At 42.3% G+C, this 57,671-nt stretch carries 35 protein-coding genes and 1 pseudogene (1 of these 36 only partly in view); 26 read left to right on the top strand and 10 right to left on the bottom strand.

Features of this window, described 5'->3' with window-relative positions:
- Positions 1–22 precede the first annotated feature (22 nt).
- The 7 genes from rplU (at position 23) to EG365_RS04395 (ending at position 5,843) form a co-directional block, all read left to right on the top strand.
- Positions 23–334, top strand: coding sequence for a 50S ribosomal protein L21 (gene rplU / locus EG365_RS04425; protein ID WP_000271409.1), 312 nt, complete (start codon positions 23–25; stop codon positions 332–334).
- Positions 335–352: 18 nt separating this feature from the next.
- Positions 353–610 (top strand): 50S ribosomal protein L27, encoded by a 258-nt coding sequence (rpmA, locus tag EG365_RS04420; protein WP_000201632.1) that lies wholly within the window; start codon positions 353–355, stop codon positions 608–610.
- Between the two features lie 240 nt (positions 611–850).
- Complete coding sequence (lolA, locus tag EG365_RS04415) at positions 851–1,546, top strand: outer membrane lipoprotein chaperone LolA (RefSeq protein ID WP_001056757.1); 696 nt, start codon at positions 851–853, stop codon at positions 1,544–1,546.
- A 127-nt stretch (positions 1,547–1,673) separates the two neighbouring features.
- On the top strand, positions 1,674–2,462 hold the full coding sequence (locus EG365_RS04410; protein WP_001177768.1) for an RsiV family protein: 789 nt from the start codon (positions 1,674–1,676) through the stop codon (positions 2,460–2,462).
- Between the two features lie 118 nt (positions 2,463–2,580).
- Complete coding sequence (gene serS, locus EG365_RS04405; RefSeq protein WP_000566837.1) at positions 2,581–3,852, top strand: serine--tRNA ligase; 1,272 nt, start codon at positions 2,581–2,583, stop codon at positions 3,850–3,852.
- A gap of 67 nt (positions 3,853–3,919) precedes the next feature.
- The gene (gene cysG, locus EG365_RS04400; protein ID WP_000350910.1) at positions 3,920–5,293 is read left to right on the top strand and encodes a siroheme synthase CysG; all 1,374 of its coding nucleotides are present in this window, start codon (positions 3,920–3,922) and stop codon (positions 5,291–5,293) included.
- A gap of 76 nt (positions 5,294–5,369) precedes the next feature.
- Positions 5,370–5,843 (top strand): tRNA (cytidine(34)-2'-O)-methyltransferase, encoded by a 474-nt coding sequence (locus EG365_RS04395; RefSeq protein ID WP_000582207.1) that lies wholly within the window; start codon positions 5,370–5,372, stop codon positions 5,841–5,843.
- A gap of 49 nt (positions 5,844–5,892) precedes the next feature.
- Here EG365_RS04395 and EG365_RS04390 read toward each other — a convergent pair whose 3' ends face one another.
- Positions 5,893–6,273, bottom strand: a complete 381-nt coding sequence (locus tag EG365_RS04390; RefSeq protein ID WP_000656640.1) for a winged helix-turn-helix transcriptional regulator — start codon at positions 6,271–6,273, stop codon at positions 5,893–5,895.
- Between the two features lie 116 nt (positions 6,274–6,389).
- Between EG365_RS04390 and EG365_RS04385 the strand changes: the two genes are divergently transcribed.
- Complete coding sequence (locus EG365_RS04385) at positions 6,390–6,950, top strand: flavodoxin family protein (RefSeq protein WP_000071875.1); 561 nt, start codon at positions 6,390–6,392, stop codon at positions 6,948–6,950.
- Positions 6,951–6,989: 39 nt separating this feature from the next.
- Here the strand turns inward: EG365_RS04385 and EG365_RS04380 are convergent, their stop codons facing one another.
- From EG365_RS04380 to rpoD, 6 genes are all read right to left on the bottom strand, one after another.
- The gene (locus EG365_RS04380) at positions 6,990–8,375 is read right to left on the bottom strand and encodes an APC family permease (RefSeq protein ID WP_000183443.1); all 1,386 of its coding nucleotides are present in this window, start codon (positions 8,373–8,375) and stop codon (positions 6,990–6,992) included.
- 265 nt (positions 8,376–8,640) lie between these two features.
- Positions 8,641–9,825 carry an iron-containing alcohol dehydrogenase gene (locus tag EG365_RS04375; protein ID WP_001118410.1) on the bottom strand — a complete coding sequence of 395 codons (1,185 nt, stop codon included), beginning with the start codon at positions 9,823–9,825 and terminating at the stop codon, positions 8,641–8,643.
- Between the two features lies 1 nt (position 9,826).
- Complete coding sequence (locus EG365_RS04370; RefSeq protein ID WP_000626048.1) at positions 9,827–10,360, bottom strand: hypothetical protein; 534 nt, start codon at positions 10,358–10,360, stop codon at positions 9,827–9,829.
- An 80-nt stretch (positions 10,361–10,440) separates the two neighbouring features.
- Positions 10,441–11,094: a lipoyl(octanoyl) transferase LipB gene (lipB, locus tag EG365_RS04365; protein WP_000050856.1), complete on the bottom strand. Its 654-nt coding sequence runs from the start codon at positions 11,092–11,094 to the stop codon at positions 10,441–10,443.
- 183 nt (positions 11,095–11,277) lie between these two features.
- Positions 11,278–11,565, bottom strand: coding sequence for a YbeD family protein (locus tag EG365_RS04360; RefSeq protein ID WP_000887099.1), 288 nt, complete (start codon positions 11,563–11,565; stop codon positions 11,278–11,280).
- A gap of 97 nt (positions 11,566–11,662) precedes the next feature.
- Positions 11,663–13,549 (bottom strand): RNA polymerase sigma factor RpoD, encoded by a 1,887-nt coding sequence (rpoD, locus tag EG365_RS04355; protein WP_001281941.1) that lies wholly within the window; start codon positions 13,547–13,549, stop codon positions 11,663–11,665.
- Positions 13,550–13,907: 358 nt separating this feature from the next.
- On the opposite strand from rpoD, the gene EG365_RS04350 reads away from it, so the two are divergent.
- The 3 genes from EG365_RS04350 to EG365_RS04340 all read left to right on the top strand — a co-directional run bounded on the left by EG365_RS04350 (position 13,908) and on the right by EG365_RS04340 (position 16,061).
- A complete protein-coding gene (locus EG365_RS04350; protein ID WP_000099358.1) occupies positions 13,908–14,114 on the top strand; it encodes a PA3496 family putative envelope integrity protein in 207 nt (68 codons plus the stop codon).
- 75 nt (positions 14,115–14,189) lie between these two features.
- On the top strand, positions 14,190–14,714 hold the full coding sequence (locus tag EG365_RS04345; protein ID WP_001274941.1) for a YecA family protein: 525 nt from the start codon (positions 14,190–14,192) through the stop codon (positions 14,712–14,714).
- A gap of 225 nt (positions 14,715–14,939) precedes the next feature.
- Positions 14,940–16,061 (top strand): hypothetical protein, encoded by a 1,122-nt coding sequence (locus EG365_RS04340; RefSeq protein WP_001021244.1) that lies wholly within the window; start codon positions 14,940–14,942, stop codon positions 16,059–16,061.
- Between the two features lie 39 nt (positions 16,062–16,100).
- On the opposite strand, the gene EG365_RS04335 is transcribed toward EG365_RS04340, so the two are convergent.
- Positions 16,101–17,033 (bottom strand): rhodanese-related sulfurtransferase, encoded by a 933-nt coding sequence (locus EG365_RS04335; protein ID WP_000994655.1) that lies wholly within the window; start codon positions 17,031–17,033, stop codon positions 16,101–16,103.
- A gap of 111 nt (positions 17,034–17,144) precedes the next feature.
- Between EG365_RS04335 and EG365_RS04330 the strand changes: the two genes are divergently transcribed.
- A complete protein-coding gene (locus EG365_RS04330) occupies positions 17,145–17,630 on the top strand; it encodes a DUF1289 domain-containing protein (RefSeq protein WP_001981983.1) in 486 nt (161 codons plus the stop codon).
- A 70-nt stretch (positions 17,631–17,700) separates the two neighbouring features.
- Here EG365_RS04330 and gltA read toward each other — a convergent pair whose 3' ends face one another.
- Positions 17,701–18,975: a citrate synthase gene (gene gltA, locus EG365_RS04325; RefSeq protein ID WP_001287579.1), complete on the bottom strand. Its 1,275-nt coding sequence runs from the start codon at positions 18,973–18,975 to the stop codon at positions 17,701–17,703.
- 954 nt (positions 18,976–19,929) lie between these two features.
- Between gltA and sdhC the strand changes: the two genes are divergently transcribed.
- From sdhC to sucD, 10 genes and pseudogenes are all read left to right on the top strand, one after another.
- Entirely contained in the window at positions 19,930–20,331 is a 402-nt protein-coding gene (sdhC, locus tag EG365_RS04320; RefSeq protein ID WP_001984863.1) for a succinate dehydrogenase, cytochrome b556 subunit, read from the top strand.
- A complete protein-coding gene (gene sdhD / locus EG365_RS04315) occupies positions 20,331–20,696 on the top strand; it encodes a succinate dehydrogenase, hydrophobic membrane anchor protein (RefSeq protein ID WP_000833672.1) in 366 nt (121 codons plus the stop codon). Before sdhC ends, sdhD begins: the two co-directional genes overlap by 1 nt.
- A 12-nt stretch (positions 20,697–20,708) precedes the next feature.
- On the top strand, positions 20,709–22,544 hold the full coding sequence (sdhA, locus tag EG365_RS04310) for a succinate dehydrogenase flavoprotein subunit (RefSeq protein ID WP_000500957.1): 1,836 nt from the start codon (positions 20,709–20,711) through the stop codon (positions 22,542–22,544).
- Positions 22,545–22,558: 14 nt separating this feature from the next.
- The gene (locus EG365_RS04305) at positions 22,559–23,269 is read left to right on the top strand and encodes a succinate dehydrogenase iron-sulfur subunit (protein ID WP_000086385.1); all 711 of its coding nucleotides are present in this window, start codon (positions 22,559–22,561) and stop codon (positions 23,267–23,269) included.
- A 283-nt stretch (positions 23,270–23,552) separates the two neighbouring features.
- Positions 23,553–23,682, top strand: a pseudogene (locus tag EG365_RS04300) (hypothetical protein).
- Between the two features lie 157 nt (positions 23,683–23,839).
- Positions 23,840–26,680, top strand: a complete 2,841-nt coding sequence (locus EG365_RS04290) for a 2-oxoglutarate dehydrogenase E1 component (RefSeq protein WP_001984866.1) — start codon at positions 23,840–23,842, stop codon at positions 26,678–26,680.
- Positions 26,680–27,876, top strand: coding sequence for a 2-oxoglutarate dehydrogenase complex dihydrolipoyllysine-residue succinyltransferase (gene odhB, locus EG365_RS04285; protein ID WP_000179879.1), 1,197 nt, complete (start codon positions 26,680–26,682; stop codon positions 27,874–27,876). The genes EG365_RS04290 and odhB overlap by 1 nt, the downstream gene beginning before the upstream one ends.
- A 62-nt stretch (positions 27,877–27,938) precedes the next feature.
- Positions 27,939–29,372, top strand: a complete 1,434-nt coding sequence (gene lpdA, locus EG365_RS04280; RefSeq protein ID WP_000082613.1) for a dihydrolipoyl dehydrogenase — start codon at positions 27,939–27,941, stop codon at positions 29,370–29,372.
- A 147-nt stretch (positions 29,373–29,519) separates the two neighbouring features.
- The gene (gene sucC / locus EG365_RS04275) at positions 29,520–30,686 is read left to right on the top strand and encodes an ADP-forming succinate--CoA ligase subunit beta (RefSeq protein WP_001048573.1); all 1,167 of its coding nucleotides are present in this window, start codon (positions 29,520–29,522) and stop codon (positions 30,684–30,686) included.
- Positions 30,687–30,700: 14 nt separating this feature from the next.
- The gene (gene sucD / locus EG365_RS04270; RefSeq protein WP_000114637.1) at positions 30,701–31,591 is read left to right on the top strand and encodes a succinate--CoA ligase subunit alpha; all 891 of its coding nucleotides are present in this window, start codon (positions 30,701–30,703) and stop codon (positions 31,589–31,591) included.
- 412 nt (positions 31,592–32,003) lie between these two features.
- On the opposite strand, the gene trpS is transcribed toward sucD, so the two are convergent.
- Entirely contained in the window at positions 32,004–33,017 is a 1,014-nt protein-coding gene (gene trpS / locus EG365_RS04265) for a tryptophan--tRNA ligase (RefSeq protein WP_000072941.1), read from the bottom strand.
- A gap of 207 nt (positions 33,018–33,224) precedes the next feature.
- On the opposite strand from trpS, the gene EG365_RS04260 reads away from it, so the two are divergent.
- From EG365_RS04260 to bap, 4 genes are all read left to right on the top strand, one after another.
- Positions 33,225–34,148 (top strand): DUF808 domain-containing protein, encoded by a 924-nt coding sequence (locus tag EG365_RS04260; protein WP_000146247.1) that lies wholly within the window; start codon positions 33,225–33,227, stop codon positions 34,146–34,148.
- A 29-nt stretch (positions 34,149–34,177) separates the two neighbouring features.
- A complete protein-coding gene (locus EG365_RS04255) occupies positions 34,178–35,077 on the top strand; it encodes a neutral zinc metallopeptidase (RefSeq protein WP_001267655.1) in 900 nt (299 codons plus the stop codon).
- A 237-nt stretch (positions 35,078–35,314) separates the two neighbouring features.
- Positions 35,315–36,817, top strand: a complete 1,503-nt coding sequence (locus tag EG365_RS04250; RefSeq protein WP_000526259.1) for a cation:proton antiporter — start codon at positions 35,315–35,317, stop codon at positions 36,815–36,817.
- 459 nt (positions 36,818–37,276) lie between these two features.
- Positions 37,277–57,671, top strand: the 5' portion of a protein-coding gene (bap, locus tag EG365_RS04245; RefSeq protein ID WP_123806485.1) for a biofilm-associated Ig-like repeat protein Bap. 1,526 nt of this gene lie beyond the right edge of the window; 20,395 of the gene's 21,921 nt are visible here — the first part of the coding sequence; it begins with the start codon at positions 37,277–37,279; the stop codon falls past the right edge of the window.

The following is a 57,671-nucleotide window of genomic DNA, read 5'->3' as shown; positions in this document are numbered from 1 at the left end:
CACGGGCTGATTGGAGTACGTTATGTACGCAGTAATCCAAAGCGGTGGTAAACAGCACCGTGTAGTTGAGGGTGAAACCCTTAAAGTTGAATTATTGAAGGCTGAATCTGGCGCAACTATTACATTTGATGATGTATTAATGGTTGTAAACGGTGACAACATTCAAATCGGTGCTCCAGTTGTAGCTGGCGCTAAAGTAACTGCAGAAGTGATTGGTCATGGTCGTCACGACAAAATCCGCATCATCAAAATGCGTCGTCGTAAACACTACCGTAAACAACAAGGTCACCGTCAATGGTTCACTGAGTTGAAAATTACTGGTATTTCAGGCTAATCACGAGGAGTAAGAGACATGGCAACTAAAAAAGCCGGTGGATCGACGAAGAACGGTCGTGATTCAAACCCAAAAATGTTAGGTGTTAAAGTTTACGGTGGTCAAACTGTAACTGCTGGTAACATCATCGTTCGTCAACGTGGTACTGAATTCCACGCTGGTGCAAATGTTGGTATGGGCCGTGACCATACTTTATTTGCTACTGCTGACGGCGTAGTAAAATTCGAAGTGAAAGGTCAATTTGGCCGTCGCTACGTAAAAGTTGAAACTGTTTAAGTTTTAGCTTAAGAAAAAGCCCACATTTTGTGGGCTTTTTTTATGGAAATACATCAATATTGTCTTCATGATGATGAATGAAATTCTACAAACAACATGAATAACATAACAAAATATCTTATTTTCTCAATGATTAGCACAAAGTTTGTCGGTTAATATAAGTCTTGAATGAAGAGCTTGTTTAGCTGGATTAATTGAAAGGCTAGCAAGTTATCTTACAGCAACTAAAAAGGTGATGACATGAATATGCTTCGTAAAACCATGTGTGCTATTACACTCAGCGCCTCAGTGCTTGCTCCTGTAATGAGTACTACAGCGTTCGCTGCACCCGTAGCAGCACCGGAGCAACAGGCAATTGGGAACCTGGTAAATCAGTTATCAGGCTTACAGCGTTTGACTGCCGATTTTGAACAGACAACGAAAGCGAATACAAAAACTGTAGCACAGAAAAAAGGCTTAAGTGCTCAGCATATGAACCAGACATTTAAAGGTTCAATGAAAGTTGAACGTCCGGGGAAATTTTATTGGGAAACTGTAAGTCCCTCTAAGCAAACTATTGTAACAAGTGGAAAAACAGTCTGGATTTATGACCCTGATCTACAACAGGCTGTGCGCCAAAGCCTAGATGATCAGGTCGCTGATACACCGGCTTTATTACTTTCTGGTAATACTAACCAAATCATGAAGTCTTACCGAGTAACTCAGCCAGATAAATCTAAGTTATATTTCACTTTATTCCCTAAAAAAGAAGATGGAGCTTTCCAAAGCTTAACGATTAGTTTTGGTGCCAACAAAGCACCTACACTCATGGTATTGCAAGATTCTTTAGGTCAAACGACTTATGTTCGTTTCAAGAATGTTAAAGTAAATGCCTCAATTCCGGCTTCAACTTTCAATTTTACGCCTCCGAAAGGTACCGATATTATTGATCAATAAGCCTGATTATTTAGAAAGCCATCTTTACGATGGCTTTCTTTTTATATATCAAGCCTAGATACATTTTTTAACCCCGTCTTAAACTTACGCTTTGTATAGTGGTAGGAGTGAGTTTACGGGGATTAACATGCAACTTTACGATAAAAAAATTATTTTCATTCTTCCAATGTTAGCTGCCATGGTTGCGGTGAGCGGTTGTCAGCCAAAATCTACGGCTAAAGATGAACAACCGGCTTCTAGTGCTTCAGTAAAAGAGCAAAAGCAAGCTGAAGTCCCTGTCATTCAAGCAAAAGTTGTTCCGGTAAAGCTGCCAAAACCTAAAGTTTGTCTTGAAGACGGCTGCACTGAATATGATTTTCAGACCGTACAAACCAATCAAAAATGGATTAATGATTATTTTACGAACCGTATAAAGAAAGCAGACCCGAATGCTTTTGCAAATTTGGCTGATAAACCTGTTGAGGTACCGGAAGGGGAGCCGAGCTCAAGTCAGAGTGCAATCTATGTCCGTTATTTAGGGCAAAATTATAACCTTGCAACCTTTGCATTCCAGACATATTCATACTCTGCGGGGGCAGCACATGGTATGTCACATCAAGAGTTTGTAAATTTTGACTTGCTAAATAAAAAGCACATTACCGTTGAAGAACTTATTAAGCCAGATGTTGAAAAACAGTTAGTTGATGCGCTTTTTGATGCAAATACTAATTGGCTTCAAGAGCACAATATTAGCCGTGAAAAACTGCAATTAAGTGATAATTTCTACTATGGTGCAAATGGGATTGTTTTTGTCTATCCAATTTATGAATTAGCTTCTTATGCAGAAGGTATGTCTGAATTAACCTTGCCATATTTTGAAGCAGCTAAATATATTAAACCTGAGTATTTACCGAGTGTACCGAACTATAACTTATAAAATATAAGATCTATTCTAAGAATTGTGTGAAAGCTATTCGTTATGAAGATGATCACTATATTTTTTAGTGTTAAGGGCTTACACTATAGCCAGTTTTTTACCCATATTATGATTGATTATGATCGACCCTAAGTTACTCAGAAATAATATTGAAGTCGTTAATGCAGCTTTGGCAAAACGTGGTGTTCAGTTAGATGTTCAAGAATGGGCATCTTTAGAGACTCGCCGTAAAGACTTGCAATCAAAAACTGAAAAGTTACAGGCAGAGCGAAATGCCGGTGCTAAACAAGTGGGTCAGATTAAAAAATCCGGTGGTGATGCTTCTGAAATCATGGCACGTATGCAAGCCATTGGTGATGAAATTAAAGCTGCCGAAGTTGCTTTATCAGAGCTACAAAACGAGATTGAGCAAAAAGCGCTTAGCATTCCTAACTTGCCGGACGAATCTGTGCCAGCTGGTAAAGATGAAAATGATAACGTTGAAATCTCAAAATGGGGTACACCTCGTCAGTTCGATTTTGAAATCAAAGATCATACTGATTTAGGCGAGTGGATGGGCGGACTAGAGTTTGAAACTGCCACTAAACTCACAGGCTCACGTTTTAGTGTGTTGAAGGGGCCTTTAGCGCGTCTACAACGTGCTTTAACTCAGTTTATGCTCGATACCCATACTTTAAAGAATGGTTATACCGAAGCGTATGTGCCTTATTTGGTAAATGCTGATTCATTACGTGGGACAGGTCAGTTACCAAAATTTGAAGAAGATTTATTTAAACTTCAAGGTGAAAAAGAATACTACCTCATCCCTACAGCAGAAGTTCCAGTCACTAACTTTGTCCGTGATGAAATTATTGATGCAGATCGCTTACCATTAAAATATGCGGCTCATACTCCATGTTTCCGTAGTGAAGCAGGTTCTTATGGTCGTGATACACGTGGTTTAATTCGTCAGCACCAATTTGACAAAGTTGAAATGGTGCAAATCGTTAAGCCTGAAACATCTATGCAGGCACTTGAAGAGCTTACTGCACATGCTGAGGGCATTTTACAGGCACTTGGTTTGCCTTACCGCAAAATTTTGCTCTGTGGTGGTGATATGGGGTTCGGGGCGACTAAAACTTATGATTTAGAAGTTTGGGTTCCAAGTCAAAATACTTACCGTGAAATTTCAAGCTGCTCTAATATGGGTGATTTCCAGGCACGTCGTATGAAAGCACGCTACCGTATGGATCAGAAGAAGACCGAATTGGTGCACACTCTAAATGGTTCAGGCCTTGCTGTAGGGCGTACTTTACTTGCAGTAATGGAAAACTACCAACGCAAAGACGGTTCAATTGAGATTCCAGAAGTATTACGCCCATATATGGGTGGTGCAACGTTTATTGATTAAGCTTTGCATCTAAAGTGTGCACGGTTTTTGCTTAAACATAGTCAGATGATCGATGTAGAGGTTTAAGGTGGATATTTTTCCAATCTCTTTGAAGTTGCAACAGCAACGTTGTCTGATTGTGGGCGGAGGGCATATTGCTTTACGCAAGGCAACTTTATTAGCTAAAGCAGGAGCAATAATTGATGTTGTTGCTCCTGCAATTGAAGATCAGCTTCTGCAATTAATTAAAACAACAGACGGCGAGCCGTTTATTGAAGCTTTTGCTGAAAAATTTTTAAGTACACCCTATCGTTTAGTTATTGCAGCGACCAATGATGCAGAAGTAAATAAAACAGTTTTTGAGCAGTGTGAAGCGCGCAATTTACTTGTAAATAGCGTCGATGATATTCCACATTGTCGTTTTATGGTGCCTGCGATTATTGATCGATCTCCATTAATTGTTTCTGTGGCCTCAAATGGAACATCTCCTGTTCTATCTCGTCAAATCCGTACGCAGTTAGAAACCTCTATTCCACATGGCATGGGCAAGTTAGCTGAGTTTTCAGGAAAATGGCGCAATCAGGTTAAAGAAAAAATTTCTAATCCAGATGAGCGCCGTATATTTTGGGAAAACTTGTATGCAAGCCCCTTAAAAGAACAAGTTTTTAATGACAATCTAGATGTTGCCGATAGCATGCTTGAACAAGCACTGCAGGAGTGGAAAGCACCTAAAGGCGAGGTTTATTTGGTGGGTGCAGGTCCAGGTGATCCTGAACTCATTACTTTAAAAGCTTTACGTTTAATGCAGCAAGCTGATGTGGTCATTTATGACCGTCTTGTTTCTGCACCTATTTTAGAATTGTGCCGTCGAGACGCAACAAAAATATATGTTGGTAAAGCGCGTTCTAACCATAGTGTTCCTCAAGAAGGTATTAATGCATTATTGGTTGACTACGCGAAAAAAGGTAAACGTGTTTGTCGTTTAAAAGGGGGAGACCCTTTTATTTTTGGCCGTGGTGGCGAAGAGATCCAAGAGTTATTCCAAGCTGGCGTCCCATTTCAAGTTGTTCCCGGTATTACTGCTGCGTCAGGTTGTTCAGCTTATGCAGGTATTCCGCTTACCCATCGTGATTATGCCCAGAGTGTCCGCTTTCTTACAGGCCATCTAAAAGAAGGTTCTCCTGAGTTACCGTGGAACGAACTGGTATACGAAAACCAGACATTAGTACTGTATATGGGGTTGGTGGGATTAGAGCGTATTTGTGAGCAGCTGATTGCGCATGGACAACGTCCAGATATGCCAGTTGCATTAATTTCAAAGGGTACGACACCTGAACAGAAGGTTGTGGTGGGGTCACTTGCTGATATTGCATCTAAAGTGACAGAACATCAAATTCATGCGCCGACACTCACAATTATTGGTGAGGTTGTACGTTTGCGTGAACAGTTACAGTGGAATTAGTAGGCTTATTGATATCTGCAAAAGAGATGTAATTATTGCCTGAGCTAACCAATAAGTAATTTAAGTGAGTAATTAAGTGATTCATGTTGTTCTATACGAGCCTGAGATTCCTGCTAATACAGGTAATATTATTCGTCTATGCGCGAATACAGGCGCTCAATTGCATTTAGTTAAGCCTTTAGGCTTTGAACTTGATGATAAAAAGCTTAAACGTGCAGGGCTTGATTATCATGAATGGGCAAGAATGCAAATTTGGGACAACATAGAGCTTTGTCTTGCGGACTTAAAAGCAAAAGGTGTTGAGCATGTTTTTCCTTTAACTACGAAAGGTTCTGCTACGCCTCATACAGTTGATTTAAATAGACCTGTGGCTTTATTGATGGGGCCAGAAACACGCGGCTTGCCTGAACATGTTCGTCTGATGTTCCCTCAAGAACAATGGATTCGTTTACCAATGGCAGAAAACTCAAGAAGTTTAAACTTATCTAATGCAACTGCCGTAATTGTATATGAAGCATGGCGTCAGCAAGGCTTTAAAAAATTAGGTTAATTTCTTAAGTTCTAAATAAAAATAAGGCCCTTAGTGGCCTTATTTTTATTTAAGCTTGTTCTAGTATTTTTTCGTCATACATGATTTGGGCTGCTAAAACTTGCTCAATATTAGTTTCAGCCCATTCTTTTAACTGATATGCCATAGCAGCTACATTTTGCCCAAGTGGCGTGAGGGAATAATCGACACGAATAGGGGAAGTATCCTGAATTTTTCGTTCGATAAAACCGTCTCTCTCTAACATTTTTAACTTCTGAGACAAGACTTTAGGTGAAATCCCTTCAATATTTTTTTTAAGTAAGTTGAAGTGCTGAGTTTCATGCTCAAGAATATTTAAGATGAGTAAAACCCATTTGTCTGCAATTTTTTCAAAAAACAGTCGAGCAGGGCAATGTTGTTGAAAAATATTATATTTTAGACATTCTTTCATCTAATTTACCCTCTCTTTTCTAAAAAAATAGGATAGTTACCAAATGGTAACTAATTGACACCTAGTATCTAAAATATATCATTAAATGGAATTTAATAAAACATAGGTTTTCTTCCATGTCTAATTCTAATATTGCGGTTGTATATTTCTCAGGTTATGGCCACACTAAAGTAGTGGCTGAAACTTTTGCTAATGAAATTAATGCTCAACTTATCCAGATTGATCAGGAAGGTAATATCACTGAGCAAGATTGGGAAACATTGAATAATGCAAAAGGTATTGTGTTTGGTGCGCCGACCTATATGGGTACAGCACCATGGCAATTTAAAAAATTTGCTGATGCCACTTCAAAAGTTTGGTTCACACGTGGTTGGCAAGATAAAGTATTTGCAGGCTTTACGAATAGTGCAAGTTTAAATGGGGATAAACAAGTTACGCTTATCCAGCTGCAAACTTTAGCATCACAGCATGGTGGCATTTGGGTGAGTCTGGGCTTATTGCCAGCGAATACTAAAGATGCAACACGTGAAGATGTAAACAACTTAGGCGGTTCGGTAGGGCTTTTAGTTCAATCACCTTCGGATGCAAGTGTAGATGAAGTCCCAACAGGGGATTTGGAAACAGCTAAAGTTTATGCAAAACGTGTACAAGCCATTGTAAATAAAATATATGGTTAATGAGTCCATAAAAAAAGGCGCTTTTAAGCGCCTTTTTTGTTATTCATGCTCATTATGTTGAGGAGCATTATATTTAAAGCCTTTGGTTTTATAGGCAAGATAACCTACCCCAAACACTGCCCAAGCTAAGCCAATTTGCAAAGCAAGCTTGTCAATTTCTAACCACATTAAGAACACACTAGCAAAGCCAAGCGTTGGTACAATAATGTAATTAATAATATCTTTGATAGATTTGTTTTTACCATCTCTCAGCGCGTAGCGCGAAATCACCGAGAAGTTTACAAAACTAAAAGCAGTTAAGGCCCCGAAACTAATTAAGTTAACAATATGTTCAAGGTCTAAAAAGCCAGCAGATAATGCAACCACACCAACAATAAGAATGTTGTAAGTCGGAGTATGCAATCTTGGGCTAATATGACCAAACAACTTTTTATTAATAACCCCATCACGACCCATTACATACATTAAGCGAGATACACCAGCATGTGCTGAAATACCGGATGCCATTACTGCAACTACAGCAAAATATAAAACTAATGTTTTAAATGCAATGCTGCCAATTGCTGCAACCATAACAGGTTGTGATTCATCTAACGGTTTAAAATAGATGTTTGGATTGCTAGGGAAATACAACTGGATAAAGTAAGTGCTTACGATAAAAATAATACCTGCAAGCAATGCTGTTGAGAAAATCGCTTTTGGAAGCGTTTTTTCAGCATCTTTAGTTTCTTCTGCAAGTGAAGATAAAGCATCAAAACCTGTAAAAGAAAAGCACAGTACTGTTGCACCACCAATCAAAGCACTAATAGAAGTCATATCATTCCAAAAAGGAGTTAATGACCATAATTCGGCTTTATCGGGATTAAGCGTACCATCAGCATATACGCCTTGGGTAAGGAGAATATATACTTGATAAACAAAGTAAAAAATAACACCAAGTTGAATAACTACAATTGTACTGTTAAAACGCGCGACAAAGCGTGCGCCAAATAAGTTAATCACAGTCATTAATGCAGTTAAGCCAATAACCCATAGCCAATTATTTACTTCTGGAAACAAAGCTCTTAAATAAATATCGGCCAAAATGATATTGACGAGTGGTGAAAGTAAATAGTCTAGCCAAGATGACCAACCCACCATAAAACCAACATTAGGGTGAATTGACTTTTGGGCGTAGGTATATGCTGATCCTGAAGAAGGATAGCGTTTGATCATGTGTCCATAACTGATCGACGTCAATAAAATTGCAACTAAGGCAAAGATATAAGAAGTAGGTACATGACCACCACTTCGTTCTGATACTAAACCAAAAGTATCAAATAAAGTTAATGGCTGAATATAAGCTAAACCAATAATAATGATGTGCCAAAGCACAAGATTCTTTTGAAGTTTAGCTGTTGGTTTAGTCCCAGATAAGTTTGTCAACGGCGTTATCCTCATAATCGTTGATCAAGGATCAGCTTGGTGTTAAGGATCGTTTGAGACGAACGATCCCCCCTACATAAAAGATAAAGTGCGCCAATCTATCCTAAATTGATGCAAATTGTCAGTACTTTCGTGGATTTTTTAGCAAATTTTTTGCCATATTTCCAAAGAAAATGATGAATAAAAATTCATAGATATAAAAAAGGTCTGATTTGTCATAAAAATCAGACCTTTAGCTTTTTTCTTTAGATATCTAAATCTTAACTTACCAAGCTTTTTGTAAGATCTCTCGTAGATCTTTTAAGCTTGCTTCTTTAGGATTATAAATAATTGAGCCATCATTTAGTGCTTTCTCTGCCACTTCATCAAGCTGTGCTTCAGTAACTTTACCTGTTTCACGTAAGGTACGTGGTAATTTGGTTAAGCTAAATAAACGATCACGCATTGCTAAAATAGTTGCGATTGCTCTGTCTGCACGCTGAGTAGCAGGAGTCTGGGCATAAATATCCGCACCTGCAAGTGGTAATAGCAACTCGCCAATTTTCTGACCATTGACTTGTTTATTGTACTCAAGCACATAAGGTAAGAATAAGTTCATGCACAGCCCGTGGGGCAGGTGAGCAACTGCACCTAATGCATGTCCTAATGAGTGTACAAGGCCTACCATCGAGTTAGAGAATGCGATACCTGCCATTGTAGAAGCTTGTGCAAGTTCTAAACGACCTTGTGAGTCATTTGGATTTTCTAAGACATTAAATAGGTTTTCGCTAATTTTTTTAATACCTGCACTTGCATAGGCATCGCTAAGCGGGTTAGCTGCCATACAGGTGTATGCTTCAACACAATGTGTTAATGCATCCATGCCCGTCATTGCAGTTAAGTGAGGTGGTAACGTTAATGTCATGCGTGGATCTAAAATCGCAGCATGTGGCATTAAGTAATATGAAGCAAATGCCAATTTAACATTCTTTTGTGTATCAGACACAACAGCAACCATGGTCACTTCAGAGCCCGTACCTGATGTAGTCGGGATGACGAAAAATGGTTTTAATGGTTTTGGTAGGTTGTGTGCACCAGAATATTGAAGAAGATCATCTCCACCTTCTGATACTAAAATGTTAGTTGCTTTAGAGGTATCGATAACAGAACCACCACCCACAGCAATAATCGCATCACATTTATTTGTGCGATAAGCTTCCGCGGCAAGTCGAACAACTTCAAGGCTTGAGTCTGGTGGAACATCATCAAAAACATGACCAATGACTGCATCAGTTGTGCTAAAAGCAGCTTCAATAGGGTTTAACAAGCCATTTGCACGAACACCTTTATCGGTAATGATAAGAGGGCGTTTTGCACCTAAAGTCGCAAGTTCAAACGGAATATGTTCTAAAGCAGCATTACCGGCAATGACTTTTACAGGACAAAAGAATTCGTAATATGGTTTAGCCATGTTATGCGCTCCGCTTGAAGTAAGACTTAGCTACTTTTAAATAAATATTTGCAGCCTGGTTGAATTTTTCTTTTAGGGTAAGTTCAGTTGGGTATTCTTTAACAGCGAGTGAAGCCACCAATTTCGGTAAAATGAGGGACTCCATTTTATTGAGGCAGCGAACTAAACGAATTGCTGCAGATACATCACCATCAGCAATCATACGGTCATTTGCAAAGGCTTGAGCAGTACTTTCCTGAAAAGAGAAAACCAAAAAAGCATGAGTTACATGCTTAAACGTAATGGTTAAATCAGGCTTTTTTTCCGCTCTTTTCAGCAGTTCTAATTGTTTATCTTCTGTCACTCGTGCAAAAAATGCTGGTCCATTTGGGAAGACATTCATTGAAAGTACAAAGTGAACAGGAAATTTAGACACTTCCTCTTGTATTTCACTATCTACTTGACTCGCCATGACTAAGCCTCGACCAACAACGTCCATCATGAGCTTAACGTAGGCAAGTTGCAGAGTGGGCTTTACAGCTTTTGTCGAAATCACTTGCTATCCCTTCTTAAAATTATGCAAAAGCAAATTTAGAGTAATTACTCTAATATATTTTTATTCCATCTCAAAATCATTTATTCAATTTTGACTTCTGGGTCATTAAAGTACCCAGTACCTTTAATATACTCAATAAAGTCCTGACAAAGTTGTTCAAATAATGGATATGGAGTCACTAAATCTTGTATGCGGACCATTTCTAGCCCTGCATAACCACATGGGTTGATGGTTTGAAAACCAGTTAGAGCACAGTCCAAGTTTAGGGCTAAACCATGATAACTACGTCCACGGCGAATTTTGAAGCCTAATGAACCAATCTTTCTGCCATCCACATAAACGCCTGGTGCATCAGGTTTTGCATATGCTTCAATGTTATATTTCTTTAAAACATCTATCATAAATTGTTCAGCAAAACTGACCAATGTGCGTACATTCCATTTCAGTCGATTAAGGTCAAACATAAAGTAAGCGACGAGTTGACCAGGACCATGCCAAGTTACTTGTCCACCACGGTCAGTTTGTACTACAGGAATGTTTGATGGAATCAGAATATGTTCTGGTTTTCCTGCCTGACCTTGAGTTAGTACTTCATGATGCTGGAGTAACCACAGCTCGTCTGCTGTATTTTCATCACGTTGATTGGTCAGGTTCTTCATCGATTCGAATTTGCTTTGATAATCTTGTAAATCGTTCCACTGACGAATAATCAAAGTGGGTTTATCAAGGCTCATTAAACATTTTCCTGTGCATAGTACTTAACAGAAGGGAAGTCTCTCAACTTTAAATTATGAGAGTATGCTTTTGATGAGTTTAAAGTATTTTGCTTAAGCGGTTCTAAATATTTGTAATTATTTCTATAAAGATTGGTATAAATAAAAATGCCATGACATTAAATTTGTCATGGCATTTTAAAATTAAAGCGCAGTTCTTATTTGCGGACAAGCAGCCAAGTCTGCATATAAAGCATGCACTTGTTCCAATTCATCAAAGCGTAATTGCGCGGTTAATGAATGGTATTTGCCTGTACGTGATTCTTGTACTTTTAACGTTGTTTGGTCAAAGTCAGGAAAATGTTTCACTAGAATATCAACGACAGCTATACGTAATTCTTCACCCGCATCGCCAATGAGTTTAATTGGATAGTCCATTGGAAATACCCAAAGGTCTTCACGGAGTTCGCGAGATGGAGTGCGGTCTAACATAAGTAACCTCATCATGTGAAACGCCTGCATCATCGCAGGCGTTTATAGCTCTTTCTATTAAATGGGGACTAGTCTCGAAATTTCAAGATTTCAAAAATTAGTCATTCTCTAGGAAAGAACGCAAGTGTTCAGAACGAGAAGGGTGACGTAATTTACGCAATGCTTTCGCTTCAATCTGACGAATACGCTCACGTGTTACATCAAACTGCTTACCTACTTCTTCTAAAGTATGATCGGTTGGCATATCAATACCAAAACGCATCTTCAATACTTTTGCTTCACGTTCAGTTAAGTTTTCTAAAACTTCACGAGTTGCTTCTTTTAAGCCTTCTGAAGTCGCAGCATCAATTGGAGAAGTGATGTTCTGGTCTTCAATGAAATCGCCAAGATGCGAATCTTCATCATCACCGATTGGAGTTTCCATTGAAATTGGCTCTTTCGCAATTTTAAGAACCTTACGAACTTTAACCTCATCCATTTCTAAGCGTTCGCCTAACTCTTCAGGAGTAGGTTCACGGCCCATTTCCTGTAATAATTGACGCGATACACGGTTAATTTTGTTAATCGTTTCAATCATGTGTACAGGAATACGAATTGTACGAGCCTGATCGGCAATAGAACGGGTAATTGCCTGACGAATCCACCAAGTCGCATAAGTCGAGAATTTATAACCACGACGGTATTCAAACTTGTCTACGGCTTTCATCAAACCAATGTTCCCTTCTTGAATCAAGTCAAGGAACTGTAAACCACGGTTGGTATATTTTTTCGCAATCGAAATTACCAAACGAAGGTTGGCCTCTACCATTTCTTTTTTCGCACGACGAGCTTTGGCTTCACCAATTGCCATACGTTTAGAAATATCTTTAATTTCACTAACGTTTAGGCCAAGCTCTTTTTCGATATCTGCAATTTTTTGCTGGAAGGCTAAAACATCAGGACGCACTTTTTCCAAGTGAGCCTTGATTTCAGCTGGAGCTTTAGCAATTTGTTCATCTAACCAAGCAGGATTAGATTCCTGTTTCGGGAAAGATGTACGGAACTGGTTACGGTCCATACGGCCACGACGTACTGCATAACGCATAATTTCACGTTCATTGGCACGAATTTGTTCATGAGTTCCGCGAATCATTTCTGAAATGATGTCAAATAAACGTGGAGTAAATTTAAACATCATAAATACAGTTGCTAAAGACTCAAGAGCTTCATTTGCTTCAGGGCTATTACGGCCATGTTTTTCGATGACAGCTTTAGTTTGAGCCCATGCAGCTTCTAATTCAGCAAAACGAACTTTTGCAACTTCAGGGTCTGGACCTGAATCACCTTCAGAATCATCATCACCTTCAGACTCTTCTTCTTCATCGTCATCATCAAGCTTAACTTCTTTCGTTGACTTTGTAGATGATTCGTCTTCTTCCTCAAGCTCTTCAACATCTTCTAAAACTTCAGGAATATCTTCGTCAGTTTCAGGGTCTAAATAACCAGATAAGATATCGGCAAGACGGCGTTCGCCAGTTAAAAAATCATTATATTCTTTTAATACAACTTCAACAGCATTTGGCCAGTAAGCGATTGAGTTCAAGACATCACGAATGCCTTCTTCAATACGTTTAGCAATGCTGATTTCACCTTCACGGGTTAACAGTTCTACTGTACCCATTTCACGCATGTACATACGTACAGGGTCTGTCGTACGTCCAGGCTCATTTTCAACAGATGCAAGTACGGCAGCAGCTTCTTCTTCAGCAACTTCATCAGTTGCATCAGCTGATTCGCCGAACATGGTATCGTCAGATTCAGGTGCACGCTCGTGTACAGGAATACCAACGTCTTGAAGCATCTGGATGATGTCTTCAATCTGTTCGCTTTCAGTAATCGAGTCCGGCAGATGATCGTTAACCTCAGCGTAAGTTAAGTAACCTTGTTCTTTGCCTCGGCTAATCAGAGCCGCTACTTGAGAAGTAGGGGAATGCATATCGCTCATCTTTGCTTACTCTTTGTTGAATCTGTGGCAGTGAAAAACCGTGCATGATAGCACAATTTGCTTGAAATGTTTGGGCTTTGATCGGTGACCGTTAAATAAAAAATATCTTTGAATTCACGACTATTTTTTGAATATTGGGCTAAAATCATTTTTTTCAAGGTTAAATCATAGAAAAATTTGTAGAAATCTTCGCTTATCAAAAGATTGTTCTGTTTTATAAATACACAATTTTTTGGGTGAAAAAAAGTACAAATGAGCAATTAAATGAAAAAAATATAAATAAAACTTGACAAGGAAAAGTAAGACAGATAAATAGCGGCTAGACCCATTCACATTTTTTCATTATGAGGTAGTTTTAGTGTCTTCTACAGATTTTGAACTAGATGATAACTACGGCGATGATGATGATGTCGGTTTTGATGAGTCATCAGGCAAAATCAGTGCAAAAGAATCGTTGGAAAAACGTAGATTAATTGATGATCTATTGGCACAGCGCCGTTTAGAGCGTGAGTTAAAAGATTTCGATTATGATTTAGACGATGATGATCTTGATGACGAAGACTAATCAAAACTAAATAGGGCATCGTCAGCTTAAGTGCTATGCTATCGTCAATTTCTTTTTAAAGTCAGGTAACACACAATGAGTGCATTAGATTTAGACCAATTAAGTGAATATCTAGATGGAGACCACAATGAATATGGTCTAGACTTTGCTGCAACTCATGGATTTTTGTGTGCAATTGCAGTAGGTCCTCAGTTTGACCGTTGGTTAGATGAATTGTTCGAAGGTAACCAGAAAAAGGTTCCGGCTGAAATTATTCAACAAATCAAGGTTTGGCTAGAGTCGATTCGTCAAGATTTAGCAAATGAAAATGGGATTGAATTTCCATTTGAAGTTGAAGAAGCTGACGTTGAATCAAGCCTAGGTGATTGGAGTGTAGGGTTTGTTGACGCAATGTTCTTAAACGAAGAGGCATGGTTTGCCCCTGAGTATGAAGAACAATTGGTTGATTTGACTTTACCAATCATGGTTTTTAGCGGAATTGATGAAGAAGATCCACAGATGGAATCTTTCCGTCGCAATGGACAGTTAATGGATGAACTGGCAGAAGAAATCCCAGATAATTTGAATGAGTTATATTTGATGTACCATACTCCAAATTAATTTATTAGAAGAAATAATAAATAACGTCCTTTCTAGGGCGTTTTTTATGTTTTTAGTATTTTTAATACATAATTAAATATAATATTTTTACATTAATTTTATTTCTATATAATTACCAGCAAAATTTTTTGATATTACTCTCTTAATCAAAAAATTAATTTATCTCGCCATGAATATTTTATTGGCGTCATGAAAATCTTTAATATGTTAACAACGTGATTTAATATGAATATAATTTTTAAAATTACTAGCGTACTCTCAGTAATATTACTTGTAGCCTGCGGTGATGAAAATAGCAACAGTGTCAGTGAAGAAAAAATTGCACAATCTACCCAAAATCAAGTTACTTATAAACTAATCTCTGGTACTGCATTTTCAACTTCTGTTTTAAATGGTGCAAATGTAACAGCAATTTGTAAAGATGGGCTTGGTTTCAAAAATAAAGTAATTGTTAATGCACAAGGGCAATGGCAAGGGGAAATAGACACCAGTAAATTTCCTTGTCGTTTAGAGGCAAAAGCTGAGGGGCAAACTTATCATAGTTATATCGACCATGAGGGAAGGGTAAATATTAACCCGCTCACAGATATGGTTGTTGCTTATGCAAGTAATCAGGTTCCTGTAACATGGTATCAATCTGGAAGTATGACTACAGAAAAGTTAAATTCGGCAAATTCTGCTTTGGTCGCTGAACTTATTAAAAAGGGGTACGGTATTAATAATGATATGGATCTATTTACTGCTGAGATGAAAGCAAATAACCCTATTCATCAAGCTATTCAAGAGTTGTTGGAAGCTATTCAGAATAATAGAAATATTAAAGATTATGATTCACTATTAATGTTAATTAAAGATGGGAATTTATCTCAAGTACCTGAGAAAATAGAGTTTTTAAATAATAGTGTAGCAAAAGTTTTTGGTTTTAATAAAGATGCTTGCCAAGTACTTCCGAAAACAGAAAATACCGAACAATATAATAAATGCTCTGATAAGGTTATTGATGATTTTTCGGAAAGTAATTTAGTTGCTACTGATTCTGATGAAAAATGTATTTTGGTCAAACAAGGGAATAAAGTAAGTTTCACTAAAGGGAATCAAACAGTATCGGCATTATTGGATAAAGAACAAGAGGATGGCATGGACTTTACTTTTGATGAAGGTGAATTAGAAATTATAGATCTTATAATTAATACAGGACCTTATACAGATATAAATACCTATAGTCAGATTGGATTAAGCTTTTCTAGTGATGGGAAATTGAGGGCTGTTGTTGGAAAATCTCCAATAGTGTCTTCAATGAATTGTGCTAGCCCAGAGTTTAAAAAGCTTATGGAGCTTTATAAATAAAATAGAAAAAAGAGGGCATCAAATGATGCCCTCTTTTAATTATAAACGTTTACGTTTAGCGGCAGCAATTTGTGATTGGCGCATACGGAAACCAGCTTTTTGTTTTTCAGTAGTTTTATCAATACAATACAAGCAAGAAACACCATGTTCATAGCTTGGTAGCGCAGACTCTTCAGGAGTTAAAGGCCAGCCACAAGCATGACATTTAATGTTTGCACCTTCTTCAACACCATGAGTTACAGCAGTACGTCCATCAAATACGAAACATTCACCTTCCCAAAGGCTTTCATCAGGAGGAGTTTCTTCTAAATATTTAAGAATACCGCCTTTAAGGTGGTAAACCTCTTTAAAGCCTTCTTGAAGAAGCAAAGAAGTTGATTTTTCACAGCGAATACCACCCGTACAGAACATCGCGATTTTCTTATCTTTATGTTGTTCTAACTCTTTTTTTACATATTCAGGAAATTCGCGGAAAGTTTCTGTTTTTGGGTCAATCGCCCCCTTGAAAGTTCCGGCTTTATATTCATAGTCATTACGTGTGTCGATTAGAATCACATCATCACGTGCAATAAGCTCATTCCATTCTTTAGGATCAAGATAGTGACCCACTAAATCACGAGGTTTTACTTCAACGCCTAAAGTCACGATTTCTTTTTTAAGCTTAATTTTCATTTTACGGAAAGGTTTGTCAGAACTATGGGATTCTTTATATTCCATAGCGTTAAAGCCTTCGTTTAACAAAAATTGATGAATCGTATCAATTGCCTCACGGTCCCCAGCAACGGTACCATTAATTCCTTCACCTGCTACAATCAGAGTTCCGCAAAGGTTAATTGTTTTCACTAAGTCTAAAAGACGTTGTTGAAGATCAGCTGGATCTTGAACTTCTTTAAATTGATATAGTGCTGCAACAACCCAACCCGCGGTCGCTTGCTGTTCTACAGGTGCAAGCTGTTCTACAGTAGCGTTCATGGAAAACTCCAAATGTATTAAGATAGAAATTTAAGGCGCATATTTTAGCGCGAAAATTCGTAATAAGCGAGAAAACCATAAAAAGTATATGGTTTATTTAAGGAGTCTGTTTTGAGTAGTGATCATCGAATGCTCTCTCTCACCCCATGTGCAGGGCGTTGTTCAACAGTTTTTGGTGATCAGGTGTGTCGTGGTTGTCGCCGCTTTAACCATGAAGTAATTCAATGGAATACCTATACGGCAGAGCAGCGTTTAGCTGTCTGGAAGCGTTTAGATGATCAATTGGATCAGATTTTGGTACCTATGTTGCCGCAGGCGAATCTACAGCATGTAGAAGGATTTATATTAGGTAAACGTGTCAGGTTAATGGAAGGGGCGAGTAAAGGGCGTAAACTCTACCATGCCTTAAAAATATGTGAAAAGAATAAGCATTTAGCTCATGAGAGTGGTTTAGGGATTTCAGAAGCACAAGTTAAAGAAGTATGGACTGAGTTTGAAAGACGTATTTTAGCTTTGGCTAAAGCAAGTTATGAGTTGGCTTGGTTAAGAGCTGATGGTATTAGTCATCACTTATTAAATATGTTTGAAGAAGAATAACTTTTAAAAACTTATTTATAAAAAAAAGCTGCCATTAGGCAGCTTTTTTACATTAATGTTCTTTCGAATATTAACGCTTGATGTCACGTTGCACTTCACCAGTGTAAAGCTGACGAGGACGACCAATTTTGTAAGGACCGCTGTGCATTTCTAACCAGTGACTGATCCAGCCAACTGTACGTGCAAGAGCGAAGATAACAGTAAACATTTCTGTTGGGATACCAATCGCTTTAAGGATGATACCAGAGTAGAAGTCTACGTTAGGGTAAAGTTTACGTTCAACAAAGTACGGGTCGTTCAATGCAATACGTTCAAGTTCCATAGCAAGCGCTAATTGAGGATCATTGATACCTAATGCTTCAAGAACTTCGTCACAAGTTTGCTTCATCACTTTAGCACGTGGATCGAAGTTTTTGTAAACGCGGTGACCGAAGCCCATAAGTTTAACTTCTTTGCGTTTAACTTTTTCCATGAACTCAGCAACATTTTCAACGCTACCGATTTCATCAAGCATTTTAAGAACTGCTTCGTTCGCGCCACCGTGTGCAGGACCCCAAAGAGCAGAGATACCAGCAGAGATACACGCATATGGGTTCGCACCAGTAGAACCAGCAAGTCGAACTGTAGAAGTAGACGCGTTTTGTTCGTGGTCAGCATGAAGCGTAAAGATACGATCCATTGCACGAGCAAGAACAGGGTTTACTTTGTAGTCACGGTCTGCAGGAGTTGCAAACATCATGTGTAAGAAGTTTTCCGCGTAATTTAAGTCATTACGTGGATAGATGAATGGCTGACCTACAGTATATTTGTAGCTCCAAGCAGCAAGCGTTGGAATTTTAGCAATCAAACGAATCGCAGTAATTTCGCGGTGGTTGATGTCTTCAATGTCAAGGTTGTTGTGATAGAAAGCAGATAATGCGCCTACTACACCAACCATGATTGCCATAGGGTGAGCATCACGACGGAAACCATTGAAGAAACGGCTAACTTGATCATGAACCATAGTATGAGCACGAACTTTCGCATCGAACTCAACTTTTTGTTCAGCAGTTGGTAACTCGCCATTTAATAATAAATAACAAGTTTCAAGGTAGTCTGCTTGAGTCGCTAACTGGTCAATCGGGTAACCGCGGTGTAATAAAATACCTTTGTCACCATCGATAAATGTGATTTTAGACTCGCATGAAGCTGTCGCCATAAAACCAGGATCAAAAGTAAAGTGACCTGAGGCCAATACATCTTTAACGTCGATTACATCGGGACCTAATGTGCCACTGTAAATTGGTAATTCAATTTCTTTGCCATCAAGATGTAATACGGCTTTTTTGCCAGTTGCTTCAGACATTCAATAGATCTCCTGTCCTGGTGAATGATTATCTGACTCGAAATCCTAATTTTCTCATGTGCGAATCAGACGGTGTCAAAATTTGCTATAAGATTAGTGAGTACTGAAATTTTGTCAATTATACTTATGGATAAAAAATGACGTTCCCACAGAGAGTTAGTCATCAAGACCCGAGCAAAAAAAGTCAGTAAAATCACTGCATCGGGATGGTATCATAAGTCAATTCAAGAAGAACGTGCAGAAAAAAAATGAAGCGTGAGTACAATTGTAAGCAAATTTTTAAATAAAAATTAAGAATAGGGTAACGTTATAAAATGCCAATCTGATTAAAAAAATCATAAAACTCAGGCTGTAATTTTAAATTGTGATTCAAAAATCGCCACATTATCACTATTTGATAATTCCAAAAGTTGTCTTTTTTTTAAGTTTAATTGTTTAAAAAATAGCTCATTGAACAGTCTAGAAAAAATTAAAACTCATTTTTTGTAAAAATAGTGATCATTGTTAACAGTCAAGTAGCACTTTATTTCTTTTAATATAAATACGGATAAACCCTCTTTATAGGTAAAACTGAATAAAATTAGCAGGTAAGAAGCAGTTTTATTTATATTTTTGTCTTGAGTTGATGATTTATTAACTTTATCTTTAGTCTAAAATGCACTTATTTTAAATAAAACTGTAGAAAAGCAATTTTTTATAAAAGATGAAATTAAACAAGCACATGTTTTGTTTAATCTTAACTTCGGGATAGGGAAGGATGCTGTTTGGCTATGTGAATGATTCTTATTTGATGAGTTTTTGCGGAAAAGCCAAAGTCGATTGTTTGTATTTTGATATTTCGCGTTTTATAATTCAGTGTCGTTTATAGGTTAGGCATGAGCTGTGCTTGCCTAACAATGCCAGCTTTCCTTGGAATTAATTCAACAAACTCCGGTCGGAGTTTCTACCTACAGGATGCCCGCTGTGAAAAGCAACAGACCTGTCAATTTGTCCATGGGTCAGGTGTTAGCGGTAAATTTACGCTCACCCGTGGCTATTGCATCAATTTTACACCGTTTATCAGGTGTCATCGTTTTCTTATTAGTACCAGTTCTCTTATGGATTCTAGATAAATCATTATCTTCACCAGAAGGATTTGACTACGTTAAAAATGTCGTTTTTGGAAATATCCTCGTACGTTTTGTTGTGTGGGTATTTGTAGCCGGCTTGATTTTCCACTTCATTGCTGGGGTTAAGCATTTGCTTGCAGATCTAGGTTTTGCTGAAGAACTGCAAAGCGGTCGTATTGCAGCGACAATTTCATTGATCTTATCTGTGGTAGCCATTATCGCAGCCTTTGTATGGATTATGTTCTAATGAAAAGTGCTACAGGTTTAACAGGTTCAGGTTCTCGTGATTGGTTTATCCAGCGTGTAAGTGCTGTGGTATTGGCAGCTTATACTGTTGTTCTTTTTGGTTGGATCCTCTGCAAAGGCGGATTTGACTATCAACAATGGGCTGGCTTCATGATGACATTACCAATGAAGATTTTCTCTTTATTGGCAATTTTGTCGCTTATCGCACACGCATGGATTGGTATGTGGCAGGTTTTTACTGACTATGTCACTACTCGTCAAATGGGTCCTTCAGCGAAAGGTTTACGCCTTGTACTGACTACGGCTGTCATTATTGCAGTGTTTGTGTACGCAATCTGGGGTATCCAGATTTTCTGGGCGAATTGATAGGAAGATATCATGGGCGCGATAAACCCTAAAGAAGATTATTCAAATATTCAAAACCTCACTTTCGATGCTGTTATCGTTGGTGGTGGTGGTTCTGGTATGCGTGCATCTTACCAACTTGCTCAAGCAGGTTTGAAAGTTGCAGTACTTACTAAAGTTTTCCCAACACGTTCACATACAGTTGCTGCTCAGGGCGGTATTGGTGCGTCGTTAGGTAACATGCAAGAAGATAACTGGCATTTCCACTTTTACGATACAGTAAAAGGTTCTGACTGGTTAGGTGACCAAGACGCAATCGAGTTTATGTGTCGTGAGGCGCCAAAAGTTGTTTATGAACTTGAACACTTAGGTATGCCGTTTGACCGTAACGCTGATGGTACAATTTACCAACGTCCATTCGGTGGTCACTCTGCAAACTATGGTGATAAACCAGTTCCACGTGCTTGTGCTGCTGCTGACCGTACTGGTCACGCTTTATTGCACACGCTTTATCAAAGCAACGTGAAAATGGGTACTCAATTCTTCGTTGAGTGGATCGCTCTTGATTTGATCCGTAACGAAGCAGGTGATGTACTCGGTGTAACTGCAATTGACCAAGAAACTGGTAACATTGCAGTATTCCAAGCAAAAGCAACATTATTTGCAACTGGTGGTGCTGGTCGTGTTTACCGTGCATCAACAAATGCTTATATCAACACTGGTGACGGTCTTGGTATGGCTGCTCGTGCTGGTATTCCATTACAAGATATGGAATTCTGGCAATTCCACCCTACAGGTGTTGCGGGCGCAGGCGTATTGTTGACTGAAGGTTGTCGTGGTGAAGGTGCGATCCTTCGTAACAAAGACGGCGAACCATTCATGGAACGTTATGCACCAACTTTAAAAGACTTGGCTCCGCGTGACTTCGTATCACGTTCTATGGACCAAGAAATTAAAGAAGGTCGTGGTTGTGGTCCAAAAGGTGATTATATCTTGCTTGATATGACTCACTTGGGTGCTGACACAATTATGAAGCGTTTACCATCTGTATTTGAGATTGGTAAAAAATTCGCAAACGTTGACATCACTAAAGAACCAATTCCAGTAGTACCAACAATCCATTATCAAATGGGTGGTATTCCTACGAATATGCATGGTCAAGTGTGCTTACCAGAGCCTGGTACAGACAACTACACTAAACCTGTAAAAGGTTTCTATGCAATCGGTGAGTGTTCATGCGTATCAGTACATGGTGCGAACCGTTTAGGTACTAACTCACTTCTTGACTTGGTTGTATTTGGTAAGGCTGCTGGTGAGCACATTATCGATTACGTAACTAAACATCATGGTGATGAATATGCGCCGCTTCCAACAAATGTATTAGAGCAAACTTTAGCTCGTGTACGTAAATTGGATGAATCAACTTCTGGCGAAAATGCTCAAGAAGTTGCTGATGCAATTCGTGATATCGTTCAAGACCACGCAGGTGTATTCCGTACTCAAGCATTGCTTGATAAGGGTGTTAAAGAGATTCTTGCTCTTGAACCACGCGTGCGTAACATCCACTTGAAAGATAAATCTAAAGTATTTAACACTGCACGTGTTGAAGCGCTTGAAGTTGAAAACTTATATGAAGTTGCAAAAGCTACATTAATTTCAGCTGCTGCGCGTAAAGAATGTCGTGGTGCGCATACGGTAGTTGATTATGAATTACCAGCTGATCACCCAACTTATTCATACGGTCGCCGTGATGATGAGTGGATGAAACATACTTTATGGTATTCATCAGATAACCGTTTGGAATATAAGCCAGTGCGCTTCAAGCCGTTAACTGTTGATCCAATTCCACCAGCACCACGTACATTCTAATCGGGAGTATAAAGATGAGTAGAGGTACTCGTACATTCGAAATCTACCGCTATGATCCTGATAAGGATAAAGCGCCGTACATGCAAACTTTCAAGCTTGAATTGACTGATAAGCACCGTATGTTGCTTGATGCATTGCTTGCTTTGAAGGTTCAAGACGAAACGTTAACATTCCGTCGTTCTTGCCGTGAAGGTATTTGTGGTTCTGATGGTGTGAATATCAATGGTAAAAATGGTTTGGCTTGCTTGCAAAACCTTAACGATTTACCAGAGAAAATCGTAATTCGTCCATTACCTGGTTTGCCGGTTGTTAAAGATTTGGTTGTTGATATGAACCAATTCTATGATCAGTATGACAAAATTCAGCCATTCTTGATTAATAACCAACCTGCTCCACCTAAAGAGCGTTTGCAATCTCCTGAAGAGCGTGAACACTTAAATGGTTTGTATGAGTGTATTCTTTGTGCATGTTGTTCAACTTCATGCCCATCATTCTGGTGGAACCCTGATAAATTCTTGGGTCCTTCAGCGTTGTTGAATGCATATCGTTTTATTATCGACTCTCGTGATACTGCAACTGCAGAACGTTTGGCTCGTCTTGACGATCCGTTCAGTTTGTTCCGTTGTAAAGGTATTATGAACTGTGTGTCAGTATGTCCTAAAGGTTTGAATCCAACAAAAGCAATCGGTCATATCCGTAATATGTTGTTAGATCAAGCGGGTTAATTCTGCGCAAATAGAGAACGCACATCCTTGATGTGCGTTTTTTTTTAATTTTATAATACGTGTCTTATACTTTAGTCGGTAAAAGAGGGGTTTTTATATAAAGCACCATATATTAATAGATAAAATTGGATATGTATTTCGCCAATTTATAGATGGTATGTGTCAAAAAAATCAATCGTTCGTTAAGAACATGATACGATTTGCCACAAAGTTATAGGTGAAAAAAGCGTATACTAGTGAAATTAAATTAAGTGGCACGATCTTAGATCTGTGCTTAATTTTTATGGTTAAAGTCATTTTAGAAAAGTTAATTTTAAAGTTAATTTTTCTAAAAAGATTTGCAAAAAATTGCTCGGTTTTTTATCGAGTATAAGGTGAGTGATGATGCCATTGAGGGCGTTGTGATTCATTAATTACCTATGGAGTTTTCTCTCTAGGTAGTATGACGCCCCATGGTCTTGAAGACCTGTTGGGTAAGTAGTGTCATTTTTACCAATTTGACATTATGCATCATGGGTATGCTTAAAAGGCAGCCTGTAATATTTTTTGCAATAGGAAATGGGTCCACAAATGCAAGAAGTTGCTGACGCATTGCGTCTTGACACTGAACTTTCCGCTGATAGTGCAGCGTATATTGAAGAACTTTACGAGCAGTACCTGACTTCCCCAACCTCCGTCGCTGAGGACTGGCGCCAATATTTCGATAAATATCCAAAGGGTGACCAACCACACAGCGCTGTGCGTGAGCAATTCCTATTACTAGGACGTAATGCTAATCGTGTTCAACCTGTTGTACAAAGTACTGTCAGTACTGAACATGAGCGTCGTCAAATTGGCGTTTTACAACTCATTGCTGCTTATCGCAATCGCGGACATCAAAAAGCTAAGTTAGATCCGTTAGGTCTTGCTAAGCGTGAAGATATTCCCGATTTAGATCTTTCAGCACACGGTTTAACCAAATCAGATTTAGACACAGTATTCAACACAGGCAATCTTGAGATCGGTAAAAGCGAAGCAACGCTTGCTGAGATGATTGAAGCAATGGAAGCAATCTATTGTGGTTCGATCGGTGTTGAATATATGCATATCGTGGACACAAAAGAGAAACGTTGGATTCAACAACGTCTTGAAAGTGCCCGTGGTAAATTCAATTTCTCAAATGAACAAAAGAAAGGCTTCTTAGAGCGCTTAACTGCTGCTGAAGGCTTAGAAAAATATCTCGGTAATAAATACGTCGGCGCTAAACGTTTTGGTGTTGAAGGCGGCGAATCTTTTATTCCTATGGTAAATGAGATTATCCAGCGTGCTGGTGCCGTAGGTTGTAAAGAAGTTGTTATCGGTATGCCACACCGTGGTCGTTTGAACCTTCTTGTTAATATTATGGGTAAAAACCCTGCGGACTTATTTGGTGAGTTCGAAGGTAAAGCACTTCATAAGAAAGGTTCTGGTGACGTTAAATACCACCAAGGTTTCTCAAGTAATGTAATGACTCCAGGTGGTGAAGTTCACTTGGCATTGGCATTTAACCCATCTCACTTGGAAATCGTTGGCCCTGTAGTTGAAGGTTCTGTACGTGCGCGTCAAGTACGTCGTAGAGACATCGGTGGTGATGACGTATTACCAGTTATTGTTCATGGTGATGCTGCATTTGCAGGTCAGGGCGTGAACATGGAAACCTTCCAGATGTCACAAACTCGTGGCTATACGGTTGGTGGTACAGTTCATATTATTGTGAACAACCAAGTTGGTTTCACAACTTCTGATCCACGTGATGCGCGTTCGACAGAATACTGTACTGACGTTGCTAAAATGATTCAGGCTCCTATCTTCCATGTAAATGGTGATGATCCTGAAGCTGTTATCTTTGCTACTCAATTAGCACATGATTTCCGTCACGAATTCCGTAAAGATGTAGTCATCGATTTGTTCTGTTACCGTCGTCGCGGCCATAACGAAGCAGATGAGCCATCTGGTACACAACCATTGATGTATCAAGTGATTGCGAAGAAAGCAACTACTCGTACACTTTATGCTGATCAATTGGTACAAGAAAAAGTACTTGACCGTGCTGAAGCTGACCAAATGGTTGAAGATTATCGTGCTGATTTAGAAGCGGGTAATCATGTAGCGAATGCTTTGATTCTTGAGCCGAACACTAAAATGTTTGTAGATTGGACTCCATATTTGGGCCATGAATATACAGACGATTGGGATACTTCATTTGACATAAATCGCCTTAAAGAGTTAGGCGAGGGCATGAGCAAGCTTCCTGAAGGGTTTGTAATGCAGCGTCAGGTTCAAAAAGTAATTGAAGACCGCGTGAAAATGCAAACTGGTGAAACTCCATTGAACTGGGGTGCAGCAGAAACTTTAGCTTATGCAACTTTATTAGATGAAGACTATCTAGTTCGTATTACTGGTGAAGACGTGGGTCGTGGTACCTTCTCACACCGTCATGCGAAATTGCATAACCAAGTTGATGGTTCAACTTACATTCCTCTTTGCCATGTGAAAGAGAACCAACCGCGTTTTGCGATTTATGACTCTCTTTTATCTGAAGAAGCAGTTCTTGCGTTCGAATATGGTTACGCAACTACAATTCCTAAGAGCTTGATTATTTGGGAAGCACAATTTGGTGACTTCGTAAACTGTGCTCAAGTTGTGATTGACCAGTTTATTGCTTCTGGTGAGACTAAGTGGGAGCGTGTTTGTGGTTTAACAATGTTGTTACCACACGGTTTCGAAGGTCAAGGTCCAGAGCACTCTTCAGCTCGTTTAGAACGTTTCTTACAGTTATGTGCTGAAGACAACATGCAAGTGATCACTCCAACGACACCTGCACAGATTTTCCATGCATTACGTCGTCAGGCTGTACGCCCAATTCGTAAGCCATTAATCGTAATGTCACCGAAATCTTTACTTCGTCATAAACTTGCGACTTCTACTTTAGAAGAGCTAGCACATGGTTCATTCCAAACTGTAATTGACGAAATCGATCAAATTAACAAGTCAGATGTAACTCGTCTTGTACTTTGTGGCGGTAAAGTTTATTACGACTTACTCGAAAAACGTCGTGAACAAAACTTAACTAATGTTGCAATTGTACGTATTGAACAGTTGTATCCATACCCAGAGCAACGTCTTGCGGAAATCTTGGCTGCTTATCCAAATGTGAAAGAACTCGTTTGGGCGCAAGAAGAGCCGAAGAACCAAGGTGCTTGGTTGTTTATCGCACCGCGTTTATATGACGATATCTTAAAATCTGGCAAACAAATCCGTATCAGTTTTGCAGGTCGTGAAGCTTCTGCTGCACCAGCTTGTGGCTCACCGTACTTGCATGCAAAACAACAAGCTCAGCTAATTAATGATGCATTGGCAATCGAAGCTGAACAATCAGGAGATTCTCAATAATGGCAACCGAAATTAAAGCACCGGTATTCCCAGAGTCTGTTGCAGATGGAACCATCGCAACTTGGCATAAAAAGGTGGGTGAACCTGTATCACGTGATGAAGTAATCTGTGATATTGAAACCGACAAAGTTGTTTTAGAAGTTGTTGCTCCTGCAGATGGTAGCTTGGTTGCAATCATTAAAGGTGAAGGCGATACAGTTCTTTCTGACGAAGTTATTGCTCAATTCGAAGCTGGTGCTGGCGCAGCGGCTGCTGCTCCTGCGGCAGTAGAACAAGCAGTTGCTCAGACTCAAGCTGGTGCTGCTCCTGTTGTTGAGCGTAATGAAACTGTATCTGATCAAGCTCCTGCGGTACGTAAAGCGTTAACTGAATCTGGTATTGCTGCTTCTGACGTACAAGGTACTGGTCGTGGTGGTCGTATTACTAAAGAAGATGTTGCAAACCATCAAGCTAAACCAGCTGCTAACGTTACTCCATTAAGCGTTGCTGTTGGCGAGCGTATCGAAAAACGCGTTCCAATGACTCGTTTACGTAAACGTGTAGCTGAGCGTCTTCTTGCAGCTACTCAAGAAACAGCAATGTTAACTACATTTAACGAAGTTAACATGAAGCCAATCATGGAATTACGTAAGCAATATAAAGATGCTTTCGAAAAACGTCATGGTGCTCGTTTAGGCTTCATGTCATTCTTCGTTAAAGCAGCAACTGAAGCGCTAAAACGCTACCCAGCTGTAAATGCTTCAATTGATGGCGATGATATCGTTTATCACGGTTACTATGACATCGGTGTTGCAGTATCTTCTGATCGTGGTCTTGTTGTACCAGTATTACGTGATACTGACCGTATGAGCTATGCAGAAGTTGAAGCAGGTATTGCTGCTTACGCTGCTAAAGCACGTGATGGTAAATTATCTATCGAAGAAATGACTGGCGGTACTTTCACAATCACTAACGGTGGTACTTTCGGTTCATTACTTTCAACTCCAATTTTGAACCAGCCGCAAACTGGTATCTTGGGGATGCATAAAATCCAAGAACGTCCTATGGCGGTAAATGGTCAAGTTGAAATCTTGCCAATGATGTACTTAGCGCTTTCTTATGACCACCGTATGATCGATGGTAAAGAAGCTGTAGGTTTCTTAGTAGCAATCAAAGAATTGTTAGAAGAACCAGCTAAACTCATTCTTGATCTTTAATTTCTTCGAATAAATACCTATCAGGGTAGAGTAATCCTCTATCCTGGTTTATGGAGATAAAAATGTCTCAACAATTTGATCTTGTTGTCATTGGCGGTGGTCCTGGTGGTTATGAAGCTGCGATTCGCGCTGCTCAACTAGGCTTCAAAGTCGCTTGTATTGAAAAACGTATTCACAACGGTAAGCCTTCTTTAGGTGGTACTTGCTTAAACGTAGGTTGTATCCCTTCTAAAGCTTTGCTTGATTCTTCTCATCGTTATGAAGATACAGTGCATCATTTAGCTGATCACGGTATTACAACTGGTGAAGTGAATTTCGATCTTGCAAAACTTCTTGCTCGTAAAGACAAAATTGTTGACCAATTAACTGGCGGTATTGATCAATTGCTTAAAGGCAACGGTATCGAGTGGTTAAAAGGTACAGGTAAATTACTTGCTGGTAAAAAAGTTGAGTTTGTTCCACATGAAGGTGAAACTCAAATTTTAGAACCTAAATACGTAATCCTTGCGTCTGGTTCTGTGCCTGTAAATATTCCTGTAGCTCCTGTAGATCAAGATATTATTGTTGATTCAACTGGCGCATTAAACTTCCCTGAAGTACCTAAGCGTTTAGGTGTAATTGGTGCAGGTGTAATCGGTTTAGAACTTGGTTCAGTATGGCGTCGTCTTGGTGCTGAAGTTGTTGTATTTGAAGCAATGGATGCATTCTTGCCAATGGCTGATAAAGCACTTTCTAAGGAATATCAAAAAATCTTGACTAAACAAGGTTTAGATATCCGCATTGGTGCGAAAGTATCTGGTACTGAAGTAAACGGTCGTGAAGTGACTGTTAAATACACTCAAGGTGGCGAAGATAAAGAACAAACGTTTGATAAGTTAATCGTTTGTGTTGGCCGTAAAGCTTATGCTGAAGGTTTATTAGCTGAAGATTCAGGTATTAAATTAACTGAGCGTGGTTTAGTTGAAGTAAATGATCACTGTGCAACTTCTGTAGAAGGTGTATATGCGATTGGTGACTTAGTACGCGGTCCAATGCTTGCTCATAAAGCAATGGAAGAGGGCGTAATGGCTGTTGAACGTATTCATGGTCATGCAGCTCAAGTAAACTATGACACAATCATTTCTGTTATCTATACACACCCTGAAGCGGCGTGGGTTGGTTTAACTGAAGAGCAAGCTAAAGAAAAAGGTCATGAAGTAAAAACTGGTCAATTCGGTTTTGCTGTAAATGGTCGTGCTTTAGCTGCTGGTGAAGGTGCAGGTTTTGTTAAGTTTGTTGCTGATGCAAAAACTGACCGTTTATTAGGTATGCATGTGATTGGGCCTGCGGCATCTGATATCGTTCACCAAGGTATGATCGCACTTGAATTTGTATCTTCTGTTGAAGATCTTCAGTTGATGACTTTTGGTCACCCAACATTCTCTGAAGTTGTTCATGAAGCTGCACTTGCTGTAGATGGTCGTGCAATTCACGCGATTCAACGTAAGCGTAAATAAAATAAAGAGCGGTCCTCCGCTCTTTTTCACATTCGATGGTGTGATTAAAAAATCATCAAGTTGATAGACGTAGACAGCAATTTGCTTATACAACATGAGAATGTTGCGCAAATTGAAGACAACAAACAAAGTTAAGTAGGTAACTAAATGAACTTACATGAGTATCAAGCTAAAGCGTTATTGAAAGAATATGGTATGCCGGTACAAGAAGGTATCTTGGCAACCAATGCAGACGAAGCAGTTGCTGCATTTGAACAGCTTGGTGGTAAATTCGCTGTAATGAAGGCGCAAGTTCATGCTGGTGGTCGTGGTAAGGCTGGTGGCGTTAAAGTTGCAAAATCTAAAGAAGATGTTATCGAATTTGCAAACAATATCATTGGTACTCGTCTTGTAACGTATCAAACAGATGCAAATGGTCAACCAGTAAACAGCATCATTGTTGCTGAAGACGTATATCCAGTTGAGCGTGAGCTTTACTTGGGCGCGGTTGTAGACCGTTCTAGCCGTCGTATTACTTTCATGGCTTCTACAGAAGGTGGTGTAGAAATCGAGAAAGTTGCGGAAGAAACTCCAGAAAAAATTATCAAAGTTGAAGTTGATCCATTAGTTGGTTTACAACCATTCCAAGCACGTGAAGTTGCGTTTGCTTTAGGTTTGAAAGACAAACAAATCGGTCAATTCGTGAAAATCATGACAGCTGCTTATCAAGCATTTGTTGAAAATGATTTCGCTTTATTTGAAATTAACCCACTTTCAGTTCGTGAAAATGGCGAAATTTTATGTGTAGATGCGAAAGTAGGTATCGACTCTAACGCGCTTTACCGTTTACCTAAAGTTGCTGCTTTACGTGATAAATCTCAAGAGAATGAGCGTGAGTTAAAAGCATCTGAATTTGATCTTAACTATGTTGCTTTAGAAGGTAACATCGGTTGTATGGTTAACGGTGCTGGTCTTGCAATGGCAACTATGGACATCATTAAACTTTATGGTGGTCAGCCTGCAAACTTCCTTGACGTTGGTGGCGGCGCAACTAAAGAGCGTGTAATCGAAGCGTTCAAAATCATTCTTGCTGATACGTCTGTACAAGGTGTTTTAATCAACATCTTCGGTGGTATCGTGCGTTGTGACATGATTGCTGAAGCAATTATTGCAGCGGTTCAAGAAGTAAATGTAACTGTTCCAGTTGTTGTTCGTTTAGAAGGTAACAACGCTGAGTTAGGTGCGAAATTACTTGATGAATCTGGTTTGAAATTAATTTCTGCGAACGGTTTGTCTGATGCCGCAGAAAAAGTTGTAGCTGCAGTTAAAGCGTAAGGGGAGTATCAATCATGAGCGTATTAATTAATAAAGACACTAAAGTATTGGTACAAGGTTTTACTGGTAAAAACGGTACTTTCCACTCTGCACAAGCTTTAGACTACGGTACAAAAGTTGTTGGTGGTGTTACTCCAGGTAAAGGTGGTACAACTCACCTTGACTTACCAGTATTCAACACAATGAAAGAAGCTGTACGTGAAACAAATGCAGATGCATCTGTAATCTATGTACCAGCTCCATTCGTTTTAGACTCAATCGTTGAAGCGGTTGATTCAGGTGTTGGCCTAATCGTTGTGATCACTGAAGGTGTTCCAACAATCGACATGCTTAAAGCAAAACGTTATTTAGAAACTAACGGTAACGGTACTCGTTTAGTTGGTCCTAACTGCCCAGGCGTGATCACTCCGGGTGAATGTAAGATCGGTATTATGCCTGGTCACATCCACCAACCAGGCCGTATTGGTATCATCTCACGTTCAGGTACATTGACTTATGAAGCTGTTGCTCAAACAACTAAGCTTGGTTTAGGTCAGTCTACTTGTATCGGTATCGGTGGTGACCCAATCCCAGGTATGAACCAAATCGAAGCTCTTCAATTGTTCCAAGACGATCCAGATACTGATGCAATCATCATGATCGGTGAGATCGGTGGTACAGCGGAAGAAGAAGCTGCTGAATTCATCAAATCTAACGTGACTAAACCTGTAGTAGGTTACATCGCTGGTGTAACTGCACCTAAAGGTAAGCGTATGGGTCACGCTGGTGCGATCATTTCTGGTGGTCAAGGTACTGCTGAAGAGAAATTCGCTGCATTTGAAAAAGCAGGTATGGCTTACACTCGTAGCCCAGCTGAGCTTGGTTCAACTATGTTGCAAGTATTAAAAGAGAAAGGTTTAGCTTAATTGCTTCCTTGAATCTTTAAAAAATACCGCATCTGAAAAATGATGCGGTATTTTTTTGTATTATTGAAAAGTTAAATAAAATTGATATAAGGAATAATTTGGTTAAAAAAGACAAAAAAATACGCAATGATTGGGGTGATCACTGCGTAGAACAACGAATCTGTTAAAAACAGTTTCGGCTTAAGGAGAAATGTCGTGAGGTTCATATCAACCTACTCAAGTTATATTAGTGACGCATTCTTATTTGTTCATTAAGGTTCACGTTAATTAGTGTTACTTCACGTTAAAAGGGTAAAAGCGTGTGAATCATAATAAATATATAGAAATTCTAAAAAATTAAATTATTGAATTTAAATATAATTATAAAAAAAGCCCCGTAGGGCTTTTTTGATTTATATCTCTAATATAAAAATTAGAACTTAAATAAGCCTAAGCCATCTTTAACTTCGTCCAAAGTCTGCTGGGTAATGATTCGACATTTATCAGTACCTTGGCGTAAAACATCCATAATGTAGTCAGGATCTTTAGCAAGTTCTTCTCGACGTTCACGTATAGGTGTAATTAATTCTTTTAGTACACCTTCAAGACGTTTTTTAACTGTACCATCACCAAGACCACCACGGCGGTAGTGTGCTTTTAGCTCTTCAACTTCTTCTTTATTTGGATCAAATGCATCTAAATAAGTAAATACAATGTTTCCTTCAACTTGACCCGGATCTTCGATGCGAAGATGATTTGGATCGGTATACATCGCATTTACAGCTTTTTTGATGTCTTTGTCAGAAGCATTTAAAACAATGGTATTGCCTAATGACTTAGACATTTTCGCTTTACCATCAAAACCAGGTAAACGAGCCATATTAGAAAGCAAGGCTTTACATTCAGGTAAAAGGTCTTGACCAATTTGACGGTTTACACGACGCACGATTTCGTTAGTTTGCTCAATCATTGGAATTTGATCTTCGCCTACTGGTACTACAGTCGCTTTAAAAGCCGTAATATCAGCTGCCTGTGCTACAGGGTAGCAAAGGAAACCGGCAGGAATATCACGTTCAAAACCACGCATTTGAATTTCAGATTTGATGGTTGGGTTACGCTCCAAACGAGCTACAGTTACAAAGTTAAGATATAACATTGTAAGCTCATTCAGTGCAGGCAAGCATGACTGTACACAAATTGTGGTTTTAGTTGGATCAATGCCTACCGCTAAATAGTCTAGAGCAACTTCTAAAATGTTACGGCGTACTTTATCTGGGTTATCGGCATTGTCTGTTAACGCTTGTGCATCTGCTAATAAGAGATGTTGATGATGGCTATCCTGTAGACCTACACGAGAACGCAAAGAACCGACAAAATGCCCGAGGTGAAGTTGTCCGGTTGGGCGGTCGCCTGTCAAAATAATTGGACGCTGATCAACATTACTCATTATTTATTCCACTATGGTATTGGCTTAATCAGGGATAATAAGCCCTGCAATATAAAAGATTGGCATTATTGTACGGGAAATAAAATTTTTTCGTCAGCAATTGGGTAAACTTTTCTTAAAATAATATTGTGAATTTATTCAGTAAAATTACAAAAATTGAAAAAAATCATCTTACAATAGTTTAATAAATACAAACCTGGATAAGAAATGGCAAGTGGCTTACTTTTACTACTAGATGATATTGCAACAATTTTAGATGACGTCGCCTTAATGAGCAAAATGGCAGCAAAAAAAACTGCTGGTGTTTTAGGTGATGATTTGGCTTTAAATGCACAACAGGTTACAGGTGTCCGTGCTGATCGCGAATTACCGATTGTGTGGAAAGTTGCTAAAGGCTCCTTTGTTAATAAGCTCATTTTAGTTCCTCTAGCTTTATTAATCAGTGTGATTGCTCCTTGGTTGATTAATCCTTTATTAATGCTTGGCGGGCTATTCTTATGTTATGAGGGTGTTGAAAAAGTTCTTCATACCATTACACATAAAAAAGCCTCAACCTCAGAAGAAGCACAAAAAGAGTTTGATAGTGAAGAGTTAGACTTGGCAACTTTTGAAAAAGATAAAGTGAAAGGAGCTATTCGTACAGACTTTATTTTGTCAGCTGAAATTGTGGTTATTTCTTTAGGTACTGTGGCAACTGCAACTTTAATGACTAAAGTTAGTGTCCTCAGCATTATTGCAGTTGTGATGACGATCGGCGTTTATGGTTTGGTCGGCATGATTGTTAAGATTGATGACTTGGGTCTATATTTAACAAAACAGGCTGCTTCTTTTAAACAAACTATTGGTCGAGGGCTGCTTGCATTTGCGCCACTTTTAATGAAGTTATTGTCTATCGTCGGCACTATTGCGATGTTTTTGGTAGGTGGAGGGATTATTAATCATACGATTCCTTTACTCCATCATGTCACTGAAAATACAGTTGACCATGTGGAAACTATACCTGCTGTAGGCAACATCATTGGTGCTTTAACCCCAACGCTTATTAACTTTGCAATAGGAATTGTTGCTGGTGCAATAGTATTGCTTGTTGTTAGCTTGATACAAAAAATGTGGCCAAAAGCTTCTAGTTAATCAGGCCATCTACAAAGAAGAGGGAAATTATGCGTTGGAGAGATCGTCGAGTCAGTACCAATGTTGAAGACCGTCGAGGCGGAGGCGGTGTTAGGGCAGGTGGTATTAGTATTATTGGTTTGGTTGTGGCATTTGTTGCATGGAAATTTTTTGGCGTTGACCCCCAACAAGCATATCAGGCAACGCAGCAGGTTACTGCTTCGCAACAATCAAATGCAACTGCACCCGAAAGTTTAACAGCCGAGCAAAAGGAAGCTTCTGATTTTGTTGGAACAGTATTAGCCGATACAGAGGATACGTGGACACCTATTTTTAAACAGTTAGGTAAAACTTATACGCCACCAAAATTAGTCTTGTTTAGTGGGATGATTCAGTCAGGCTGTGGTACAGCTCAGTCTGCAATGGGGCCCTTTTATTGCCCAGCAGATCAGAAGGTTTATATCGATACAGAATTCTTCAAAGATATGCGTGAGCAGATGGGAATATCTGGCGAACAAAATCAGACAGAATTATCGAGACAAGATCAGGCAGGGGACTTTGCCCAAGCTTATGTGGTTGCCCATGAAGTAGGACATCATGTTCAAACTTTGCTTGGTATCTCATCTCAAGTACAACAGGCTCGTGCACAAGTCAGTCAAAGAGAAGGTAATCAGTTATCTGTACGTCAAGAATTACAAGCTGACTGTTTAGCGGGTATCTGGGCCAATCATAATCAACAGCGTACTCAGTTTTTAGAGCAGGGGGACGTTGAGGAGGCAATGGATGCCGCGCAAAAAATTGGAGATGACTACTTACAAAAACGAGCAACAGGACAAGTCGTTCCGGATAGCTTTACTCATGGTAGTAGTGAACAGCGAATGCACTGGTTCCAAGTCGGTTTAAAAACCGGTGATATTAGCCAATGCGATACTTTTAATAATTCTATCTAAATCTATAAATAAGATGAGTTTACAAGGTGTTTAAGTAGGCTCATCTTTTTAATCATCCCTCCAACATAATTAATGTTAAGAAATTTAACTAATTGATAGAATGATTAACGTAATTCGTTAAACTTGTATTCCAACTTTTTAATTGCTTGGGCACACATGAGGTGCCTATTTTCTCGTTCTGTTCAGTTCTGCTGTCTAGATTTTTTATTTGGTCATTGACCCAGAAGAAGGGTATTCATGGGTAATTTTTTCTTATTACAAGCATTTACGGTTGTATTTGCCTTATCAATTGCGACCACCATATTTAATAAGCGTATTTTGGGCTTTCCTCAGGCTATCGGCGTACCTCTTGTTTCTGCGATTTTTGTCTTCATTTTGCAATGGGGAGCCAGTCTTTTAAATGGTAATCAATTCATTACTATCAATATTCATAATATTGAGGAAGCAGTACGGCACATCGATTTCTATGATTTTTTAATTAATGGTGTTATTTGCTTTATTCTGACGTCTTCAGCACTTAAATTTAAAATTTCAGATCTAAGAAGCTATTGGAAACAGATTAGTATCTTAGCCACTATTGCCTTGGTAATCTGCGCTGTATTGTTTGGTAGCTTACTTTACGGTTTCCAATTGTTAGTTGGACATCATGTACCAATTTTGGTTCTTCTATTATTAGGTGCAGCATTGGGTGCAACAGACCCGATCGGTATTAAAGGTGTTTTAAGTTCAATTCGTGCTCCTCATCATCTCATTGTTAAATTAGAAGGAGAATCTTTATTTAACGATGCGATGTGTATTGCCTTATTTATGACATTACTGAATGTTTTACAGGGTGAACATTTTTCATTGGTTGCGACATTAGAAGCTTTGCTTTATGAAATTGTGGTAGCTGTTGGTATTGGGTGGGCATTTGGGATAGGTACCTTACGCTTATTGCGTGGTAAACACGAAATGGAATCCCTGATTTTAACAACTGCATTACTTGCAAGTGGAGCATATTTGGTGGCTCTATTTGCCCATGCATCTGCACCGATTGCCTGCGTCATTGGTGGTTTAATCGTCGGTAATAAATGGAAAGAAATTCGTGAAGAGCGTGAGATCAGAGAGGTTAACCATTTTTGGCATACGGTAGAAGGAATTATCAATTCATTCTTATTTACTTTAATTGGCCTTGAGTTATTTATTCTTGACTTAAACTTTAGCCTGATTTTAGGTGGAATAGTTGCTTTCTTTATTCTGCATATTTCTCGTTTTGCAGCAAACTTTATGTCTTTTGCTTTCTTCCCAACAATGCGTAAGACCAAAAGTTACAATGGTAGTTTAACTATTTTATCTTGGGGGGGTGTTCGAGGAGGGATTTCACTCGCTTTAATTTTGGCGGTCGCGAATATTCCGGCGCTGAGTCCTTATAGTAGTATTCTGATTGGATATACCTTTATTAGTGTATTGTTATCTGGTGTAGTATGTGGACTTGGCCTTCCTGCGGTAATGAATGCGTTTTATTACAATCCTAATGAAGAAACGGAAGGGCTTAAAGGCTTTTATCAAAAGCTATGCCATAAAATGAATCGCCGTGGCTTTCAATATATAGTTGGAGAAGATGCATTAGGAAGAGAAACAATTACTATCTTTAACCCAGATGTTATTGTTGATCAAAAAACAGAAGACGGGATTGCAACCATGCATGATCCAAATAAGTTACAAGAAGTAAAACGTTTCGAAAGTCCAGATAATTTCTAAAAGTAAATAAAAAAATAATTTTTATTTGAATATAAAAATGAGGCTTTAGTGTAATAGTAAAATATTATCTAAGGCCATTTTTTTTCTATATATATCATTATTAATATATTTTATTTTATTGAGATATTAAAACTTGTTATATAAAAATTTAAATTAAAATAATTTTCAATGAATGTTCAATAATAAGAAACTAATTTTGTTTTATATATAAAACAGTTAATAAGCTTGTTGAATAAATTATAAGTAGAAAAATCAGATTTTTATTTATATAAAATTTGTATTAATTAATTTTTTTTCTTTGAGTACTTTAGTATTTGTTTTTTTTATTTTAAAGTGTTTAATGTAAAAATGATCACATTACTTAATGTTTTTAAGTTGTAGGTCAAAAACTCGAAAACATTAAGTAAAAAGAATTATACATAAAATCATTTAAATCAATAATATAAAAGGAATATAGATATGCCTGAGATACAAATTATTGCCAAGGATAATCATAAAACCTTGGTAACCACAGAGGGAACTTCTGCAAAACTTTCAGAAGCGTCAGTTGTGTTGGTGAAAGTGGCTGCCAGCGATGTATTGGTAGTAAATAGGGAGGGTACCAATGCAGTCATACGTCTGAAAAATGGCGAGACTATTGTTATTGAAGGCTTCTTTAGTGGAACAGCTGAGCCTAAAGATAATAGTCTGGTTTTCCAAGATGAAAATGGACAGTTGATTTGGGCAAAATTCAAAGATGCTGAAAATGATGCAGATGCTGATAGTGATGCGGACGCAGATGCTGACAGTGACGTCGAACCACAAGCACTTTTAGGTGAAGATTTACCAGCAGCTCTACCAGCAGAAGCTCCACAAGAGTTGGTATCTGATGTTATTTACCAGCCTATTTCTTCAATTGAACCTCTACTTTATCATGATGCAGGCGTGAACCCATGGTTATGGGCTGCTATTCCACTAGTTGCAGGCGGTATTATCGCTGCAGCATCAAATCATGATAGTGATGATGATTCTTCAGCACCTGTTGATACCACTCCACCAAGTACCGATGGCGTAACTTTCTCGGTTGACCCTGTTACTTCTGATAATGTGATTAATGCATCAGAAGCATCCGGTAATGTCACTATTACAGGTGTTTTGAAAAACATTCCAGCAGATGCGGCCAACACGGCCGTTACAGTTGTTATTAATGGGGTAACTTATAATGCGACTGTAGATAAAGCAGCAGGTACATGGACAGTAAGTGTACCGGGCAGTGGCTTAGTTGCGGATGCAGATAAGACGATTGATGCCAAAGTAACGTTTACAGATGCAGCAGGTAACAGCAGCAGTGTTAACGATACACAAACTTATACACTTGATACCACTGCACCAAATACACCAGTGATTGACCCAGTTAACGGGACAGACCCGATTACAGGTACAGCAGAACCTGGTTCAACAGTGACTGTGACTTATCCGGACGGTAGTACGAAAACTGTTGTTGCAGGACCAGATGGTACTTGGACTGTGCCAAACCCAGGTTTGAATGATGGCGATGAAGTTACAGCTGTAGCAACGGACCCTGCTGGCAATACATCAGGACCAGGAACAGCTATTGTTGATGCAGTTGGTCCAAATACGGATGGTGTTAATTTTGCTGTTGATTCGGTAACAGCTGATAATGTGATTAATGCATCAGAAGCGGCTGGCAATGTCACGATTACAGGTATATTGAAAAACGTTCCTTCAGATGCGGCTGCTACAGCCGTTACAATTGTTATTAATGGGGTAACTTATACTGCAACTGTAGACAGTGCAGCAGGTACATGGACAGTAAGTGTACCAGGTAGCGGTTTGGTTGCTGATACTGATAAAACGATTGATGCTAAAGTAACCTTCACTGATGCAGCAGGTAATAGCAGCACAGTTAACGATACACAAACTTATACACTGGATACAGCTGCTCCTTCAGCGCCAGTAATTGACCCTGTTAACGGGACAGACCCGATTACAGGTACTGCAGAACCTGGTTCAACCGTAACAGTAACCTATCCTAATGGTGACACAGCAACAGTTGTAGCAGGACCTGATGGCAGCTGGTCAGTACCAAACCCAGGTTTAAATGATGGTGACGAAGTTGAGGCAATTGCTACAGATCCAGCAGGCAACCCATCTTTACCAGGTACAGCTATTGTTGATGCAGTTGGTCCAAATACCGATGGCGTTAACTTCACGGTTGATTCAGTAACAGCTGACAATGTGATTAATGCATCAGAAGCGTCAGGCAACGTTACTGTTACAGGCGTATTGAAAAATGTTCCGGCAGATGCAGCAAATACAGTGGTCACTGTTGTGATCAATGGCCAGACGTATACTGCAACTGTAGATAGCACAGCGGGCACATGGACAGTAAGCGTACCAGGTAGTGACTTGACTGCGGATGCAGATAAGACAATTGATGCCAAAGTAACGTTTACAGATGCAGCAGGTAATAGCAGCAGTGTTAACGATACACAAACTTATACACTTGATACCACTGCACCTGATGCACCAGTAATTAACCCGGTTAACGGGACAGATCCAATTACAGGTACTGCAGAGCCTGGTTCAACCGTAACAGTAACCTATCCTAATGGTGACACAGCAACAGTTGTAGCAGGACCTGATGGCAGCTGGTCAGTACCAAACCCAGGTTTAAATGATGGTGACGAAGTTGAGGCAATTGCTACAGATCCAGCAGGCAACCCATCTTTACCAGGTACAGCTATTGTTGATGCAGTTGGTCCAAATACCGATGGCGTTAACTTCACGGTTGATTCAGTAACAGCTGACAATGTGATTAATGCATCAGAAGCGTCAGGCAACGTTACTGTTACAGGCGTATTGAAAAACGTTCCGGCAGATGCAGCAAATACAGTGGTCACTGTTGTAATCAATGGTCAGACGTATACTGCAACTGTAGACAGTGCAGCAGGTACATGGACAGTAAGTGTACCAGGTAGCGGTTTGGTTGCTGATACTGATAAAACGATTGATGCCAAAGTAACGTTTACAGATGCGGCAGGTAATAGCAGCAGTGTTAACGATACACAAACATATACAGTTGATACCACTGCACCTGATGCACCAGTAATTAACCCGGTTAACGGGACAGACCCGATTACAGGTACAGCAGAGCCTGGTTCAACCGTGACTGTGACTTACCCTGATGGCACCACTGCAACAGTGGTAGCAGGCACAGATGGTAGCTGGTCAGTACCAAACCCGGGTAACCTGGTGGATGGCGATACAGTGACTGCAACAGCAACTGACCCTGCAGGCAACACTTCATTGCCAGGTACAGGCACAGTTTCAGCAGACATCACAGCACCTGTGGTTGCGCTGGATGACGTGTTGACGAATGACAGCACACCAGCACTTACTGGTACAGTGAACGATCCGACAGCCACTGTAGTTGTCAATGTGGATGGTGTTGACTATCCGGCAGTGAACAATGGTGACGGCACCTGGACGCTTGCAGACAATACACTTCCAACACTCGCAGACGGTCCACACACCATTACCGTGACTGCAACAGATGCAGCAGGTAACGTAGGTAACGATACTGCAGTGGTGACCATTGATACGGTTGCACCAAATGCACCGGTGCTTGATCCGATCAATGCAACAGACCCAGTGAGCGGTCAGGCAGAGCCTGGTTCAACCGTGACTGTGACTTATCCTGATGGCACAACTGCAACAGTGGTAGCAGGCACAGATGGTAGCTGGTCAGTACCAAACCCAGGTAACCTGGTGGATGGCGATACAGTGACTGCAACAGCAACTGACCCTGCAGGCAACACTTCATTGCCAGGTACAGGCACAGTTTCAGCAGACATCACAGCACCTGTGGTTGCGCTAGATGATGTGTTGACGAATGACAGCACACCAGCACTCACCGGTACAGTGAACGATCCGACAGCCACTGTAGTTGTCAATGTGGATGGCGTTGACTATCCGGCAGTGAACAATGGCGACGGCACCTGGACGCTTGCAGACAATACACTTCCAGTGTTGGCAGATGGTCCGCATACGGTAAGTGTGACTGCAACAGATGCAGCAGGTAACGTAGGTAACGATACTGCAGTGGTGACCATTGATACGGTTGCACCAAATGCACCGGTGCTTGATCCGATCAATGCAACAGACCCAGTGAGCGGTCAGGCAGAGCCTGGTTCAACCGTGACTGTGACTTATCCTGATGGCACCACTGCAACAGTGGTGGCAGGCACAGATGGTAGCTGGTCAGTACCAAACCCAGGTAACCTGGTGGATGGCGATACGGTTACTGCAACAGCGACTGACCCTGCAGGCAACACTTCATTGCCAGGTACAGGCACAGTTTCAGCAGACATCACAGCACCTGTGGTTGCGCTGGATGATGTGTTGACGAATGACAGCACACCAGCACTTACTGGTACAGTGAACGATCCGACAGCAACTGTAGTTGTCAATGTGGATGGCGTTGACTATCCGGCAGTGAACAATGGCGACGGCACCTGGACGCTTGCAGACAATACACTTCCAACACTCGCAGACGGTCCACACACCATTACCGTGACTGCAACAGATGCAGCAGGTAACGTAGGTAACGATACTGCAGTGGTGACCATTGATACGGTTGCACCAAATGCACCGGTGCTTGATCCGATCAATGCAACAGACCCAGTGAGCGGTCAGGCAGAGCCTGGTTCAACCGTGACGGTGACTTATCCTGATGGCACCACTGCAACAGTGGTAGCAGGCACAGATGGTAGCTGGTCAGTACCAAACCCAGGTAACCTGGTGGATGGCGATACAGTGACTGCAACAGCGACTGACCCTGCAGGCAACACTTCATTGCCAGGTACAGGCACAGTTTCAGCAGACATCACAGCACCTGTGGTTGCGCTAGATGATGTGTTGACGAATGACAGCACACCAGCACTTACTGGTACAGTGAACGACCCGACAGCCACTGTAGTTGTCAATGTGGATGGCGTTGACTATCCGGCAGTGAACAATGGTGACGGCACCTGGACGCTTGCAGACAATACACTGCCTGCATTAACAGACGGTCCACACACCATTACCGTGACTGCAACAGATGCAGCAGGTAACGTAGGTAACGATACTGCAGTGGTGACCATTGATACGGTTGCACCAAATGCACCGGTGCTTGATCCGATCAATGCAACAGACCCAGTGAGCGGTCAGGCAGAGCCTGGTTCAACCGTGACTGTGACTTATCCTGATGGCACCACTGCAACAGTGGTAGCAGGCACAGATGGTAGCTGGTCAGTACCAAACCCAGGTAACCTGGTGGATGGCGATACAGTGACTGCAACAGCAACTGACCCTGCAGGCAACACTTCATTGCCAGGTACAGGCACAGTTTCAGCAGACATCACAGCACCTGTGGTTGCGCTGGATGACGTGTTGACGAATGACAGCACACCAGCACTTACTGGTACAGTGAACGATCCGACAGCAACAGTAGTTGTCAATGTGGATGGCGTTGACTATCCGGCAGTGAACAATGGTGACGGCACCTGGACGCTTGCAGACAATACACTGCCTGCATTAACAGACGGTCCACACACCATTACCGTGACTGCAACAGATGCAGCAGGTAACGTAGGTAACGATACTGCAGTGGTGACCATTGATACGGTTGCACCAAATGCACCGGTGCTTGATCCGATCAATGCAACAGACCCAGTGAGCGGTCAGGCAGAGCCTGGTTCAACCGTGACTGTGACTTATCCTGATGGCACCACTGCAACAGTGGTAGCAGGCACAGATGGCAGCTGGTCAGTACCAAACCCAGGTAACCTGGTGGATGGCGATACAGTGACTGCAACAGCAACTGACCCTGCAGGCAACACTTCATTGCCAGGTACAGGCACAGTTTCAGCAGACATCACAGCACCTGTAGTTGCGCTGGATGACGTGTTGACGAATGACAGCACACCAGCACTTACTGGTACAGTGAACGACCCGACAGCCACTGTAGTTGTCAATGTGGATGGCGTTGACTATCCGGCAGTGAACAATGGTGACGGCACCTGGACGCTTGCAGACAATACACTTCCTGCGTTAACTGATGGTCCACACACCATTACCGTGACTGCAACAGATGCAGCAGGTAACGTAGGTAACGATACTGCAGTGGTGACCATTGATACGGTTGCACCAAATGCACCGGTGCTTGATCCGATCAATGCAACAGACCCAGTGAGCGGTCAGGCAGAGCCTGGTTCAACCGTGACGGTGACTTATCCTGATGGCACAACTGCAACAGTGGTAGCAGGCACAGATGGCAGCTGGTCAGTACCAAACCCGGGTAACCTGGTGGATGGCGATACAGTGACTGCAACAGCAACTGACCCTGCAGGCAACACTTCATTGCCAGGTACAGGCACAGTTTCAGCAGACATCACAGCACCTGTAGTTGCGCTGGATGACGTGTTGACGAATGACAGCACACCAGCACTTACTGGTACAGTGAACGATCCGACAGCCACTGTAGTTGTCAATGTGGATGGCGTTGACTATCCGGCAGTGAACAATGGTGACGGCACCTGGACGCTTGCAGACAATACACTTCCAACACTCGCAGACGGTCCACACACCATTACCGTGACTGCAACAGATGCAGCAGGTAACGTAGGTAACGATACTGCAGTGGTGACCATTGATACGGTTGCACCAAATGCACCGGTGCTTGATCCGATCAATGCAACAGACCCAGTGAGCGGTCAGGCAGAGCCTGGTTCAACCGTGACTGTGACTTATCCTGATGGCACAACTGCAACAGTGGTAGCAGGCACAGATGGCAGCTGGTCAGTACCAAACCCAGGTAACCTGGTGGATGGCGATACAGTGACTGCAACAGCGACTGACCCTGCAGGCAACACTTCATTGCCAGGTACAGGCACAGTTTCAGCAGACATCACAGCACCTGTGGTTGCGCTGGATGACGTGTTGACGAATGACAGCACACCAGCACTTACTGGTACAGTGAACGACCCGACAGCAACTGTAGTTGTCAATGTGGATGGCGTTGACTATCCGGCAGTGAACAATGGTGACGGCACCTGGACGCTTGCAGACAATACACTTCCAACACTCGCAGACGGTCCACACACCATTACCGTGACTGCAACAGATGCAGCAGGTAACGTAGGTAACGATACTGCAGTGGTGACCATTGATACGGTTGCACCAAATGCACCGGTGCTTGATCCGATCAATGCAACAGACCCAGTGAGCGGTCAGGCAGAGCCTGGTTCAACCGTGACTGTGACTTATCCTGATGGCACAACTGCAACAGTGGTAGCAGGCACAGATGGCAGCTGGTCAGTACCAAACCCAGGTAACCTGGTGGATGGCGATACAGTGACTGCAACAGCAACTGACCCTGCAGGCAACACTTCATTGCCAGGTACAGGCACAGTTTCAGCAGACATCACAGCACCTGTGGTTGCGCTGGATGACGTGTTGACGAATGACAGCACACCAGCACTTACTGGTACAGTGAACGACCCGACAGCAACTGTAGTTGTCAATGTGGATGGCGTTGACTATCCGGCAGTGAACAATGGTGACGGCACCTGGACGCTTGCAGACAATACACTTCCAACACTCGCAGACGGTCCACATACCATTACCGTGACTGCAACAGATGCAGCAGGTAACGTAGGTAACGATACTGCAGTGGTGACCATTGATACGGTTGCACCAAATGCACCGGTGCTTGATCCGATCAATGCAACAGACCCAGTGAGCGGTCAGGCAGAGCCTGGTTCAACCGTGACTATGACTTATCCTGATGGCACAACTGCAACAGTGGTAGCAGGCACAGATGGCAGCTGGTCAGTACCAAACCCAGGTAACCTGGTGGATGGCGATACAGTGACTGCAACAGCAACTGACCCTGCAGGCAACACTTCATTGCCAGGTACAGGCACAGTTTCAGCAGACATCACAGCACCTGTGGTTGCGCTGGATGACGTGTTGACGAATGACAGCACACCAGCACTTACTGGTACAGTGAACGATCCGACAGCCACTGTAGTTGTCAATGTGGATGGCGTTGACTATCCGGCAGTGAACAATGGTGACGGCACCTGGACGCTTGCAGACAATACACTTCCAACACTCGCAGACGGTCCACACACCATTACCGTGACTGCAACAGATGCAGCAGGTAACGTAGGTAACGATACTGCAGTGGTGACCATTGATACGGTTGCACCAAATGCACCGGTGCTTGATCCGATCAATGCAACAGACCCAGTGAGCGGTCAGGCAGAGCCTGGTTCAACCGTGACTGTGACTTATCCTGATGGCACCACTGCAACAGTGGTAGCAGGACCGGATGGTAGCTGGTCAGTACCAAACCCAGGTAACCTGGTGGATGGCGATACAGTGACTGCAACAGCGACTGACCCTGCAGGCAACACTTCATTGCCAGGTACAGGCACAGTTTCAGCAGACATCACAGCACCTGTGGTTGCGCTGGATGATGTGTTGACGAATGACAGCACACCAGCACTTACTGGTACAGTGAACGACCCGACAGCAACTGTAGTTGTCAATGTGGATGGCGTTGACTATCCGGCAGTGAACAATGGTGACGGCACCTGGACGCTTGCAGACAATACACTTCCTGCGTTAACTGATGGTCCACACACCATTACCGTGACTGCAACAGATGCAGCAGGTAACGTAGGTAACGATACTGCAGTGGTGACCATTGATACGGTTGCACCAAATGCACCAGTACTTGATCCGATCAATGCAACAGACCCAGTGAGCGGTCAGGCAGAGCCTGGTTCAACCGTGACTGTGACTTATCCTGATGGCACCACTGCAACAGTGGTAGCAGGCACAGATGGTAGCTGGTCAGTACCAAACCCAGGTAACCTGGTGGATGGCGATACAGTGACTGCAACAGCAACTGACCCTGCAGGCAACACTTCATTGCCAGGTACAGGCACAGTTTCAGCAGACATCACAGCACCTGTGGTTGCGCTGGATGACGTGTTGACGAATGACAGCACACCAGCACTTACTGGTACAGTGAACGATCCGACAGCAACAGTAGTTGTCAATGTGGATGGCGTTGACTATCCGGCAGTGAACAATGGTGACGGCACCTGGACGCTTGCAGACAATACACTGCCTGCATTAACAGACGGTCCACACACCATTACCGTGACTGCAACAGATGCAGCAGGTAACGTAGGTAACGATACTGCAGTGGTGACCATTGATACGGTTGCACCAAATGCACCGGTGCTTGATCCGATCAATGCAACAGACCCAGTGAGCGGTCAGGCAGAGCCTGGTTCAACCGTGACTGTGACTTATCCTGATGGCACCACTGCAACAGTGGTAGCAGGCACAGATGGCAGCTGGTCAGTACCAAACCCAGGTAACCTGGTGGATGGCGATACAGTGACTGCAACAGCAACTGACCCTGCAGGCAACACTTCATTGCCAGGTACAGGCACAGTTTCAGCAGACATCACAGCACCTGTGGTTGCGCTGGATGACGTGTTGACGAATGACAGCACACCAGCACTTACTGGTACAGTGAACGACCCGACAGCCACTGTAGTTGTCAATGTGGATGGCGTTGACTATCCGGCAGTGAACAATGGTGACGGCACCTGGACGCTTGCAGACAATACACTTCCTGCGTTAACTGATGGTCCACACACCATTACCGTGACTGCAACAGATGCAGCAGGTAACGTAGGTAACGATACTGCAGTGGTGACCATTGATACGGTTGCACCAAATGCACCGGTGCTTGATCCGATCAATGCAACAGACCCAGTGAGCGGTCAGGCAGAGCCTGGTTCAACCGTGACTGTGACTTATCCTGATGGCACAACTGCAACAGTGGTAGCAGGCACAGATGGCAGCTGGTCAGTACCAAACCCGGGTAACCTGGTGGATGGCGATACAGTGACTGCAACAGCAACTGACCCTGCAGGCAACACTTCATTGCCAGGTACAGGCACAGTTTCAGCAGACATCACAGCACCTGTAGTTGCGCTGGATGACGTGTTGACGAATGACAGCACACCAGCACTTACTGGTACAGTGAACGATCCGACAGCCACTGTAGTTGTCAATGTGGATGGCGTTGACTATCCGGCAGTGAACAATGGTGACGGCACCTGGACGCTTGCAGACAATACACTTCCAACACTCGCAGACGGTCCACACACCATTACCGTGACTGCAACAGATGCAGCAGGTAACGTAGGTAACGATACTGCAGTGGTGACCATTGATACGGTTGCACCAAATGCACCGGTGCTTGATCCGATCAATGCAACAGACCCAGTGAGCGGTCAGGCAGAGCCTGGTTCAACCGTGACTGTGACTTATCCTGATGGCACAACTGCAACAGTGGTAGCAGGCACAGATGGCAGCTGGTCAGTACCAAACCCAGGTAACCTGGTGGATGGCGATACAGTGACTGCAACAGCGACTGACCCTGCAGGCAACACTTCATTGCCAGGTACAGGCACAGTTTCAGCAGACATCACAGCACCTGTGGTTGCGCTGGATGACGTGTTGACGAATGACAGCACACCAGCACTTACTGGTACAGTGAACGACCCGACAGCAACTGTAGTTGTCAATGTGGATGGCGTTGACTATCCGGCAGTGAACAATGGTGACGGCACCTGGACGCTTGCAGACAATACACTTCCAACACTCGCAGACGGTCCACACACCATTACCGTGACTGCAACAGATGCAGCAGGTAACGTAGGTAACGATACTGCAGTGGTGACCATTGATACGGTTGCACCAAATGCACCGGTGCTTGATCCGATCAATGCAACAGACCCAGTGAGCGGTCAGGCAGAGCCTGGTTCAACCGTGACTGTGACTTATCCTGATGGCACAACTGCAACAGTGGTAGCAGGCACAGATGGCAGCTGGTCAGTACCAAACCCAGGTAACCTGGTGGATGGCGATACAGTGACTGCAACAGCAACTGACCCTGCAGGCAACACTTCATTGCCAGGTACAGGCACAGTTTCAGCAGACATCACAGCACCTGTGGTTGCGCTGGATGACGTGTTGACGAATGACAGCACACCAGCACTTACTGGTACAGTGAACGACCCGACAGCCACTGTAGTTGTCAATGTGGATGGCGTTGACTATCCGGCAGTGAACAATGGTGACGGCACCTGGACGCTTGCAGACAATACACTTCCAACACTCGCAGACGGTCCACATACCATTACCGTGACTGCAACAGATGCAGCAGGTAACGTAGGTAACGATACTGCAGTGGTGACCATTGATACGGTTGCACCAAATGCACCGGTGCTTGATCCGATCAATGCAACAGACCCAGTGAGCGGTCAGGCAGAGCCTGGTTCAACCGTGACTGTGACTTATCCTGATGGCACAACTGCAACAGTGGTAGCAGGCACAGATGGCAGCTGGTCAGTACCAAACCCAGGTAACCTGGTGGATGGCGATACAGTGACTGCAACAGCAACTGACCCTGCAGGCAACACTTCATTGCCAGGTACAGGCACAGTTTCAGCAGACATCACAGCACCTGTGGTTGCGCTGGATGACGTGTTGACGAATGACAGCACACCAGCACTTACTGGTACAGTGAACGATCCGACAGCCACTGTAGTTGTCAATGTGGATGGCGTTGACTATCCGGCAGTGAACAATGGTGACGGCACCTGGACGCTTGCAGACAATACACTTCCTGCGTTAACTGATGGTCCACACACCATTACCGTGACTGCAACAGATGCAGCAGGTAACGTAGGTAACGATACTGCAGTGGTGACCATTGATACGGTTGCACCAAATGCACCGGTGCTTGATCCGATCAATGCAACAGACCCAGTGAGCGGTCAGGCAGAGCCTGGTTCAACCGTGACTGTGACTTATCCTGATGGCACCACTGCAACAGTGGTAGCAGGACCGGATGGTAGCTGGTCAGTACCAAACCCAGGTAACCTGGTGGATGGCGATACAGTGACTGCAACAGCGACTGACCCTGCAGGCAACACTTCATTGCCAGGTACAGGCACAGTTTCAGCAGACATCACAGCACCTGTGGTTGCGCTGGATGATGTGTTGACGAATGACAGCACACCAGCACTTACTGGTACAGTGAACGACCCGACAGCAACTGTAGTTGTCAATGTGGATGGCGTTGACTATCCGGCAGTGAACAATGGTGACGGCACCTGGACGCTTGCAGACAATACACTTCCAACACTCGCAGACGGTCCACACACCATTACCGTGACTGCAACAGATGCAGCAGGTAACGTAGGTAACGATACTGCAGTGGTGACCATTGATACTAGTTTGCCAGTTGTATCTTTAGATGATTTAACTACTAATGACACGACTCCTGCTTTAACAGGAGCTATTGATGATCCAACAGCAACCGTTGTTGTAAATGTTGATGGTATCGATTATCCAGCGACTAACAATGGTGATGGTACTTGGACGCTCGCAGATAATACTTTGCCTGCATTAATAGATGGTCCACATACAGTGGCTGTAACTGCAACTGATCCAGCTGGTAATACGGCTACAGATACAGCTACGCTTACTATTGATACAGTCCCTGCAGACCTGATCGGTGCGATCACGATTCCTGAAGACCTAAATGGCGACGGTATCTTGAATGCAGACGAGTTAGGCACAGATGGCAGCTTCAATGCACAAGTGGCGTTGGGACCGGATGCGCTTGACGGCACAGTGGTGAATGTCAATGGTGTGAACTACACCGTGACTGCAGCTGACCTTGCAAACGGCTATATCACAGCAGCGATTCCTGTGACAGGCGAAGGCCCTGTAGCGATCCATGCAGAAGCAGTGGATGCACAAGGTAACGTAGATGTTGCAGATGCAGACGTGACAGTAACGGTTGATACAGTTCCTGCAGACCTGATCGGTGCGATCACGATTCCTGAAGACCTAAATGGCGACGGTATCTTGAATGCAGACGAGTTAGGCACAGATGGCAGCTTCAATGCACAAGTGGCGTTGGGACCGGATGCGCTTGACGGCACAGTGGTGAATGTCAATGGTGTGAACTACACCGTGACTGCAGCTGACCTTGCAAACGGCTATATCACAGCAGCGATTCCTGTGACAGGCGAAGGCCCTGTAGCGATCCATGCAGAAGCAGTGGATGCACAAGGTAACGTAGATGTTGCAGATGCAGACGTGACAGTAACGGTTGATACAGTTCCTGCAGACCTGATCGGTGCGATCACGATTCCTGAAGACCTAAATGGCGACGGTATCTTGAATGCAGACGAGTTAGGCACAGACGGCAGCTTCAATGCACAAGTGGCGTTGGGACCAGATGCGCTTGACGGCACAGTGGTGAATGTTAACGGTACTAACTACACCGTGACAGCAGCTGACCTTGCAAACGGCTATATCACAGCAGCGATTCCTGTGACAGGCGAAGGCCCTGTAGCGATCCATGCAGAAGCAGTGGATGCACAAGGTAACGTAGATGTTGCAGATGCAGACGTGACAGTAACGGTTGATACAGTCCCTGCAGACCTGATCGGTGCGATCACGATTCCTGAAGACCTAAATGGCGACGGTATCTTGAATGCAGACGAGTTAGGCACAGACGGCAGCTTCAATGCACAAGTGGCGTTGGGACCAGATGCGCTTGACGGCACAGTGGTGAATGTCAATGGTGTGAACTACACCGTGACTGCAGCTGACCTTGCAAACGGCTATATCACAGCAGCGATTCCTGTGACAGGCGAAGGCCCTGTAGCGATCCATGCAGAAGCAGTGGATGCACAAGGTAACGTAGATGTTGCAGATGCAGACGTGACAGTAACGGTTGATACAGTCCCTGCAGACCTGATCGGTGCGATCACGATTCCTGAAGACCTAAATGGCGACGGTATCTTGAATGCAGACGAGTTAGGTACAGATGGCAGCTTCAATGCACAAGTGGCATTAGGACCGGATGCAGTTGATGGCACAGTGGTGAATGTTAACGGTACTAACTACACCGTGACAGCAGCTGACCTTGCAAACGGCTATATCACAGCAGCGATTCCTGTGACAGGCGAAGGCCCTGTAGCGATCCATGCAGAAGCAGTGGATGCACAAGGTAACGTTGATGTTGCAGATGCAGACGTGACAGTAACGGTTGATACAGTCCCTGCAGACCTGATCGGTGCGATCACGATTCCTGAAGACCTAAATGGCGATGGTATCTTGAATGCAGACGAGCTAGGCACAGACGGCAGCTTCAATGCACAAGTGGCGTTGGGACCGGATGCGCTTGACGGCACAGTGGTGAATGTCAATGGTGTGAACTACACCGTGACTGCAGCTGACCTTGCAAACGGCTATATCACAGCAGCGATTCCTGTGACAGGCGAAGGCCCTGTAGCGATCCATGCAGAAGCAGTGGATGCACAAGGTAACGTAGATGTTGCAGATGCAGACGTGACAGTAACGGTTGATACAGTCCCTGCAGACCTGATCGGTGCGATCACGATTCCTGAAGACCTAAATGGCGACGGTATCTTGAATGCAGACGAGTTAGGTACAGATGGCAGCTTCAATGCACAAGTGGCATTAGGACCGGATGCAGTTGATGGCACAGTGGTGAATGTTAACGGTACTAACTACACCGTGACAGCAGCTGACCTTGCAAACGGCTATATCACAGCAGCGATTCCTGTGACAGGCGAAGGCCCTGTAGCGATCCATGCAGAAGCAGTGGATGCACAAGGTAACGTAGATGTTGCAGATGCAGACGTGACAGTAACGGTTGATACAGTTCCTGCAGACCTGATCGGTGCGATCACGATTCCTGAAGACCTAAATGGCGACGGTATCTTGAATGCAGACGAGTTAGGTACAGATGGCAGCTTCAATGCACAAGTGGCATTAGGACCGGATGCAGTTGATGGCACAGTGGTGAATGTTAACGGTACTAACTACACCGTGACAGCAGCTGACCTTGCAAACGGCTATATCACAGCAGCGATTCCTGTGACAGGCGAAGGCCCTGTAGCGATCCATGCAGAAGCAGTGGATGCACAAGGTAACGTAGATGTTGCTGACGCAGATGTAACCTTAACCATTGATACAACTCCACAAGACCTGATTACAGCAATTACGGTTCCTGAAGACCTAAATGGCGACGGTATCTTGAATGCAGACGAGTTAGGCACAGACGGCAGCTTCAATGCACAAGTGGCATTAGGACCGGATGCAGTTGATGGCACAGTGGTGAATGTTAACGGTACTAACTACACCGTGACAGCAGCTGACCTTACAAACGGCTATATCACAGCAACTCTGGATGCAACAGCAGCCGATCCTGTGACTGGTCAGATTGTGATTCATGCTGAGGCTGTAGATGCGCAAGGTAACGTTGATGTTGCTGACGCAGATGTAACCTTAACCATTGATACAACTCCACAAGACCTGATTACAGCAATTACGGTTCCTGAAGACCTAAATGGCGACGGTATCTTGAATGCTGCAGAACTTGGTACAGATGGCAGCTTCAATGCACAAGTGGCATTAGGACCGGATGCAGTTGATGGCACAGTGGTGAATGTTAACGGTACTAACTACACCGTGACAGCAGCTGACCTTGCAAACGGCTATATCACAGCAACTCTGGATGCAACAGCAGCCGATCCTGTGACTGGTCAGATTGTGATTCATGCTGAGGCTGTAGATGCGCAAGGTAACGTTGATGTTGCTGACGCAGATGTAACGGTAACCATTGATACAACTCCACAAGACCTGATTACAGCAATTACGGTTCCTGAAGACCTAAATGGCGACGGTATCTTGAATGCTGCAGAACTTGGTACAGATGGCAGCTTCAATGCACAAGTGGCATTAGGACCGGATGCAGTTGATGGCACAGTGGTGAATGTTAACGGTACTAACTACACCGTGACAGCGGCTGACCTTGCAAACGGCTATATCACAGCAACTCTGGATGCAACAGCAGCCGATCCTGTGACTGGTCAGATTGTGATCCATGCAGAAGCAGTGGATGCACAAGGTAACGTAGATGTTGCTGATGCAGATGTAACCTTAACCATTGATACAACTCCACAAGACCTGATTACAGCAATTACGGTTCCTGAAGACTTAAATGGCGACGGTATCCTGAATGCTGCAGAACTTGGTACAGACGGTACATTCAATGCACAAGTGGCATTAGGACCGGATGCAGTTGATGGCACAGTGGTGAATGTTAACGGTACTAACTACACCGTGACAGCAGCTGATATTACCAACGGCTACATCACCGCAATTCTTGCTGCAACAGCAGCCGATCCTGTGACTGGTCAGATAGTGATTCATGCTGAGGCTGTAGACGCACAAGGTAACGTAGATGTTGCTGATGCAGATGTAACCTTAACCATTGATACAACTCCACAAGACCTGATTACAGCAATTACGGTTCCTGAAGACTTAAATGGCGACGGTATCCTGAATGCTGCAGAACTTGGTACAGACGGTACATTCAATGCACAAGTGGCATTAGGACCGGATGCAATCGATGGCACAGTGGTGAATGTTAACGGTACTAACTACACCGTGACAGCAGCTGATATTACCAACGGCTACATCACCGCAATTCTTGCTGCAACAGCAGCCGATCCTGTGACTGGTCAGATTGTGATCCATGCTGAGGCTGTAGATGCGCAAGGTAACGTAGATGTTGCTGATGCAGATGTAACAGTAACACTCGATGTCACTCCACCTGATATCACTACAACAGTATTAGCAATTGACCCTGTTACCGCAGACAATATTCTTGATGCGACAGAAGCTGGTGGAACAGTAACTTTAACTGGTACATTGACCAACGTTCCTGCAGATGCAACAACCACAGGTGTAGTGGTGACTATAAATGGTAATGACTACACAGCAACAGTAGATGCTATAGCGGGTACTTGGACAGTTAATGTTGCGGGCAATGACCTTGCTCTAGATCCAGACTTAACTGTTGATGCTAAAGCGACTTTCACAGATCTCGCTGGAAACAGTAGTACTCTACAAGATACACAAACTTATACTCTTGCAGGTTCTATCACTGCCTTTGACAACACTGATCATGCAGTTCTTAGTCCGAAACCAGCGCTTGTTGGTGATGATGTAAGTCTAGGTAGTACTTCTTATTTAGTACTTACATCTGTAGCAGGCTTAGACCTTCAACTTGGTGGTAATTCTCTAGGATTTACTGTCGATGCTGGCCATGAAGGTGATGTTACTTTCCAATATAGTGGCTTAATCGACGCAGCTGTACTTTCTGATTACAAGTTAGTAGTTCAGAAGTTCAATACAACAACTAACCAATGGGAATCTATACATGGTGATGCTAATTCATCATTAATTAGCTTGCACTTGTTAGGTATTGGTACAGGAAATGTTCCTGGTGCAGTCCTTGATGGTTTAGATGCGGGTCAATACCGTGCCTTCTTAGCCTACGACGGACTGTTAGGATTGGGCGTGTTAGGCACTCTTTCTGCCACTATGGATGATTATGATTTGTCTGTAGCAGGTGGATATGAAATTGGTAATGCTGAAGGTAACGTGATTACTGATCCAGATCCAACAACAGGTCAAGTCGATCAGGTAACTGCAAATACTTATGTTTCATCAGTGAATGGTCATCCGATTGATGCTGATGGAGAGACATTTGCAGGTACTTACGGAACAATTACTTTCTATCAAGATGGTAGTTATGTGTATGTACCAAATGCAGATGGTTCTGGTGTAGGTCAAACTGATGTATTCACATATACGTTAACTGACTCAGTAACTGGAGCAACAGGTCAAGCTAATCTTAATATCGTGTTTGATTCGATTCGTGCAGCGGATAACCTTGTTGAGGTTGAACTCAATCCACAATATCAATTGGTGGGTACAGAGACTGATTCAGCATTCTATGGCGTTCTATTGAATGTTGGAAATATTGTTGACCTACAACTCCTCACAGTAGATACGGTTGACTTTACTATCGGTGCTGGTCAGGAAGGGGTTGCAACATTTAACTTCAATAGCTTGATTGGTGCATCTGCTTTAGGTGACTACAATGTTGTGTTGCAAAAATACAATGATGTGACAGGACAATGGGAAGCAGTGAATGGTACAGGTGATCGTTCATTACTGAACTTGACCTTGCTTGGTAATACGCCAACTGCGCAAATAGGCGGGCTTACAGAGGGTGAATATAGAGCATTCTTATCATTCAATGGCTTGGTAGGCGGAGCAGTAGCTGTAACATTAAACGGCAGTGTAGATGTCTATAACCCAGCGGTTATTACTGGTTACGATGTCGTAGCAGCTCATGGCAACCTAATCTCTGATCCAAATACGAATGGTGATGTTGATATCGCTACACCTAACAGTATTATCAGTGAAGTCAATGGTGTTGCAGTAAGTGCATCTCCAACTGAGATTATTGGTACTCACGGTACTTTACTCATCTATGCAAATGGTGATTATACCTATACGCCAAATGCTGATAGTGCTGGATTAGGTCAGGTTGATCAATTTACTTATACCTTGTTAGACCCAGCTTCTAATATAACTTCACAAGCTACGTTCTATGTACATCTAGATAGTAAAGTTGTGGATATGAATTGGGATGCAGCTGATCCATCACAACCTGCTACTGTAACGATTACAGCAGTGGATGACGCTGTAAATGCTGCAATTGCTGCTGAGCCTCATCTCATCGAAGATGACAGAGCATTGGGTAGTGCAACTTATCTTGCATTGTTATCGTTGGCTGGCATCAACCTACAAGCTCCTTTACCATTCGTGAATAGTACTGTGGAGTTCAATGTAGGTGCTGGTGAAACTGGAACCGCAACCTTTAAATACAGCAGTTTAATTAATGAAGGAGCACTCGGTGATTACCAACTTGTAGTACAGAAATTCAATACTGCTACAAATCGTTGGGAATCAATTACCGGTAGCAGTGAAGCTTCTTTACTGAACTTAAGTGTATTGGGTATAGGTGTGAATGCGACACCGGGAGTGGTTGTTGAAGGGCTTGACGAAGGTCAATACCGTGCCTTTATGACATACAACGGCCTCTATGGTAAGAGTATCCTAGGTACATTGTCAGGTACGATGGATGTTTACGATCCAAACCAAATTGACTTTACTGGTTTGGCATCTGAAGGCAATGTCATTACTGGTCTTGGCGTAGGTACAAATGCTGATGCTGTAACTGGATACACAATTGTTGATTCAGTTACTGTAAACGGTGTGACTACGAATGTTGATCCAAATACTGGAACAATTATTCAGGGTCAATACGGTACGCTTCAAATATTCGCGAATGGTGATTACATCTATACGCCGAATAATACGAATGCCAACCTCGGTCTAGTCGATCACTTCACTTATACGTTGGCTGATCCTTTGGGCGGCAATATAAGTGCAAGTCTAGACTTCACTATTGGCAACAGTACGCCAGTGATTGCCGTAGACGACCTTGCTGTAGCTGTTGTTAATCCAGAATATCTGCAAATTGGTAACGATGTTGCGGTAGATAGCTACCTATATGTGGCGTTATTAAGCTTAACTGACAATTTTGACTTCCAGTTGGGTGGACAAGGTGTTGACTTTACTTTGACCGATAGCACCTTAAATGATGTGACCTTCAATTACAGTGCATTAATAGATGCAAGTCTGCTTGCTGATTATGTACTCGTGGTTCAGAAATTTGATACTGCAACCAATCAATGGGTAGCTGTAAATGGCACTGGAGAAGCGGACTTACTCAGTCTGGCAGCCTTTGGTGGAAATTCAGTGACATTGGAAGGTCTAGCTGCTGGTCAATATAGAGCCTATATGACTTATGCTGGTAGTGGTGTTGGCGTTAGCTTATTAGGTACATTGTCAGTTCAGAAAGATGTATTTGATGCGACAAATATCACAGGTTATAGCACTCAAGTTGCAGAAGGTAATGTTATTCATGATGTCGGCTTAAATGGACACGCAGATACTGCTTCTGGTTTTAGCACAGTAACTAGCGTTGAATTTAACGGCACAGCATTTGCTGTTAATGCGACAGGTGTCACAACCATTGTCGGTGACCACGGTACATTGTCAATTTATGCTAATGGTAACTACAGCTATCAGCCAAATGGTGAGGCTGCAAGCCTTGGTCAAGTTGATCAATTTACTTACACCTTGTCAGATGGTCTAAATACATCGCAAGCGACCTTGTATCTCCATATTGATAGCGATGCAGTCGATATGACTTGGAATACAAGTGATCCATCACAACCTGCTGTCATCACAGTTACTCCTGTAGACGCGATTGATAACGTTGTTTCTGCTGGTGTAGATATCGTTCCTCAAGGCGAGCTTGGTGTAGCTGTAGGTTCTGCAACTTATCTAGCATTGGTGGGCATTACAGAGGACTTAAATGTTTCCTTGTTAGGAACACCAAGTGTTGCATTTACAATTGATGCTGGACACGAAGCTGATGTGACATTCGCATATGCTCCAGTGCTTTCATTATCATTGTTTAATGACTATAAAGTTGTATTACAGCAAAAAGGTGCTGATGGTGCTTGGCATAATATTGACGGCGGCTCAAGTACTGGCTTACTCAATATTGGTTTACTAGGTAACGGTGGAATTGGTGTTACTGTTCCAGATCTAGGCCAAGGTGAATACCGTGCATTTATGGTTTACACCGGTTTAGGAGTAGGTATCCTAGGTACAATGAGTGTAGTGAAAGATGACTTTGATTACACAGTTGCGCCTACCAATACAGCGGTTGTTG

It is taken from the genome of Acinetobacter sp. FDAARGOS_494, assembly GCF_003812225.1.
GTDB classification, from domain to species: domain Bacteria; phylum Pseudomonadota; class Gammaproteobacteria; order Pseudomonadales; family Moraxellaceae; genus Acinetobacter; species Acinetobacter baumannii.
Note: the sequence above shows the minus strand (reverse complement) of the source record. Positions and strands in the feature narration are given on the sequence as shown.

Excerpts from the sequence above, each read along its gene's own strand:
- rplU (WP_000271409.1), top strand. The coding sequence starts at position 23 with ATGTACGCAGTAATCCAAAGCGGTGGTAAACAGCACCGTGTAGTTGAG.
- rpmA (WP_000201632.1), top strand. The coding sequence starts at position 353 with ATGGCAACTAAAAAAGCCGGTGGATCGACGAAGAACGGTCGTGATTCA.
- lolA (WP_001056757.1), top strand. The coding sequence starts at position 851 with ATGAATATGCTTCGTAAAACCATGTGTGCTATTACACTCAGCGCCTCA.
- EG365_RS04410 (WP_001177768.1), top strand. The coding sequence starts at position 1,674 with ATGCAACTTTACGATAAAAAAATTATTTTCATTCTTCCAATGTTAGCT.
- serS (WP_000566837.1), top strand. The coding sequence starts at position 2,581 with ATGATCGACCCTAAGTTACTCAGAAATAATATTGAAGTCGTTAATGCA.
- EG365_RS04390 (WP_000656640.1), bottom strand. The coding sequence starts at position 6,273 with ATGAAAGAATGTCTAAAATATAATATTTTTCAACAACATTGCCCTGCT.
- EG365_RS04385 (WP_000071875.1), top strand. The coding sequence starts at position 6,390 with ATGTCTAATTCTAATATTGCGGTTGTATATTTCTCAGGTTATGGCCAC.
- EG365_RS04375 (WP_001118410.1), bottom strand. The coding sequence starts at position 9,825 with ATGGCTAAACCATATTACGAATTCTTTTGTCCTGTAAAAGTCATTGCC.
- lipB (WP_000050856.1), bottom strand. The coding sequence starts at position 11,094 with ATGAGCCTTGATAAACCCACTTTGATTATTCGTCAGTGGAACGATTTA.
- EG365_RS04360 (WP_000887099.1), bottom strand. The coding sequence starts at position 11,565 with ATGTTAGACCGCACTCCATCTCGCGAACTCCGTGAAGACCTTTGGGTA.
- rpoD (WP_001281941.1), bottom strand. The coding sequence starts at position 13,549 with ATGAGCGATATGCATTCCCCTACTTCTCAAGTAGCGGCTCTGATTAGC.
- EG365_RS04345 (WP_001274941.1), top strand. The coding sequence starts at position 14,190 with ATGAGTGCATTAGATTTAGACCAATTAAGTGAATATCTAGATGGAGAC.
- EG365_RS04340 (WP_001021244.1), top strand. The coding sequence starts at position 14,940 with ATGAATATAATTTTTAAAATTACTAGCGTACTCTCAGTAATATTACTT.
- EG365_RS04335 (WP_000994655.1), bottom strand. The coding sequence starts at position 17,033 with ATGAACGCTACTGTAGAACAGCTTGCACCTGTAGAACAGCAAGCGACC.
- gltA (WP_001287579.1), bottom strand. The coding sequence starts at position 18,975 with ATGTCTGAAGCAACTGGCAAAAAAGCCGTATTACATCTTGATGGCAAA.
- sdhC (WP_001984863.1), top strand. The coding sequence starts at position 19,930 with ATGCCCGCTGTGAAAAGCAACAGACCTGTCAATTTGTCCATGGGTCAG.
- sdhD (WP_000833672.1), top strand. The coding sequence starts at position 20,331 with ATGAAAAGTGCTACAGGTTTAACAGGTTCAGGTTCTCGTGATTGGTTT.
- sdhA (WP_000500957.1), top strand. The coding sequence starts at position 20,709 with ATGGGCGCGATAAACCCTAAAGAAGATTATTCAAATATTCAAAACCTC.
- EG365_RS04305 (WP_000086385.1), top strand. The coding sequence starts at position 22,559 with ATGAGTAGAGGTACTCGTACATTCGAAATCTACCGCTATGATCCTGAT.
- EG365_RS04290 (WP_001984866.1), top strand. The coding sequence starts at position 23,840 with ATGCAAGAAGTTGCTGACGCATTGCGTCTTGACACTGAACTTTCCGCT.
- odhB (WP_000179879.1), top strand. The coding sequence starts at position 26,680 with ATGGCAACCGAAATTAAAGCACCGGTATTCCCAGAGTCTGTTGCAGAT.
- lpdA (WP_000082613.1), top strand. The coding sequence starts at position 27,939 with ATGTCTCAACAATTTGATCTTGTTGTCATTGGCGGTGGTCCTGGTGGT.
- sucC (WP_001048573.1), top strand. The coding sequence starts at position 29,520 with ATGAACTTACATGAGTATCAAGCTAAAGCGTTATTGAAAGAATATGGT.
- sucD (WP_000114637.1), top strand. The coding sequence starts at position 30,701 with ATGAGCGTATTAATTAATAAAGACACTAAAGTATTGGTACAAGGTTTT.
- trpS (WP_000072941.1), bottom strand. The coding sequence starts at position 33,017 with ATGAGTAATGTTGATCAGCGTCCAATTATTTTGACAGGCGACCGCCCA.
- EG365_RS04260 (WP_000146247.1), top strand. The coding sequence starts at position 33,225 with ATGGCAAGTGGCTTACTTTTACTACTAGATGATATTGCAACAATTTTA.
- EG365_RS04255 (WP_001267655.1), top strand. The coding sequence starts at position 34,178 with ATGCGTTGGAGAGATCGTCGAGTCAGTACCAATGTTGAAGACCGTCGA.
- EG365_RS04250 (WP_000526259.1), top strand. The coding sequence starts at position 35,315 with ATGGGTAATTTTTTCTTATTACAAGCATTTACGGTTGTATTTGCCTTA.